Source organism: Thermostichus sp. OS-CIW-29 (assembly GCF_054058195.1).
In genome coordinates this window covers 1-49,888 of the sequence record NZ_JBSSAB010000025.1, presented here as the reverse complement: position 1 = coordinate 49,888, position 49,888 = coordinate 1, and the positions used below count along the sequence as shown (strand labels likewise).

The 49,888-nt window shown below is 59.2% G+C and carries 43 protein-coding genes and 1 other RNA gene; 26 read left to right on the top strand and 18 right to left on the bottom strand.

Translation table 11 applies throughout. From position 1 onward, the window contains the following. Window positions 1-103: 103 nt before the first annotated feature. The 4 genes from ACVWZJ_RS09760 (at window position 104) to ACVWZJ_RS09745 (ending at window position 3,857) form a co-directional block, all read left to right on the top strand. A complete protein-coding gene (locus ACVWZJ_RS09760; RefSeq protein WP_457395935.1) occupies window positions 104-1,282 on the top strand; it encodes a tetratricopeptide repeat protein in 1,179 nt (392 codons plus the stop codon). Between the two features lie 544 nt (window positions 1,283-1,826). Next, window positions 1,827-2,594 carry an RNA polymerase sigma factor SigF gene (locus tag ACVWZJ_RS09755; protein WP_041436760.1) on the top strand — a complete coding sequence of 256 codons (768 nt, stop codon included), beginning with the start codon at window positions 1,827-1,829 and terminating at the stop codon, window positions 2,592-2,594. A gap of 444 nt (window positions 2,595-3,038) precedes the next feature. Continuing rightward, window positions 3,039-3,347 carry an SAM-dependent methyltransferase gene (locus ACVWZJ_RS09750; protein ID WP_457395934.1) on the top strand — a complete coding sequence of 103 codons (309 nt, stop codon included), beginning with the start codon at window positions 3,039-3,041 and terminating at the stop codon, window positions 3,345-3,347. A 282-nt stretch (window positions 3,348-3,629) separates the two neighbouring features. Further along, on the top strand, window positions 3,630-3,857 hold the full coding sequence (locus ACVWZJ_RS09745; protein ID WP_457395933.1) for a hypothetical protein: 228 nt from the start codon (window positions 3,630-3,632) through the stop codon (window positions 3,855-3,857). Here ACVWZJ_RS09745 and ACVWZJ_RS09740 read toward each other — a convergent pair. Further along, complete coding sequence (locus ACVWZJ_RS09740) at window positions 3,854-4,267, bottom strand: VOC family protein (RefSeq protein WP_457395932.1); 414 nt, start codon at window positions 4,265-4,267, stop codon at window positions 3,854-3,856. The two genes, ACVWZJ_RS09745 and ACVWZJ_RS09740, sit on opposite strands and share 4 nt — an antisense overlap. Before the next feature lie 456 nt (window positions 4,268-4,723). On the opposite strand from ACVWZJ_RS09740, the gene ACVWZJ_RS09735 reads away from it, so the two are divergent. The 4 genes from ACVWZJ_RS09735 (at window position 4,724) to ACVWZJ_RS09720 (ending at window position 7,802) form a co-directional block, all read left to right on the top strand. Beyond that, the gene (locus ACVWZJ_RS09735; RefSeq protein ID WP_414342867.1) at window positions 4,724-5,752 is read left to right on the top strand and encodes a rod shape-determining protein; all 1,029 of its coding nucleotides are present in this window, start codon (window positions 4,724-4,726) and stop codon (window positions 5,750-5,752) included. Between the two features lie 59 nt (window positions 5,753-5,811). After that, the gene (mreC, locus tag ACVWZJ_RS09730) at window positions 5,812-6,564 is read left to right on the top strand and encodes a rod shape-determining protein MreC (RefSeq protein WP_457395931.1); all 753 of its coding nucleotides are present in this window, start codon (window positions 5,812-5,814) and stop codon (window positions 6,562-6,564) included. Further along, window positions 6,542-7,186, top strand: coding sequence for a rod shape-determining protein MreD (gene mreD, locus ACVWZJ_RS09725; protein WP_414331966.1), 645 nt, complete (start codon window positions 6,542-6,544; stop codon window positions 7,184-7,186). Before mreC ends, mreD begins: the two co-directional genes overlap by 23 nt. A 388-nt stretch (window positions 7,187-7,574) precedes the next feature. Then, a complete protein-coding gene (locus ACVWZJ_RS09720; protein WP_011434056.1) occupies window positions 7,575-7,802 on the top strand; it encodes an indolepyruvate ferredoxin oxidoreductase subunit alpha in 228 nt (75 codons plus the stop codon). Window positions 7,803-8,032: 230 nt separating this feature from the next. On the opposite strand, the gene ACVWZJ_RS09715 is transcribed toward ACVWZJ_RS09720, so the two are convergent. Next, complete coding sequence (locus ACVWZJ_RS09715) at window positions 8,033-8,557, bottom strand: YIP1 family protein (RefSeq protein WP_041436767.1); 525 nt, start codon at window positions 8,555-8,557, stop codon at window positions 8,033-8,035. Window positions 8,558-8,643: 86 nt separating this feature from the next. Here ACVWZJ_RS09715 and ssrS point away from each other — a divergent pair. Then, a non-coding RNA gene (gene ssrS, locus ACVWZJ_RS09710) (6S RNA) lies at window positions 8,644-8,830 on the top strand. Between the two features lie 65 nt (window positions 8,831-8,895). On the opposite strand, the gene ACVWZJ_RS09705 is transcribed toward ssrS, so the two are convergent. The 3 genes from ACVWZJ_RS09705 to ACVWZJ_RS09695 all read right to left on the bottom strand — a co-directional run bounded on the left by ACVWZJ_RS09705 (window position 8,896) and on the right by ACVWZJ_RS09695 (window position 10,924). Further along, entirely contained in the window at window positions 8,896-9,090 is a 195-nt protein-coding gene (locus tag ACVWZJ_RS09705; protein ID WP_071818172.1) for an IS630 transposase-related protein, read from the bottom strand. 324 nt (window positions 9,091-9,414) lie between these two features. Then, the gene (gene cbiB / locus ACVWZJ_RS09700; RefSeq protein WP_457395939.1) at window positions 9,415-10,407 is read right to left on the bottom strand and encodes an adenosylcobinamide-phosphate synthase CbiB; all 993 of its coding nucleotides are present in this window, start codon (window positions 10,405-10,407) and stop codon (window positions 9,415-9,417) included. A 61-nt stretch (window positions 10,408-10,468) separates the two neighbouring features. Then, window positions 10,469-10,924, bottom strand: coding sequence for an Rrf2 family transcriptional regulator (locus tag ACVWZJ_RS09695; protein ID WP_414407776.1), 456 nt, complete (start codon window positions 10,922-10,924; stop codon window positions 10,469-10,471). Between the two features lie 206 nt (window positions 10,925-11,130). Here ACVWZJ_RS09695 and rsmI point away from each other — a divergent pair, with 206 nt between their 5' ends. Together rsmI and rppA are read left to right on the top strand one after the other, a co-directional pair. Then, complete coding sequence (gene rsmI / locus ACVWZJ_RS09690; protein ID WP_414331459.1) at window positions 11,131-12,120, top strand: 16S rRNA (cytidine(1402)-2'-O)-methyltransferase; 990 nt, start codon at window positions 11,131-11,133, stop codon at window positions 12,118-12,120. Between the two features lie 28 nt (window positions 12,121-12,148). Continuing rightward, complete coding sequence (gene rppA / locus ACVWZJ_RS09685) at window positions 12,149-12,850, top strand: two-component system response regulator RppA (protein ID WP_457395930.1); 702 nt, start codon at window positions 12,149-12,151, stop codon at window positions 12,848-12,850. Between the two features lie 160 nt (window positions 12,851-13,010). On the opposite strand, the gene atpD is transcribed toward rppA, so the two are convergent. After that, a complete protein-coding gene (gene atpD / locus ACVWZJ_RS09680; RefSeq protein ID WP_414407185.1) occupies window positions 13,011-14,444 on the bottom strand; it encodes a F0F1 ATP synthase subunit beta in 1,434 nt (477 codons plus the stop codon). A gap of 189 nt (window positions 14,445-14,633) precedes the next feature. On the opposite strand from atpD, the gene ACVWZJ_RS09675 reads away from it, so the two are divergent. The 3 genes from ACVWZJ_RS09675 to ACVWZJ_RS09665 all read left to right on the top strand — a co-directional run bounded on the left by ACVWZJ_RS09675 (window position 14,634) and on the right by ACVWZJ_RS09665 (window position 17,192). Next, on the top strand, window positions 14,634-15,296 hold the full coding sequence (locus tag ACVWZJ_RS09675) for a GerMN domain-containing protein (protein ID WP_414407184.1): 663 nt from the start codon (window positions 14,634-14,636) through the stop codon (window positions 15,294-15,296). Window positions 15,297-15,306: 10 nt separating this feature from the next. Beyond that, entirely contained in the window at window positions 15,307-16,074 is a 768-nt protein-coding gene (locus ACVWZJ_RS09670) for an MlaE family lipid ABC transporter permease subunit (RefSeq protein ID WP_457395929.1), read from the top strand. Window positions 16,075-16,160: 86 nt separating this feature from the next. Beyond that, complete coding sequence (locus tag ACVWZJ_RS09665) at window positions 16,161-17,192, top strand: succinate dehydrogenase/fumarate reductase iron-sulfur subunit (protein ID WP_457395938.1); 1,032 nt, start codon at window positions 16,161-16,163, stop codon at window positions 17,190-17,192. Here ACVWZJ_RS09665 and ACVWZJ_RS09660 read toward each other — a convergent pair. The 4 genes from ACVWZJ_RS09660 to ACVWZJ_RS09645 all read right to left on the bottom strand — a co-directional run bounded on the left by ACVWZJ_RS09660 (window position 17,189) and on the right by ACVWZJ_RS09645 (window position 20,473). Next, on the bottom strand, window positions 17,189-18,295 hold the full coding sequence (locus ACVWZJ_RS09660; RefSeq protein WP_457395928.1) for a peptidylprolyl isomerase: 1,107 nt from the start codon (window positions 18,293-18,295) through the stop codon (window positions 17,189-17,191). The two genes, ACVWZJ_RS09665 and ACVWZJ_RS09660, sit on opposite strands and share 4 nt — an antisense overlap. 200 nt (window positions 18,296-18,495) lie before the next feature. Beyond that, window positions 18,496-19,050 (bottom strand): hypothetical protein, encoded by a 555-nt coding sequence (locus ACVWZJ_RS09655; RefSeq protein ID WP_457395927.1) that lies wholly within the window; start codon window positions 19,048-19,050, stop codon window positions 18,496-18,498. A gap of 20 nt (window positions 19,051-19,070) precedes the next feature. Continuing rightward, entirely contained in the window at window positions 19,071-19,259 is a 189-nt protein-coding gene (locus tag ACVWZJ_RS09650; protein WP_457395926.1) for a hypothetical protein, read from the bottom strand. 155 nt (window positions 19,260-19,414) lie between these two features. After that, window positions 19,415-20,473: a vWA domain-containing protein gene (locus ACVWZJ_RS09645; RefSeq protein ID WP_457395925.1), complete on the bottom strand. Its 1,059-nt coding sequence runs from the start codon at window positions 20,471-20,473 to the stop codon at window positions 19,415-19,417. A gap of 447 nt (window positions 20,474-20,920) precedes the next feature. Here ACVWZJ_RS09645 and ACVWZJ_RS09640 point away from each other — a divergent pair, with 447 nt between their 5' ends. After that, window positions 20,921-21,631: a hypothetical protein gene (locus ACVWZJ_RS09640; protein ID WP_414330718.1), complete on the top strand. Its 711-nt coding sequence runs from the start codon at window positions 20,921-20,923 to the stop codon at window positions 21,629-21,631. A 39-nt stretch (window positions 21,632-21,670) separates the two neighbouring features. Here the strand turns inward: ACVWZJ_RS09640 and tyrS are convergent, their stop codons facing one another. Next, window positions 21,671-22,912: a tyrosine--tRNA ligase gene (gene tyrS, locus ACVWZJ_RS09635; protein ID WP_457395924.1), complete on the bottom strand. Its 1,242-nt coding sequence runs from the start codon at window positions 22,910-22,912 to the stop codon at window positions 21,671-21,673. Between the two features lie 210 nt (window positions 22,913-23,122). Here tyrS and ACVWZJ_RS09630 point away from each other — a divergent pair, with 210 nt between their 5' ends. The 3 genes from ACVWZJ_RS09630 (at window position 23,123) to ACVWZJ_RS09620 (ending at window position 26,330) form a co-directional block, all read left to right on the top strand. Further along, window positions 23,123-25,111: a transglycosylase domain-containing protein gene (locus ACVWZJ_RS09630; RefSeq protein WP_457395923.1), complete on the top strand. Its 1,989-nt coding sequence runs from the start codon at window positions 23,123-23,125 to the stop codon at window positions 25,109-25,111. After that, window positions 25,108-25,467 (top strand): hypothetical protein, encoded by a 360-nt coding sequence (locus tag ACVWZJ_RS09625; protein ID WP_414380928.1) that lies wholly within the window; start codon window positions 25,108-25,110, stop codon window positions 25,465-25,467. Before ACVWZJ_RS09630 ends, ACVWZJ_RS09625 begins: the two co-directional genes overlap by 4 nt. A 263-nt stretch (window positions 25,468-25,730) precedes the next feature. Continuing rightward, window positions 25,731-26,330, top strand: coding sequence for a superoxide dismutase (locus tag ACVWZJ_RS09620; protein ID WP_011434074.1), 600 nt, complete (start codon window positions 25,731-25,733; stop codon window positions 26,328-26,330). A gap of 97 nt (window positions 26,331-26,427) precedes the next feature. Here ACVWZJ_RS09620 and ACVWZJ_RS09615 read toward each other — a convergent pair whose 3' ends face one another. After that, the gene (locus ACVWZJ_RS09615; protein ID WP_011434075.1) at window positions 26,428-28,071 is read right to left on the bottom strand and encodes a serine/threonine-protein kinase; all 1,644 of its coding nucleotides are present in this window, start codon (window positions 28,069-28,071) and stop codon (window positions 26,428-26,430) included. Window positions 28,072-28,333: 262 nt separating this feature from the next. Between ACVWZJ_RS09615 and ACVWZJ_RS09610 the strand changes: the two genes are divergently transcribed. Beyond that, entirely contained in the window at window positions 28,334-30,412 is a 2,079-nt protein-coding gene (locus ACVWZJ_RS09610) for a cation:proton antiporter domain-containing protein (RefSeq protein ID WP_457395922.1), read from the top strand. Between the two features lie 482 nt (window positions 30,413-30,894). Next, window positions 30,895-33,111 (top strand): glycine--tRNA ligase subunit beta, encoded by a 2,217-nt coding sequence (gene glyS / locus ACVWZJ_RS09605; RefSeq protein ID WP_457395937.1) that lies wholly within the window; start codon window positions 30,895-30,897, stop codon window positions 33,109-33,111. A gap of 308 nt (window positions 33,112-33,419) precedes the next feature. Here glyS and ACVWZJ_RS09600 read toward each other — a convergent pair whose 3' ends face one another. The 3 genes from ACVWZJ_RS09600 to ACVWZJ_RS09590 form a co-directional block, all read right to left on the bottom strand. Beyond that, window positions 33,420-34,343, bottom strand: a complete 924-nt coding sequence (locus ACVWZJ_RS09600) for a fructosamine kinase family protein (RefSeq protein ID WP_457395921.1) — start codon at window positions 34,341-34,343, stop codon at window positions 33,420-33,422. 161 nt (window positions 34,344-34,504) lie between these two features. Beyond that, window positions 34,505-34,738: an IS630 transposase-related protein gene (locus tag ACVWZJ_RS09595; RefSeq protein WP_457395936.1), complete on the bottom strand. Its 234-nt coding sequence runs from the start codon at window positions 34,736-34,738 to the stop codon at window positions 34,505-34,507. Window positions 34,739-34,901: 163 nt separating this feature from the next. Next, window positions 34,902-36,194: a D-alanyl-D-alanine carboxypeptidase gene (locus tag ACVWZJ_RS09590; protein ID WP_071818173.1), complete on the bottom strand. Its 1,293-nt coding sequence runs from the start codon at window positions 36,192-36,194 to the stop codon at window positions 34,902-34,904. Between the two features lie 629 nt (window positions 36,195-36,823). Between ACVWZJ_RS09590 and ACVWZJ_RS09585 the strand changes: the two genes are divergently transcribed. The 4 genes from ACVWZJ_RS09585 to ACVWZJ_RS09570 all read left to right on the top strand — a co-directional run bounded on the left by ACVWZJ_RS09585 (window position 36,824) and on the right by ACVWZJ_RS09570 (window position 40,672). Next, a complete protein-coding gene (locus ACVWZJ_RS09585; RefSeq protein ID WP_011434080.1) occupies window positions 36,824-37,321 on the top strand; it encodes a MarR family winged helix-turn-helix transcriptional regulator in 498 nt (165 codons plus the stop codon). Between the two features lie 38 nt (window positions 37,322-37,359). Further along, entirely contained in the window at window positions 37,360-38,577 is a 1,218-nt protein-coding gene (locus ACVWZJ_RS09580; RefSeq protein WP_457395920.1) for an RNA-guided endonuclease InsQ/TnpB family protein, read from the top strand. A gap of 101 nt (window positions 38,578-38,678) precedes the next feature. Continuing rightward, window positions 38,679-40,001 carry a dihydroorotase gene (locus tag ACVWZJ_RS09575; protein ID WP_457395919.1) on the top strand — a complete coding sequence of 441 codons (1,323 nt, stop codon included), beginning with the start codon at window positions 38,679-38,681 and terminating at the stop codon, window positions 39,999-40,001. A 269-nt stretch (window positions 40,002-40,270) separates the two neighbouring features. Continuing rightward, complete coding sequence (locus tag ACVWZJ_RS09570) at window positions 40,271-40,672, top strand: SaoD/DsrE family protein (RefSeq protein ID WP_099812590.1); 402 nt, start codon at window positions 40,271-40,273, stop codon at window positions 40,670-40,672. Between the two features lie 9 nt (window positions 40,673-40,681). Here the strand turns inward: ACVWZJ_RS09570 and clpB are convergent, their stop codons facing one another. The 3 genes from clpB to phoU form a co-directional block, all read right to left on the bottom strand. Further along, window positions 40,682-43,324, bottom strand: a complete 2,643-nt coding sequence (gene clpB, locus ACVWZJ_RS09565) for an ATP-dependent chaperone ClpB (RefSeq protein WP_457395918.1) — start codon at window positions 43,322-43,324, stop codon at window positions 40,682-40,684. A gap of 199 nt (window positions 43,325-43,523) precedes the next feature. Continuing rightward, window positions 43,524-45,809 carry a ribonuclease R family protein gene (locus tag ACVWZJ_RS09560; RefSeq protein ID WP_414375492.1) on the bottom strand — a complete coding sequence of 762 codons (2,286 nt, stop codon included), beginning with the start codon at window positions 45,807-45,809 and terminating at the stop codon, window positions 43,524-43,526. A 75-nt stretch (window positions 45,810-45,884) separates the two neighbouring features. Further along, a complete protein-coding gene (gene phoU, locus ACVWZJ_RS09555; RefSeq protein ID WP_414350183.1) occupies window positions 45,885-46,526 on the bottom strand; it encodes a phosphate signaling complex protein PhoU in 642 nt (213 codons plus the stop codon). Between the two features lie 208 nt (window positions 46,527-46,734). Between phoU and ACVWZJ_RS09550 the strand changes: the two genes are divergently transcribed. Continuing rightward, window positions 46,735-48,057, top strand: coding sequence for a four-carbon acid sugar kinase family protein (locus tag ACVWZJ_RS09550; RefSeq protein WP_011434088.1), 1,323 nt, complete (start codon window positions 46,735-46,737; stop codon window positions 48,055-48,057). A gap of 19 nt (window positions 48,058-48,076) precedes the next feature. Continuing rightward, on the top strand, window positions 48,077-49,609 hold the full coding sequence (locus ACVWZJ_RS09545; RefSeq protein WP_457395917.1) for an NAD(P)/FAD-dependent oxidoreductase: 1,533 nt from the start codon (window positions 48,077-48,079) through the stop codon (window positions 49,607-49,609). Window positions 49,610-49,888 lie beyond the last annotated feature (279 nt).

Sequence of the window (49,888 nt, the reverse complement as noted above, 5' to 3'; positions counted from 1 at the left end):
CTCCGTCCCGCTAACGCGAATGGAAACAAACAGAATGCTATCGCTGCATAGTTGAACAGTGATGTTCAGCAGTGTTCAGCGTAAATGTATCAGGAAGTGGGTCATGCCGTTTGTGATTGCCCCGACCGACGTGGGCGTGCTGGTGCTGGGGGCGAGCCTGTTGCTTTTGGCCGGGGGTTGGGCCTGGTGGCTGCGGCGGCAGAAGCGTGCTGCTTCCCCAGAATCGACAACCGTTTCGCCCGTCCCGGCGGTTGACCCATCGGCTCTTTCGGCGGAACAAGCGGCTCAACTACAGCCCTTCGAGCAGGCGGTGGGAGATCAGCCGCAGGATCCCATTGCCTGGTACAACCGCGCCACCACCCTCGACCACCTGGGGCAAGCCCAAGCTGCCCTGGCCAGCTACGACCGCGCCCTGGAGCTGAAGCCGGACTTCCCCGAAGCCTGGAACAACCGTGGTTCTCTGCTGGACGATCTCGGTCGCCATCAAGAAGCTCTGGCCAGCTATGAGCGGGCTCTGCGGCTGAAACCGGATTTTTTTGAGGCCCGCTTTAACCAGGCCAACACGCTGCGGCAATTGGGCCGCTACGAAGAAGCCCTACGTGCCTACGAACGGGCCCTTGCCCTCAGTCCCGACAGCCCGGAAACGTGGTACCTGCACGGGCTAACCTTAGCCTCTCTGGGACGGTGGCAGGGATCCCTAATCAGCTACGAGAAAGCCCTCGCCATCAACCCCGTCAATGCCCGAGTTTGGCAGAGTCGGGGCCTGGCTCTGTTTCACCTAGAGCGCTACGTCGATGCTCTGGCCAGCTACGAACGAGCCCTGCAACTGGGCTCCGAATCGGCCTCTCTCTGGGCCGGCCATGCCCTTGCCCACCACCGCCTCGGCAACCCGATGGAGGCCCTCAACAGCTATGACCGTGCCCTGGCGCAGGATCCCAAACGCCCTCAGATCTGGGTGCAGCGCGGCCTGGTGCTGATGGACTTGAACCTCTACGAGCTGGCCATCCAGAGTTTTGATCGGGCCCTGCAGATGGATCCCAGCAATGCCGAGGCTCACTACGCCAAAGCCTGCTGCTACGCCTGGGAAGGCCAAGTGCCTCAGGCCCTACAAGCTTTGGAGCAAGCCCTACGCCTGGAGCCGGAACGCTACCGCCCCTTGCTCTCCTCTGAGCCCTATTTCGACCTCATTCGCGAGGAGCCGAGTTTTGCATCCTTTTTGGCAGCCCTTGCCGGCACGGATCCCCCCAAGAACCCCCCGCCGCTGTCACGAACAGCCTCTTGACGTTCTCACCTCCCAGAAGGAGAGGAGAGGCTGGAATGCACAGGCTGTTTCACCGCCAACCTGACCCAATCACCAATAACCACGAGAGCACGCCAACAACAGAAATCCGGCAATTTCGTTGGGTCTTACGGGAAAATTGCGCTCTTTTGCCGATGAAACCCGCCGATTTTCCGTGGAGATGCTGTTGCTTGGGTCAAGAAACCTGGTCAAACTAAGAACGTTCCAGCTCTTGGCAAATCTCAACAGTGTCCGGTTGTGCTTCTAACGCCATCCCTGTAGCCCTGTAGCACCTGCTTGCGCAGGGTCTGGCTGGGCAAAAGCGTCTCTTGACTGGATGGGTGTTGGTTATGGGTGGGATCCTCAACCTTTGAATGGTTTTCGAGTTCCTTGAGTGCTTGTTCTACAGTTATTTTCGGCAAATCGGTAAAGTGGTTGTCTATGATAACGGCCCCTCGCCTGACCTCTCCCAAGAACTCCGTCTCCCTCGGCGGCCCCCCCTCCATTGCCTTTGGCCAAGACCGGATTCCCAGCCGCATGTGGATCTATGGCATCTAGTGAGGATGTTAAAGCCCGAACTGCCGAACTGTTGCGGCTGTACCACCAGAATCGCGATCCAGCCCTGCGCAACCGGCTGGTGGAAATGAACTTGGGCTTGGTGCGCAAAGAGGCCCACCACTGGCGCAACCAATGCAATGAGGGGTACGACGACCTGGTGCAAGTTGGCTGTTTGGGTTTGATTCAAGCTATCGAACGCTTTGACATCAGCCGAGGCCTGGCTTTTAGCTCCTTTGCCCTGCCCTACATTCGCGGAGAAATTCAACACTACCTGCGGGACAAAAGCCCCACCATGCGGATCCCACGCCGCTGGACGACCCTGCAAAGACAAGCCAAGAAGGTGATTGCCCGTCTGCGGCAAGAGTTGGGCCGTTCTCCCTCTGAGGCCGAGGTGAGGGAAGCCCTGCAACTGACGGAGCAGGAATGGCGAGAGCTGGAGCTGGCCCAACAAAACAGCCTTTTGCTCAGCCTGGATGCTCCGATTCAAACTGAGGAAGACAGTGTTGCTCTGGGGGAGGTCGTTCCGGATCAGCGCTACCGCAGTTTTCAACTGGCTGAAGAAGATCGTATTCGCCTACAACATGCCTTGGCTCAGCTGGAGGAACGTACCCGCAAGATTTTGGAATTTGTCTTCTTCTATGACCTCACGCAAAAAGAAACGGCAGAGCGGCTGGGGATCAGTGCCGTTACCGTTTCCCGCCAAGTCAAAAAGGGGCTGGAACGCCTGGCTAAGTTGTTGAATCAAGATATTTTTTGAGATACAGCCCGTTACAAATTAAGGGATATAAAAGGGTATAAAAATCGTGTTTCCGAGGCTTGACCCCAGTGAGGTTTAGAACAAGCAGGTTCATAGTCATTCCAGACTCGATTGAGATACTCCCGCCGCTGCCCAGACGCTCCGCGCCGCTTCCCCCAGCCCCTCCAGAGGGAGAGGGGAGTTAGAGAGCAACGGAACGGAGATGTTTCATTCCTGTTGAAAATGACCATACAGGTGTATCCCATAACCCCTTAGTAGACTGTACTTGAGCCGACGCAATTGGCGGTGACTTTCCACCCAGTAGAACGGCAGGGGCTCTGTACTGCGACAGGTTGATAGACTGATGGGAAATTGATGAGAATATTTGATGAACAGAGAAAACCGCTCTTCTCGGAATCAACCCTTGGTGCCCCGCGGTTTCAAACTAAGCTGGGTCAGAACTCGGTGGGCAGGGATCCCTTCTTCCAATGCCAGCCCAACCTGCAAAGTCCAGAGGGAATCCGCTTGGCCCCCTATGTGCGCACCTTGCCCTTGGTTGTGGATGCCATGCTGGATTTGGCCCAGGTGGGGAGCGAGGATACTCTCTACGACTTGGGCTGTGGGGATGGCCGCATTCTCATCCGGGCGGCACAGCGCTTTGGCACGCGGGGCGTGGGGGTGGATATCGACCCGGAGCGCATCCTGGAAGCCCAACAGCGGGCCCAAGAAGCCCAAGTTCAGGATCGAGTTACTTTTCTGATACATTTACGCTGAACACTGCTGAACATCACTGTTCAACTATGCAGCGATAGCATTCTGTTTGTTTCCATTCGCGTTAGCGGGACGGAGTCCAAACAGAATGGCGGTATCCCGCAAAGCTTTGAGTAGAATACCCAAAGCGCAGTTTCCGTGTCGTCTTACCACCAATTTTCTGCTTTGCTTTGGCTACCATGTTGGCAGACTCGAAAGTAAACAGAAAGATCAACTGGTAGTAATCCGTACTGAACATATTATACATTATTTTCAGTATAGTTGAGCTTATTATTGACTAGAGTCATGCTCCAGCAGGATCTGCTCACTCTGGACTTAACCCCGGCGACGGTGGTGAGTTGTTATTTGCTGCCCAGCTCCCACCTGCTGATCCGAGACAAGTTGCGCTCCCAGCTTCGGCCCGGCGCTCGTCTGGTCACCCACTCCTTCGACATGGGAGATTGGCTCCCCACCGCCACCACCACTGTATCGGATGTTATCAACACCTACACCATCTATCTCTGGCGAATCTAACCCTGGGGATCCCAGGCCGTCGCTTCCTCAAAAGCAGCAGAGGGCTGGTGCAGCACAATCCGGTTGCCATCGGGATCCCGGAAATCCACCTCCTGTCCATGAAAGGCTTGCCGCAGGGGGGAAATGGAGAGCTGATAAGCTCCCGCCAACCCTTCCAGTGTTGTCAGGGATCCCTGTAAATCTTGCACCTGCAGGCAGAGGCTCACCGCTGCGGCTTGGGCACCACCATCGAGATGATGGCTGCGATAGAGGCCCAGCCGCAACCCTGGCAGACGAAACTCTACGTACACCGGATCCCCCTCTGTCGGGAGCTGGACTTGGGGAGAGATCCCCAAGAGATCCCGATAGAAGCGTTGTAGACGAGGCAAGTCCAGGGTAGCCACGCTAACCAAGGCACCAGAGAGCTGCATCGCAACCGCCAAAAGACCGGGTTGGTCTATCTTAGCTAAACTGCCGAGAAGCCCCGCGCTGTACCCGCAGGGTGAGCGTCGGGAGGATGTCACTCAGCTCCAACACCACGCGAGTCTGGGTGGCGATGTCGGATCCACCGTCTTGCCCTCCGGATCCAGGGCCAATGTGCCCGAGATGTAGAGGGTATTTTGCCCACCTTCACGCCGGGAGAATAGGGGGCGATGGCCGGATAGCCGGCTGGAGCAATGGCAACCTTAGGCACGAGGGATCCCGAATCACAACAGGATTGCACCTTAGCGGCGAATTCGATCTTCCACAGCTGGCTGGGATACAGCTACAGCCGGTTTCTCTGGAGCAGATTCCCACTCTTCGGGGGAGATTCTCTAGCAGAACTAGACTATAGTAGGTACCAAAGCTTGCTGCTTCTTCCCAAGTCAAGACTGGAGCGACTTACCGTGGGGTTCTTCAGCCGATTTTCCCGTGATATGGGCATTGATTTGGGCACTGCCAACACGCTGGTCTACGTGGCCGGGCGAGGCATTGTCCTGCAAGAGCCCTCTGTGGTCGCCATCGACCAAAACACCAAGCAACCCCTGGCTGTGGGGGAAGATGCCAAAAAAATGTTGGGCCGTACCCCCGGCAACATTGTAGCGGTGCGTCCTCTGCGAGATGGGGTGATTGCCGATTTCGACACGGCGGAGATGATGCTAAAACACTTCATCCACCGCGTACACGAGGGCCGGTACCTGATTGCTCCCCGCATTGTGATTGGGATCCCCAGCGGTGTGACTGGGGTGGAGCGACGGGCGGTGATGGAAGCCGCTCTCCAAGCTGGGTCGCGGGAGGTGTATTTGGTGGATGAGCCGGTGGCAGCAGCAATCGGGGCCGGGCTGCCGGTGCAAGAGCCCACTGGGAACATGATCATCGACATTGGCGGCGGCACCACTGAGGTAGCCGTCCTCAGTTTGCAGGGGATCGTGCTGAGCGAGTCGGTGCGGGTAGCGGGAGATGAGCTGAGCGAGGCCATCGTCCAGTACATGAAAAAGGTTCACAACCTCACCATCGGGGAGCGCACCGCTGAAGAGATCAAGATTCGGATTGGCTCCGCCTACCCAATTCAAGAGGAACTGACCATGGAAGTGCGCGGGTTACACCTGCTCTCGGGTTTACCCCGTACCGTCACGGTGAAGAGCACCGAAATTCGCGAGAGCATGGCCGAGCCCCTCTCGGTGATTGTGGAAGCCATTAAGCGCACCCTGGAGCGCACTCCACCGGAATTGGCTGCCGACATCATCGACCGCGGCATCATGCTGGCCGGGGGAGGAGCCTTGCTCAAGGGTCTAGATGCCCTGATCAGCCATGAAACCGGGATCTTGGTTCACATTGCCCCGGATCCCCTCAGTTGTGTGGTGCTGGGTACAGGGCGAGTTCTGGAGGATTTCAAAACCTTGGGTCGAGTGTTGAGCGGCAGCTTCAAGGGCTAGAGGAGTTTCTTCCCATCCCTGATCTAAGGTGTGAGTCGAGTGGGTCGGAGAGGTATTGCTTGAATCGGCTACGCCAATGGTGGAGGCGCTACGGCTTGGGGTTGCTCCTGTCTGCTTTGGCGATGGGGGTAGTGCTGGGCTTGCGCCAAACCCAGGGATCCCTGTTGGTGGAGCTGTACAGTTGGATCACCGCCCCGGCCCGTCCACCTGTGGATCCCGCCGCGGTGCTCAGCCAGGCCGCTAACCGTGAGCTGCAAGCCCTGGTAGCCGAGTTGCAGTACCAAAACCGCGAGCTGAAGCGACTGCTGCAATTTACCGAGCAAATGCCCCAAGCGGGGATCCCAGCAGCCGTGGTGGGTCGCAGCGCCGATCACTGGTGGCAACAGCTCACCCTCAGCCGCGGCAGCCGGCATGGAGTCAGGGTGGGAGATGTAGTCATGGCGCCGGGAGGGTTGATCGGGCGAGTCGAGTCGGTCACGCCCAACACCAGCCGAGTGCTCCTGATCAGCGATCCCACCAGCCGTGTCGGGGTAATGCTGAGTCGCAGCCGACACATGGGCATCCTGAGGGGTACGGGCACCCAGAGTGCCATTTTGGATTTTTTCGACAAGGCCCCCAAAGTAGAGGTGGGGGATGTGGTGGTGACCTCGGGCCTGAGCAGCTTTTACCCAGCCGGGGTTGTGGTGGGAACGGTTCGAGCGGTCAACTTGGATGCCAGCCCTGCCCCTCAAGCCACTGTCGAACTGTCGGCGCCGCTGGGTCTCTTGGAATGGGCCTTGATCTACCGCTATGCTCAACCCTCTGATTCCTAAGCTTAAGTCTCACCTTAACTGGCTGGTGACTGTCCTGTCGGGATTGCTGGCAGCAGTGGCCCCTTGGTGGCGAGGGCCGGGCTTGGAGCTAGCAGGCTTAACCCCAGATTGGCCCTTGATCTGGGTGGTGTGCTGGAGTGTGCGGCGCAAAGCTTGGCAGGGGGCTGTTGCCGGGGTCACCCTGGGTTTTCTGCAAGATGCGCTGACCAGCCCTTGTCCTACCCATGCGCTGGGGCTGGCTGTAGTTGGGATCCTCACCGCCAAGTTGCAAAAACAACGCTACATGCAAGAAGACTTTATCTCGGTGGCCTTGATCGTTTTTGGTATGGTGGTGATCGCCGAAACCTTGATGGCACTGCAATGGATGTGGCTCGTGGCCTCGCAGGGATCCGATGACCTGGATCCAGCAGGAACGCAAACCTTGCTGGATGGATTGGAGAACTCCCTTCGGTTTTTCGGCAACATTGGTGGCGATGGCCCCCGTTCTCTGGAGAGCATCTGGTGGAACCATCAACGCAATGCCCTCACGTCTGCTATTTTAAGTAGCCTCTGGGCACCCGCTTTGTATTGGCCCCTCAGCCGTTGGTGGCAGTCTCAAGAGCGGGATCCCAGAGAGATTTAGCCCCTGTTTTATGCCAAATCATCCTATCTTTCGGTTAAAACCCAGGTCACAGCAGAGTATGTCCCTTGCCATTTTTGGCAAGAGAGAACTCTCGAGGCGGTGGGAGCCCATTTGCCGGCTCGCTCCGGCATTCTACTTCTTTTGCATTGGCGCTGCGCTGGTCAGAAAAAGCGACGATCTGGAAAACTTCTCGTCGGGGGGGAGCAATTTTGGCCTAAAATGAACCCCAGGACTGGGATATAAGCCCCATCTTTTTCAGACAGCTTTGGGCTAATGTCGCGCATCTCAATCAAAAAGTCAAAAGCATAGGAAGCGCAGGCGACGTCAAGGCTGACCTTGTGGCAACTGCACTTAGAATTTGACTTAGAGCAATCATTGGGAGGGATCCATGCCGCATACAATTGTCACCGATATCTGTGAAGGTGTGGCCGACTGTGTAGAGGCTTGCCCTGTTGCCTGCATCCACCCCGGCGATACCAAAAATGCCAAAGGCACCGACTACTTTTGGATTGAGTTTTCCACCTGCATCGACTGTGGCATCTGTTTACAGGTTTGCCCCGTAGAAGGCGCTATTCTGCCGGAGGAAAAGCCGCATCTGCAGCGAGTGCCCCGCTAATTCCAGGGAAGCATCCCTGGCCACACGCCGGGATTCAACGAGAATTACAATCATTTCAATTCCAACCAGGACGCTGCACCCACACCTAGAACGTTAGTCGCGTCTTCGCGTCGTCGTGTCAGCGTTGCGGAGCAACAATACGCAGAACCGGAAGGCTTTTCAAGGACTCCGTCCCGCTGGCGCGATCAGTAGCCTAGGCGTTTCACCTTAACCTGAAACAACTATAAGCTTTAGCCCAAGGAAGCCAAAGCAACGACGCTGCTGGTCAGCCAGCTCAGGGCCAAGATCCCCCCCAGGAAAGCCAATGGGATCAGGCCCAGCAGCCGCCACCACTCCAAATCCAGCGCTACAGCTACTGCCCGCACCTGCCAAACCACAAACCACAGCAGAGCTGACAAGCCCAGCAGGGATCCCACCACCCCACCCAACGATTGAGCAGGCCCCAGCAGCAGCCACGGCAAACCGGCAAACCCCGTCAAGCACAGCAGCGCTGAAAAGGAAGGGACAGCCCGACCCAAACAAAAGGCCAGCAATTGCAACACAGCCGCCAAACCCACCCAGCCCAGGGATCCCATCAGCACCGCCAGCACCATGCTCGGCAGGCTTACCCCAGAGCGGCGAATCGCATCCAGGACGTTGAGCAGCCCCACCACCCCAAAGGCTTGCCAGAGAACAGGCTGTTCCCGCAACGCCCGAAAGGTGCGCTCCGGCAGAAACCAAGCGCCGTAGATGTTGTCTAACCAGGAACCAAGCATGGCCAGCAACCCGTCAAGCTGTCTTTTATCCTAGCCCTTGGTGAGCACTTGACGGGCACACCCCAAAAATGGGGTATGATTGGGAGAGGATTCTGCGGCGTTGGTGACTGCCGTTATGTTTTTGCGATCTATACCCTTCGACAATTAGGATGGGAAGTGGATGTGAGAGCAGTAGGCCAAACTTGATTTGGAAACTATCGACAATCATCCCCGGTATCCTATACTGGATTTTCCAGGTCGAAAACCACGGTAAAACGGCGCAACAGTATCCTCAAAAAAGCCCTCGAAAGGGGGCCTTTTTGTTGTTTGGATATTGTCGGATATTGTCAATGCTGCAGTTAATGGGTATTGCTCTGGCGCTGGGCTCCATCCTTTAGTCGAGCTTCTGGGCACTGGTCTACGTCTTGCTGCAGGGCAGCCAAGTCTGTCTTTCGCTTGCGGGTCTTGACTTTTGTTGTCGTGAGGTCTGCTCGGCTCAGCCAGCGATAAACGGTTGCACAAGTGACATAACTCCCGCACTCATGCTGACGCAAAGCGCTCCGCGCCGCTAAAGCGAGAGAGTGCGAGCTTCAAGGACTCCGTCCCGCTGACGCGAAAAGGACGGGATGCCCCACCGCCCTGTGCTTGATATCTGTAGCAGCTGCTGTTTTTATCATCGTTTATTTCAGCGGTTCTAGGTTCACGGCAGGTTGACAGCAGCTACGGTTTTTGTTGCCGCCGATCTAGTTAGCTTTGCTAACTCTACCTCAAGTTCTGGGGGAAGTTGCGCCTGTGGAGATTCCTCTGCCGGGGTTGAGTCAAAAGCTCAGCTAGGTAAGGGTCGTAGAAGCAGGAAGCAACCGGTTGTTTAGTTCATCCTAGGGGGTGAAATAAACGACCATGAGTTGCAGAACGGTCAACAGGAGAGTTGCTCCCACCATCAAACTCCCCCAAATCCATACAACCTGTCGCAGCAGTCCCAAGCTTTCCCGCACCACTTGCGGGGTCAAGGGGCGAGCTGGGATCCCCAATTTGGGTTTCACCTTCGGGATCCCCTGATAGAAATTGGTTCCCCCCAATTGGATCTGCAGCCGCCAGGCAAAAGCCGCTTCGCTCCACCCGGAATTGGGGCTGGGATCCGCTTGCGCGTCCTGACGACACCGCTGCCAGAACCCCCAAGGATCCCGGCTGAGCAGCGCCAGCGTGAGCACCGTCAGGCGGCAGGGCAGCCAAGTCAGCCCATCCTCACAGCGGGCCGGCACCGTGCCCAAATGGGTGAAAGGGGGGTGGCGGTAGCCCACCATCGAATCCAGCGTGCTGCTGGCCTTGTAGGCTAGGGCCAAGGGCGCCCCTCCCAAGAAGGCGTAGAACAGAGGGGCAGTTGCTCCGTCGGGGGTATTTTCGGCCACCGTCTCAATCACCGCCCGCAAAATCTCCGGCTCCGTCAGGTGCTCTGTATCCCGCCCCACGTAGCGGCTGAGACGTTGACGGGCCTCCGGCAGATCCTCTTTTTCCAAGGGATCCAACACCTCCAACGCAGCAAAGCGCAGGCTGCGCCCTCCCAGACAACTGGCCATGAGGGTTACCTGCATGAGGATCCCTGCCCAGGGATGGATGGCATTGCCGATGGCGACCAGCCCCCAGCCTATGCCGTAGGATCCCCCCACCAAAGTTAGGGTGAGAACTGCCCCGCCCCACTGTTGTGCTCGCGGAGTTGAGCAGTGCTTGAGGATATAGCCTTGCCCCCAGGCAATAACAGCCCCCATCACCCGCACCGGATGAGGCCAACCCCAGGGATCCGCCAGCAGGTAATCCAATACCAAAGCTGCCGCCAGCACCAGCCCGGCAGTCGGTTGGGCCGGAAAAAACAGCCAGCCGCCGGGAAAGGGCTCCGTCCCACTAACGCGAAAGGACTCCGTCCCGCTAACGCGATCAAACCACAAATCCACTCTCCTGATCCTGAGCCGCTTGCCAGCTCCGGGCATCAAAATACAGATCTTCCAGAGTGGTTTCCTCCAACACCTGCTGCACCCGTCGAGCGATCCGCTGCCACAGGGCTTCCGTCACCCAGTCCAGCCGCTCCGCCGGATGCACGGCTGAAGGATTAGAACTGTCCATGAGAGGATCCAAGGATTCTCCCACTGCCGCCAAAATGGCGCTAATCGGGATCCGCCGCGGCGCCCGTGCCAACCGGTAGCCTCCCTGGGCCCCCCGTTGGGAACAAACCAAGCCGGCCTGGCGCAACTCAATCAGCAACTTTTCCAGGTAGGGAGCTGGGATCCCCTGTCGCTGAGCAATGGCCCGCACCGAAGCCATTTGCCCGGAGCCGAGCATCGCCAGATCCAACAAAGCTTTGATGCTATAGGTGGCCCGCGTTGTCAAGCGCACCGGGATCCCTCTCCGCAGCACTTCTCGATCCTGCCATAGGACTCCGTCCCGCTGACGCGAAAGGACTCCGTCCCGCTACCGCGAAAGGCAGATGCTTGGGTATCGGGGCACCGGCCAAGAGAGGTTAATCTGGGGATCCGAGGCGATCTCTAATTGCTCTAATTGGCTATTGTCTGGTTATCGGCAGCTCAGCCTTGGAGCTCGGGATGGAACACCCCACCGCCAGCCTTTATTTGGTGGCTACCCCCATCGGCAACCGCGAAGACATCACCCTGCGGGCGCTGCGGGTTTTGCGGGAAGTGGACTGGGTGGCGGCAGAAGATACTCGCCACTCCGGCCAGCTTCTTAAACATTTTCAAATCTCCGCCCGCCTCATCAGCTATCACGAGCACAACGCTGCCCAACGGATCCCGCAACTCCTGAAGTATCTGTCGGCGGGCCAGTCGGTGGCCCTGATCAGCGATGCCGGCACCCCCGCCATTTCCGATCCGGGAGAAGAGCTGGTGCGTGCCTGCATTCAAGCTGGGATCCCGGTGATCCCTGTGCCGGGGCCGGTAGCTGCTGTTGCCGCCTTGACCGCTTCGGGCCTGCCTACAGGACGATTCGTGTTCGAGGGATTTTTGCCGCTTAAACCCAGTCAGCGACAGGCCCGCCTGCAACAGTTGGCCCAAGAAGAGCGCACCGTCGTTCTCTATGAAGCCCCCCATCGCCTGCGCCAAACTCTGCAGGATCTGCTGGATCACTGCGGCCCAGAGCGGCAGATCGTGCTGGCGCGGGAGCTGACCAAGCTGTATGAGTCCTTCTGGCGGGGATCCCTGGCAGCAGCTCTGGAGCACTGCGCCGCCCAGCCGCCGCGGGGGGAGTTCACCCTCTTGCTTGAGGGATATGTGGGTGCCGTTCCCAGCCCTAACCCTGCCAGAGGCGGGACGGAGTCCTTGAATGGGCGGGGAGACAGTGAATCGGAAGCGGAAATTCGTCAAGAAATGGCCCGATTGCTGGCCGAAGGCCTGTCCCGGTCTGCAGCCAGCCGCCGGTTGGCCCAGCGTCTGCAGGGATCCCCCATCTGGACGCGGCGCCGCCTTTACGATCTATCCTTGCAGCTTGAGCCGCTCTCCAGTTCTGGCGGGACGGAGTCCTTTTCTGAGTACGTCAGCGCTCCACATTGTTTCCAAGACAACAGCGAGACCGAGTCCTGAGGTGTTCGCGTTAGCGGGACGGAGTCCTATGGCACGGATTTTGTTGGTGGACGATGAAGTGGAGTTGGCCGATTCTCTGGCCCAGCAATTGAGGCGAGAGGGCTACACGGTGGACGTCGCCTACACAGGAGGGCGGGCCTGGGAGCTGCTGCAAAAGTCCCCCGCTCTGCCCTACGATCTGCTGGTCTTGGATTGGATGTTGCCGGAGCTCTCTGGGCTTTCCCTCTGCCAGCGGGTACGGCAGGTGGATTGCACCACCCCTATCCTGTTTCTGACGGCCAAAGATACCCTAGACGACCGGGTGGAAGGGCTGGATGCCGGGGCAGATGATTACTTGGTGAAGCCGTTTGAGCTGCGGGAACTGCTGGCGCGGGTGCGAGCCCTCTTGCGGCGGGCCACCGGCCCTGGAGAAGGGATCCCTCGCCTGCAGGTCGGGGATTTGGAGCTGGATCGGGAGAACCAGGTGGCCTACCGGCAGGGGCGGATGATCCACCTCTCCCAAAAAGAGTTTCGCCTGCTGGAGTACTTCATGACCCACCCCGGCCAGTTGCTCACCCACGACCAGATCTACGAGCAGGTGTGGGCCGGAGAGGATCCCCCCAGCAGCAATGTCTTGGCAGCTCAGGTGCGCCTGCTGCGGCGCCGCCTCAGGTTGCCCGGAGCAGCAGAATTGATCCACGCCGTCTACGGCAAGGGCTATCGCTTTGGGCCTGTTGCCGAGAATCCCTAGGAAGAGGCCCAGAAGAGGCCCATCCTACAGTCCCGCAAGCTGTAGCTGTCCCGAACAGCAGCAAACCCCAAGCAAGCGACCCAACGGGGCCCTTCCCAACAGCTTGCTGGGATTCACAGCTCCCCTCTCCCAAGAGGAGAGGGGCAGGAGCGCTTGGGGCTCACTTGGACTTGAGCTTCTCCGCTTTCTCGATGGCCTCTTCGATGGTGCCTACCAAGTAGAAGGCTTGCTCCGGCAGATCGTCGAGTTCTCCCGACAAAATGCGCTGGAAGCCCTTGATGGTGTCTGCCAATTTCACATACTTGCCGGGGGAGCCGGTGAACACCTCCGCCACGAAGAACGGCTGGGACAGGAAACGCTCGATGCGGCGGGCACGGGCCACCACCAGCTTGTCCTCTTCCGACAGCTCGTCCAGCCCCAGGATGGCGATGATATCTTGCAGCTCTTTGTAGCGCTGCAGAGTTTGCTTCACCGCCCGGGCAGTGTTGTAGTGCTCTTCGCCCACAATGTCCGCCTGCAGGATGGTGGAAGAGGAATCCAGGGGATCCACCGCCGGATAGATACCCTTGGCTGCCAAGCTGCGGGACAATACCACCGTCGAGTCAAGGTGGGCAAAAGTAGTTGCTGGGGCCGGATCCGTCAAGTCGTCAGCAGGCACATACACCGCCTGCACCGAGGTGATGGATCCCTGTTTGGTAGAGGTGATGCGCTCTTGCAGGTTGCCCATTTCGGTAGCCAAGGTGGGCTGGTAACCCACCGCCGAGGGCATGCGGCCCAACAGCGCCGACACTTCCGACCCGGCCTGCACAAAGCGGAAGATATTGTCGATGAACAGCAGCACGTCCTGCTTGTTAACGTCGCGGAAGTACTCTGCCATGGTCAGGGCAGTCAGGCCAACCCGCATGCGGGCACCCGGTGGCTCGTTCATCTGGCCATAGACCAGCGCCACTTTGTCCAGCACACCGGATTCTTTCATCTCGTTGTAGAGGTCATTGCCCTCGCGGGTGCGCTCTCCCACGCCCGCAAACACCGATAGGCCAGAGTGCTCCTCAGCGATGTTGTGGATCAGCTCCTGGATGAGCACTGTCTTGCCGACGCCGGCACCGCCAAACAGGCCCACCTTGCCCCCCTTTTTGAAGGGGGCCAGCAGGTCAATCACCTTGATGCCGGTTTCAAAGGGCTCTGGCTTAATCGTCAAATCGACAAGTGGAGGCGCACTGCGGTGGATGGGGGCAAATTCTTGGGCTTGAACGGGCTCTCCTTGGTCAACCGGCTCTCCCAGCACATTGAAAATGCGCCCCAGGGTGGGCTGCCCGACCGGCACAGTAATCGGAGCGCCCGTATCCACCACCGGCATGCCCCGCACCAGGCCGTCGGTCGAGGACATGGCCACCGCACGCACGCGGTTATCCCCCAAAAGCTGCTGCACCTCAAAGGTGACGTTAACCTTCAGGCCGCTTTCGGTTGTGCCCTCCACCTTGAGGGCATTGTAGATTTCGGGCAGCTTGCCGCTGGGAAATTCGGCGTCGATCACAGGCCCAATGACCTGAGTGATGTAGCCAACATTGGTGGCAGTAGCGGTGGCAGTAACCATGATTGAGGCTCAGCTCCTTGTGTGCTCAGTTATCGACTCAGCAATGCCGGGTGTAAATCATTATCATCATACAAACAAAGGGATCCCAGTTGCTGCCGCACTTTTGCCTGTCCAGCCTATGGGGGATCCCCGGCAGAGTGGGCTTTTCTTCGCTACCCTAGAGCTAGGTAAGACAGGGGGTTGCCAGCGATGAGCCACTACGGAGGCCGTATTGCACAGCTCAGCTCCGTTAGGTTGGGAGGACGGCGTCGCTGCCCACGTCGCGGCCGGGCCCTACAACTGGGGATCCTTGGCTTCTTGCTGGGGTTAGGGGTGATGGGGGGAGCTTGGTGGTACAGCATCGGGCCCCGGCAAACCCTTTCCCTGTATTGGCTGACCAGTGCTGACAACTCTATTGACTACGTGCAGCAGGAGCGCAGGGTTCGCGCCTTTGACACTCAAGAAGCCATCCGCCTGGCCTTGGAGGAGCTGATTGCCGGCCCCCGGGATCCCCACCTCACCACGGCCATTCCCCCCCAGACGCGGGTGTTGGATGTGCGGGTGGAGGGCGACGATATTTTCCTCAACTTCTCCCCCGAATTCACGCAAGGGGGGGGATCCACGGCGATGATGAGCCGGATTGCGCAGGTGCTCTACACGGCCACCAGCCAAAACCCCGGCGCCCGGGTTTGGATCTCGGTGGAAGGCCGTGCCCTAGAAGTGCTGGGGGGCGAGGGGCTGATCCTGGATCAACCCCTGACACGGGCCTCGTTTGTGCCCAGCTTTCAGCTGCCAGCGGAGCCGGCAACCCCGAAGGATTCCGCCCCGCTAACGGGGTCGCCAAAGCGTCGCCTAGCGATAACGGCTTCTTGAGACGGAAACCATGAGCTGGTTGCAGCGGGTGGGCAGCAGTTTTCTCCTGGCCGGCCAGGTGATTTTGCATCTGATGCGGGGCCGTATCCATCGCCGCAACACCCTGGATCAGTTGGCGGCGGTGGGTCTGGAGTCGCTGCTGATTGTTTTGATTACGGCGGTGGTGATCAGCGGTGTTTTCACCATCCAGTTGGCGCGGGAGTTCATCAACTTTGGCGCTTCCTCCCTAATTGGGGGAGTTTTGGCGATTGCCCTTGCCCGCGAGCTGACACCGGTGGTGACGGCGGTGATCTTGGCCGGACGGGTGGGATCCGCCTTTGCCGCCGAGCTGGGCACCATGAAGGTCACGGAGCAGATCGACGCTCTGCTGTTGTTACGCACCGATCCGGTGGATTATCTGGTGATCCCGCGGGTGCTGGCTGCGGGGCTGATGCTGCCGGTGCTCACCATCCTCTCCCTGCTGACGGGGCTGGTGGGGGGGATGATCATCTGCGCTTCGGCCTACAACATCTCTCCTGCAGTGTTTCTCAACTCGGCGCAAACCCTTCTGAGCTCCTGGGATTTGCTCGTCTGTTGTTTGAAGGCGATGGTGTTCGGGTCTTTGATCGCCATTGTCGGCTCCAACTGGGGCCTTTCCACCAGCGGGGGAGCCAAGGGGGTGGGTCGCTCCACCACCGATGCAGTGGTTACGGCGCTGCTGGGCGTGTTTGTCACCAACTTCCTTATTTCTTGGCTGTTGTTTCAGGGGCCGGGGAGCGCCCTCAGCCGCGCGTTGTAGCCACTTCTGCTGTCCCGTTAGCGTTGCGGAGCAATAGGGAGAGAGCTAGGATGGGATCCCCTTTCCCTTCAGCGGTGCAGAGCACTTTGCGAGTAGAATTTCAGATTTTCCGACAGTTGCCGCCGGAGCCGCCCCGCTGGCAGTCCTTCTGGCTGGAGACATCCCCTGGCGCCACCATTCTCGATTGCCTCAACCAGATCAAGTGGGAGCAGGATGGCAGCTTGGCCTTCCGCAAAAACTGCCGCAACACCATCTGTGGCAGTTGCGCCATGCGCATCAACGGTAGGGCAGCCTTGGCTTGTGGCCGACATGTGGGCGAAGAGCTGGATCCCCGCAGCCCCCAGCCGCAGCCTATTCGCATCGGCCCTCTGGGAAACCTGCCCGTTCTGCGGGATCTGGTGGTGGATATGCAGCCCTTCTGGAACGATCTCAGCCGGGTGGATCCCTTTGTCAGCACGGCGGGGCGACGCATCCCGGAGCGAGAGTTTTTACAGCTGCCTGCCGAACGGGAGCATCTCAACGCTGCCGGTGGCTGTATTCTCTGCGGAGCCTGCTATTCCGATTGCAATGCCAAAGAGGTGAACCCAGAGTTTGTCGGCCCCCATGCTCTGGCCAGAGCCAACCGCCTCGTCCAAGACAGCCGCGACAGCCAACGGGAACAACGCCTGCAGGCTCTGGATAGCTTGGCTGGTGTCTGGGGCTGTACCCGCTGCTGGAACTGCAACAGCGTCTGCCCGATGGGCGTGGCACCTCTGGATCAAATCACCGAACTCAAACAGGGGATCCTCTCCCGCCCTGTAGACAAGAGCGCTGCTCTGCCCACCGACCGTTCCCGCCAGCACGCTGTTCGCGCTATTCGGACCGAGTCCTTGCCCATAGCCATCCGCCACCGCAAGACTCTGGTGCAACTGGTGCGCTCCGGTGGTTGGATAGATGAGCGCCGCTTTGCCCTGCAGGTGGTGGGCCGGGATCCCAAAGGGCTGCTCAGCTTGGTGCCTCTGGGGCTGCGCCTGTTGGTCAGGGGCAAATTTCCCTTTCGCTTCCAGCCCTCTTCAGGGGCGGCGACGGTACGGCGGCTTATCGACACAGTTAGGCAGGAAGGAAGGGATCCCCTCTAGGCTCCAGTTTTGAGGTTGTCTTGGCCGGAAATCAATCTGGCACTCAAAATCCGATCCCCCACTTTGATGTGGCGCAGCACCTCCGTTCCCTCTGTAACGTACCCGAACACGGCATAGCGGCCATCCATGAGGTTTAACCCCGCCGGGGTGAGATCCGGCTCAGCCATAAAGATGAAGAACTGAGAAGAGGCGCTGTTGGGATCGTCGGGATAGCGGGCCATGGCCACCGTCCCTTCGGCGGAAAAGGGCAGAGCCGGTTCCACATCCCACAGGCCCATCTGATCAAAAGTCTGGCCGTAGCGGGGCATCACCTCGCCTTTGGCGCGAATCTCCATGGGGATGGTGCGAACCTTGCCCGTGGCCGGATCCACATAGCCATCGGCAGGGCCAGGGGGATCCCCGGCCTGCGCCAGGAAGAAGGTCTCCACCCGGTCAAAGGTCAGGCCATCGTAGAAGCCCCGCTGCACCAGGTCGGCAAAGTTGCCGGCAGTGATGGGGGCGCTGTAGCCATCTAAGGTGATCACCATGCGCCCAGCGGTGGTGTTTAGCTCCACCTCTGCCCGCCCCAAGAGCTGAGGTTTGTCGGCATACTCAGCAGGCACTGTGTAGGGGAAAGCCCCCACCCAGTTGTTTTCCAGGGATCCCAGGCTGTCCAGCAGGCGGTCGTAGGCAGCGCGGGCCTCTTCTTTACCCTTGGATTTGCGCTCGCTGGCTTGGCCGATCACCCGCAACTGCTCCCGCAGCGCAGCCATCTGTTCAGAGGCTGGGGTCACCCGATCCGGGGGCAAGCCGGCCAGCAGGGAATCTCCATAGCGATCCAAGAGGTGCTCTACCTGGCGCACATCTCCCCGCACTGCCGACCAGCGGTTGTACTTCAGGTCGGCGTCGATTTTGGAGATGGCCTCATCAATTTCCAGCAGCTTCGTTTCTGAGATGGGTAGCGCCCGCCGCAAGAGGGTACGTGGATCGGTAATGGCATCCCCCTGGGGCAGAGCCAAGGCCGGGATCCCCCAGAGCGCCACCCCGCAGAGCAGAGCAGCTACGTAGAGGCCAATCCGGCAAAGGGATCCCCATTGCCAAAATCCTTGGGCACGCTGCGTCATGGTTCCTACCGACTGCAAAACCACTCCTGTCTCAGCCTGACATCCCACCGTCACAGGCGGCAAGCGCTGTCAAACCTCGATAGATATCTCCACGACTGGCTCACTCCACCTGGGGGAAAGCCGTCATCGCTACACGACGCTTTTGCGACCGCAATAGCGGGACCAACTTCTCCAAGGGCATGGCTACACGGCTCTCCTACCTAGTTGGTTGGCGTCGGTGTTAGTGTCGGGGTAGAGGCAGGAGTGGGTCGAGGTGTCGGAAAGTCCGTCGGTGCAGGAGGTAGGGGCACCGGAATGCGGAGGCGGCAGGGTTGATCCGATTGATCGCCTTCTGGGGCATAGCAAACGCGAATAAGATCCTCCACAAAGCGGAGCTGATTAAAACTAAGTTGATCCGCTTGTCGAATGATGTCAGTGATGATCTCCTCCAAGTTTCGCGCTGTTCTGGAAAGAGGTACGCTGACAAACAGAATATTCTCCAGATCCCTAACTTCGGGGGGAGCTAAGTTGGAGAAAGGTACTCTATCCCGCTCCCGCAGCAAGATGCGATAAAGGGCTTCGCTCCAAGGGGAAACATCCACGGCTGCGCTGAAAATAAATCCCCGCAGGGGTATAGACTGGCCGGACTGACGCCCTTGGCCCAATAGGTTGGACTGAACCGATACCAACTTCCCCGGCGGTTGAATAATCGATCCGGAAAAGGGAATGGTGAACCGCAAGTTGCCCTCCAAGGCAGTGGTTGACAAGGCAGGCAACAAAATGTCCCCTCTTGAGCTTAGGTTGAACAACTCAACCTTATTGCCTCTTGAAAAGAGCGGCCCTCCCGAACAAAGGGCGGCTGTTGAGCCTGGCGGGCAAAGCTGAGCAAAGGGATCCACCACCAACCCCAAAATGGCAGAGGCAAAGCCGGAGCCGGGATCCCTTGGCGGCGACCCCACGGTCGAGGGGCTGCTGGAGGTGCCACCGCAACCTTTCAGGAAAACCGTTAGGGAACCTGTAAGCACTGCCGCCAGGACAAGCGCAGCCGGTTGCCAAAATCTTCTGGGTATACCGAGTCGTCGAAACATTTGCTTATCGCCTCGCTCTCGATTAGGGATGTTGTCAGCCTGCGGAATGACTCTAGCGGGATCCCACCGTGAGAACAGCGTCGCTGAATGGCGCCACAAAACGGCTGCCTTCTCTCTCAACTCTCAGCTCGCCACTGAGAAGATAAGAACCAGCAGATAGCGGAACATTGCTTTGCACCCTCACCTGCAGGCGGTGCTCCCCAATAGCAGCAGGGAATAAGTTGGCAAAGGGAGCTTCCAGCCCTTCAGAAAACCGTGCCAGCACAAAAGTCCCCTCAGTAGCTGCAGCCAGGCGCTGTAACTCCAGAAGATTCAAATCGACCCCCAACCCAACCACATACACGGTGAGTTTCTGTCCTCGCTCTCTGGCCAAAGTTGTCAGCTCCTGAGTAGCTTGGTTGATGGAGCGGGTGCTTTCGTTGTCGATACCATCGGTAAACACCACCAAACGGCGGTTGAAACGCTCGGTGGGCCGAAAGTCGCTTAAGAAACGCCCCGCTTCTACCGTGGCATCGTAAAGGGCGGTGTTCCCTCCGGGAACAGCGCGCAAAACGCCTCGTCTCAGCAGCTCTCTATCGCCGGTGAAGTCCTGCAATAGCTGAGCCGTGCGCAGAGGCTGCCCCAAAGCTGTAAGGCCAAAACCTGCCCCCCGGTTGTCAAAGCGCAGAATGGCGCCCAGATCCAGGGGTGCAGGGCGAAATTGATCCAGGAGCCGAAAAACAGCCAGGAAGCGCCGAGATTGGGGATCCAAAACCAACAGGCTGCCTGAGCCATCCATCAGCACAGCCATGAGCAAAGGCCGCTGAGGCAGATCCGGCGGGGGGTTCTCGATCCGGGTGGGTGTCAGGGTCAAGGTTACCGGCTGCGGGATCCCTAGCAAGTCGGTTACCCGGTTTACCTGCAGGCTGACCTGACTGGCAGAGAGCTGGGTTATTGGTTGGGGTGGATCCCCGCCTTGCAGGAGGGCGATGTTGAACTCCATTTCCCCTTGTGTGCCAGAAAAGGAGCGGGTCAGAGCCCCATTGAACGTCAGGCGAGCTTGGGATCCCACAGCCGACGGATCAATGCCTGTACCGCCGGAAGAGCCACAGCCGGCAAGGCAGCTTCCCACGAGCACCAGGAGAAGCAGCCAACCAGCTTTTTGGCTTTTTACTTGACCGGGCTGTATTTTTACAGTCATTGCAGCTGCCAGTGCAAGCATAGTGGGGTGGCATGAAAGTACGGAGTTACAATACCACCCAGTAATTCCGAAAGCTACTGTAGCGCTTGGTGTAGGCGTAGAGATTTTTACTGCAGTTAGAGGATCTCGAGTTCATCTTTTTTCACAATGCGAGCACAGCGGGTCTCAGCTTTGAGCCTAGTAGGGCGGCTAAAGCCTGTCTGCTCGGAGAATTGCTTCGAGATAAAGACCCCTTTGTTTTGCCACTTGTGGCAAGCGTTCTCGCTGACCAATTGTCAAATAAGCCGGCGCTCTCCTCCGTGGCCTATAGTTCATAGCAGCTCATCAGTGCAGGTGTAAGCTCTAAAAGGATCCCCTGGGTGAGGAGGAGAACTGAACATGGCGGCAAAGCAACTCAAGTTCTATTGGAGCCCCCAACACCAGCTCTTTAGCTGTGATGGCGCCAAGTTGGAGGGGCACGGCTACATCCAAACCAACCCCTCCCATGACCTGGTTCACCTGCTCATTGCCGCCAACGGCAACATGCCCTGGCAGCCGGTGGAAAGCCGCGAGCAAACTTGCTTTGCCGAGTACAACGCGGTAATGCTGGAGCACCTGTTGGTCAACTGCTTCAACGCAGCGGTGCTGGGATCCCTGCCCGCCCAGCAGATCATCCCAGAGGCGCGGAAGTTCTTGCGGTGGTTTGTTTCAGAACACTACGCCCCTTTTCCGGTGTCTGAAGAAGAGGCTTTTCGTCGCTTTGCTGCGCACCTGGATATTGAGCGCATTGTGCGTTTGTTCCCCTATTTTTACAGTCTGCGGGCTTGGGAATGCTTCAGCCTCGATTACCGCGCCGAGACCTACGACCTGGAGTTCACCTCCGAGGATGATCCCGTTCGAGAGGCCCCGGAATGGGCGGCGGATCCCAACATTTTGGAGACTCAGGAGCTGGTGCGGCAAAAGCTCTCTGAGGCAGTAGCCGAGGCGGGCTCGATCCGGCCCAAACCGGAGCCCGTTTTCCCGCCAACTTCGTCAGCTTCTCCTCTGTCCGATCCCCCAGCCAAGACCAGGCAGAAAAAAACCGGACTCGGCTTCAAGCCTGCCCGTTGATGGATCCCCTCACCCCTTTCCCACAGGGAGAGGGGAAGACTAATCTGCGCCTTTCACTAGCCGACGAAAGGCCTTTTTGCCCACCTGCAAAATCCGCCCCGCCAGCTCCGAGGCATGGGCAAACTCCAGGTCGGGATCCTCCACCTTTTGCCCATCCAGCCGCACGGCGCCCCCTTGAATCTGCCGACGGGCCTCGGCGGCACTCTTGCACAGGCCACACTCACGCAGGATGTAGCTGAGTTTAACAGGGTAAGACAACCCATCGATGGCAAAGGTGGGGATGGATCCCGTTTCGGCAAGAATACCGTCTAGCACCAGGGCTTGGGCAGTGCGCTGGGCCTCTTCTGCCGCTGCAGGGGAGTGAAACTGGGCCACTAGGGTCTTGGCTAGGAGGATCTGCCGCTGGCGGGGATCCTGCGGCAGCTCGGCAAGGGGCACTGAGGTGAGCAACTCAAAGTAGCGCTCCACCAGGTGATCCGGCACCTTCTCCAGCTTGGAGTACATGGTGAGGGGATCCTCAGTCAGCCCCACGTAGTTGTTTTTGGACTTGGACATTTTCTGGTACCCGTCCAGCCCCTCCAAAAGCGGCACCGTCACGCAGAACTGCGGCGTTTGGCCCTTCCAGATTTGCAGATCCCGACCGGTGAGCAGGTTAAAGCGCTGGTCGTTTCCCCCCAGTTCTACGTCGGCTGCCAGAGCCACCGAGTCGTAGCCTTGCAGGAGAGGGTAGAGAAATTCGTGCAAGTAGATGGGCGTTCCCGAGCGGTAGCGCTGGGCAAAGTCTTCCTTGGCCAACATCTGCCCCACCGTCATCTGGGCCTGGAGTTCGATCAGCTCACTGAGAGTCAGGCGGGCCAGCCACTCGCTGTTGCGGCGCACCTCCAGCCGACCGGGGGTCTCAAAATCCAAAATCTTGCCGGCTTGCTCCAGATAGGTGCGGGCGTTTTCCTCCACTTCTGCCGGGGTGAGGCGGGGACGGGCCTCCGATTGGCCGGTGGGATCCCCGACCAGCGCCGTGAAGTCCCCGATGAGCAAAATGGCCACATGGCCCGCATCCTGAAACTGGCGCAACTTGCGCAACACCACTGAATGGCCCAGGTGTAGATCCGGTCGGGTGGGATCGATGCCCAGCTTCACCCGCAAGGGACGATTTGTTGTGGCCAGGCACTCCGCCAGGGCAGCAGGCCCTCCCGGAAAGATCTCGGCCACCCCCCGCTCAACAATTTGGGCTATCAACGGATCCCGGTACGCTGGCGAAACTGAGGCTGACGATAAACTCAAATCCTGCTCCTCCGGCTGAACCCATGAGCCATTTTAAGCCCACGCAAATTAAGCCCACGCAAAAGATGGTCGGCTCTCAACTCGCTCCACCTAGCCCGGTTGGAGTTGTCGATGGGTGAGGTTGGCCATCCTGCTGCCCCAATAGACGCCGCCCTATAATGGGTCTGGCTTGTTGTTGCTTTGCAACACGGACGTGACAGGGTTTTTGACGTGACCTACGGTCGCAGACCATTGGCCCGCCGGGCGAGAAAGCCGGGGTTGGAGCGTGTCTCCAATTCCCCTTTTTCCGGATCGGGGTTTGACGAGCATGCCGACTATACCCCACCCACCCGCCCCTCCCGGATTGCCCAGGTTGCCGGTGTGGTGGGCAATCTGTTGCTGGGATCCCTGCTCTTGGGATCCACGGCAACGGCTGCCGGATTGGTGGGGTTGGCCATTAGCTTCCGCAACTTGCCGGACGTGCATCAATTGCGGGATTACGTGCCCATTGCCACCACCCACATTGTCGATATTCGGGGCGAGCCCATTGCCAGCCTACACGGGGAGGCCAACCGGGAAGTGATCTCCCTTGAACAGGTCTCGCCGGAGATGAAAAAGGCCTTGCTGGCCATTGAAGACAGCCACTTTTACACCCATCCAGGCATTAATCCGGTCAGCTTGGGCCGGGCGATCCTAGGCAGTGTGGAGGGGGGTATAGGCTCGGCGGGGGGGGGATCCACCCTGACAATGCAGTTGGTCAAGAACCTGTTTTTGAGGCCGGAGCGTACCCTCAGCCGTAAAGTCGCCGAGATCGTGTTGGCGGTGCGCCTAGAACAGGTCTTCAGCAAAGACGAGATCCTGGAGATGTACCTCAACCAGGTGTACTGGGGGCACAATCTCTACGGCATCCAGGCGGCGGCCCGCAGCTACTTCAACAAGGATGCGTCTGAACTGAACTTGGCTGAAGCGGCGATGTTGGCTGGGATCCTGCCGGCCCCGGAAACCCTCAGCCCCTTTCGCAACCTGGAGGGAGCCAAACGGCGGCAACACCTAGTGCTGGATCGTCTGGTGGAGCTGAAGTGGATTACCCCCGAGGAAGCCCAGGCGGCGCGGGAGCAAAAGCTGACCTTAGGCCGCATTACCTCCTTTCAAAGTAACGCCCCAGCAGTTACCGACGCCATTGAGGCGGAGCTGCGGCGCCGCTATGGGGAACAAGCTCTAATGCAAGGAGGTCTGCGGGTTCAGTCCACCATCGATCTGCGTCTGCAGCGCCTTGCCCAGCGCATTGTCAATGAAGATGGCCCCCGCATTGGGGCAGCTCGTCGTGCCGATCAAATGGCTTTGGCGGCAGTGGATCCCCGTACCGGCTATGTGAAGGCCATTGTGGGCGGGATCAACGCTCAGCGGGGCCAATTTAACCGCGCCACCCAGGCGTTTCGCCAAACGGGATCCACCTTTAAGCCCTATGTGTACTACGCGGCTCTGGCCAGCGGGCGCTATTCACCCGGCAGCATCTTGGAAGATACCCCCGTCACCTATCCCGGCTCGCCACCCTACAGCCCGAAAAACTACGACAACACCTTCTATGGCTCCCTCACCTTTGCTCGGGCTTTGGAGCTCTCCCGCAACGTGCCCACGGTCAAGTTGGCCGATGATGTTGGGATCCGCAACGTCATCGCAGCGGCTCAGGCCACCGGCATCAGTGCCGAGATGTTTCCCAACTTGGCTACAGCTCTGGGCTCGGCCAGCGTCAGCCCCCTGGAGATGGCGGCCAGCTATGCGGTCTTTGCCAATGGCGGATATCGGGTGGAGCCGACCCTCTTGGCCCAGGTGGTGGATCGCAACGGCCAAATCCTCTTCGAGACCAGGCCCCAGCCGCAGCGGGTTTTGGATCCCTGGGCGGTGGCTACGCTCAACCAAATCCTCAAAGGGGTGGTGACCCAAGGCACCGGGAGGGCAGCTCGTCTGGACGATGGGCGACCTGTAGCCGGCAAAACCGGCACCACCTCTGATTTCCGCGACGCTTGGTTCATCGGCTATGTGCCGCAACTGTCTACCGCCATTTGGATTGGCAACGACAACAACTCCCCCATGCTGCCCGGCACCGCCGGCGGGGCCTTTGTTGCCCCCACCTGGAAGCGCTTTATGACTGAGGCTCTGCAAGGGATCCCACCTCAGGACTTCCCCAGCCCGCATCAATTTCCCCCTCCCCGACCATGAGCTACAGCGAGGAGCGGCTGGCGCGTATCGAGCGCACGGTGGAGGCCAATGCCCAGGCCATCGCCCAACTGACCCGACAGAACCAAGAGGTGCTGCAAACCATTGCCGGCACCGAGGAGCGCATTGCCAGGGCCGAGGAGCGCATTGCCAGAGCCGAGGAGCGCATTGCCAGAGCCGAGGAGCGCCTCGAGGCCGAGGTCAAACGGTGGGACGAGCGGTTTTTCCAGCTCAGCCGCGATACCCTCAACTTCACCCGCAATGTGGTTACCATTGCCGCCATCACGGCGGTTTTGATCCCCCTGCTCAGGGATGTCGCTCCCCTGCTGATCGAGCTGTTGCGGGAGGGATCCCGTTAGCCCTCTGTAGCTGGGACATCTCGCTTTTCCAACCGCTGGCCAACAAGTGGTTATCGGCAATTGCGCTGAGACAGCCGCGATTCCACCTCTCTGGGGTCGAGCAGGGTTCCAACCGGAATCGAGGTGTCCAAGGGATCCCAGCGCGTACTGATTCTGAGTTACACTAAAACTGCAAAGAAAGGTAACGCCTTTTTCTGGTTCTCCTGACCCTTCACCGCGTTCTTTCTTGCATTCCTTGCACAAGACACAGAGGACAGACGATTATGGCTTTTGAACTCCCGGCTCTGCCCTATCCTGCCGACGCGCTGAAGCCCTACATGTCGGCAGAAACGTTTTCCTTCCACCACGGCAAGCACCACGCGGCCTACGTAGCCAACCTGAACAAGCTCATCGAGGGCACCGATCTGGCCAACAAGTCTCTGGAGGAGATCATCAAAGCCACCTTTGGGGATCCTGACAAAGTGGGTATCTTCAACAATGCCGCCCAAGTTTGGAACCACACCTTTTTCTGGGAATCCATGAAGCCGGGCGGGGGAGGTGCGCCTACCGGGCCTATCGCCGACAAGATCAACGCCGATTTCGGCAGCTACGACAAGTTTGTCGAGGCTTTCAAGACGGCGGCTGCCACCCAGTTTGGCAGTGGTTGGGCTTGGCTGGTGCTGGAGGATGGCACGCTGAAGGTTACCAAAACCCCCAATGCCGAAAATCCGCTGGTTCACGGTCAAACGCCCCTGCTCACCTTGGATGTGTGGGAGCACGCCTACTACCTGGATTACCAAAACCGGCGGCCTGACTTCATCAATGCCTACCTGGAGCACTTGGTGAACTGGGATGCCGCCAATGCCCGGCTGGCTGCCGCCTGACTCCACCTGTTCTGGGATCCCTTGACGGGGGATCCCATCGAAGACTAGCCCTATGTCTCTGTTTGCGAAGGGATCCTTGGGGATCCCTTTTTTGCGCCTAGTCTTTCCCCAAGCGTTCTCGCTCCTCGCGCAATCGCTCCAGAAAGCCAGGGGTGGGAGGTTGGGTTGGAGGGGCTGCAAGGGGAGCAGAAGTTGGAGCAACCCGGTTCACTTGGGGAAACAAAGGTTGATTGATGGGCTGCGGCGGGAGAGGTTTGGCTGGGACAGGGGCTGGAGAAGGTGGAGCAGGGGGTGTGGGCACTGCAACCGGTCGGGGTGGAGGCACAGCAGGGGCTGGAGGAGGAGGTGACACCTGCTGAGTTGGAGCAGGGGGCTGAGGGGTAGAGGACACTGCCTCTGGAGTTGCCGCTGGCCTGGGTGTGGGCTCGCTTGCGGACTCACCGATTCCCAGATCTGGGGCGGGATCATCCTCAAACACCGGTTTGCCCTCCGGATCCCGCGGCAGCCAGTCCAGCAGGGGTTCAGGAGTGGCTGAGGGATCCCGCTCAGGGTGCTCTGCACCGCCGACTGGAAGGGGGCGTTCGGGGGCAGCAGGCGGTCTTTCGCTGCCTGGGCCCGGATCCAACAGCAGACGCAGGCCCCAGAAGGTGCTCCCCGCAATGACAACAAAAAGGGCTATCCCAGCCCAGAGGGGAAACGGCTTGGCCTCGGGCTCTGCCTGGGTACTGAGCAGGTGTGTGCCCGACTGCCCTGCATCCACCGCCGCCAGGGTGCGCTCGGAGAAGATGGGTGCGGTTGGGGGGGGCGCGAGGGAAGAGCTGGCAGCGCTCTGGGAGTGCAGGGATCCCTCCAATTGGGCGCTGAGAACCTTCATATCTTGGGGCCGCTGGTCGGGATCTTTGGCCAGACAGGAGAGCACCACCTGTTCCAGCTCCAGCGGAATCTCATAGGGCAAATTCGAGCGATCGAAGGGCTGAGGCTGTTGGTAATTGTGGGCCTCGTACCAGCCGGGGAAAGAATCGCTCTTGGGTCGCAGAGGTTGTTGCCCGGTCAACATGCGGTAGAGCACCACGCCAAACGAGTAGATATCCGAGCGGGCATCCAGGGCTTCCCCGCGCACCTGTTCGGGAGAGGCGTAGCGCACCGTACCCAAAAAGCCGGTGGTCTGGGTGCCAAGGGCAAGGGAAACCTCGCTGAGCAGCTTAGCAATGCCGAAATCCAAGATTTTGACGGTTTCCCCCAGGGTTTCATCTTTCAGGACGAAGAGGTTGCTGGGTTTGATGTCGCGATGGATCACCCCCTTGATGAGATGGCCATCCTGCTCGGTCTCTAGGTTGTGGGCGTAATAGAGACCGGCACACACTTGGCGGGCAATCCTCACCACCTGTTGAGGCGGCAGCACCGGCTGCTTGAGCATCAGCTCCCCCAAACTGCGCCCCGTCAGGTATTCCATCACCAGGTAAGGTTGGTCGTTCTCTAGGCCATAGTCCAATACCTTGACAATGGCAGGGTGCTCCCCCAGCAGCGTGCTGATGCGAATTTCCTGCTGAAAACGTTTGTGCAACTGGCGTCGGGTGTTGTCATCGCCTGCTAAGTTTTGGTGCAACAGCTTGACCGCCACCGGACGGTTGAACAGGCGCGTATCGACAGCCTTGAACACCCGCCCCATGCCACCTGCTGCAATGCTGTGAACCAGTTGATAGCGCTGGCCGATTACTTTTCCAGGAGCAAGCTGGTGCATAGGCAGCCTAGGAGCATGTACCCTCTGATTCTAATGCGTGTTTCTCGGGAGTTTCTCTTGCCTTTCTCCGGCCATCCCTGCCCAGCAGTCTTCATTCCCAATGTATTTGATGTGCTTTTAAGTACTTATTAAACGCCCTGCCAGTAATTGAAGGCCGGACAAAGTCTGTGGGGCATCGAGAGCTACTTGGATCTGGAGGGATCTGATAGACTCATGCGGGCGCTTTGCCGGGTCTGTTCATTAGCTGTCTGTCGGGTGATTTATGCTGGCTAACTGGCTGCAAATTTCGGGGATCCCTCTAGCCCTGATCGGCCCTGTTGAGAATCCGGTGCTGGTGTTTTTGATCATCCTGACCATCATGCTGGTGGCTCCCTTGCTATTTGAGCGGCTGCGCCTGCCGGGGATCATCGGGTTAATCTTGGCTGGGCTGGTGGTGGGGCCCTACGGCTTGGGCATCTTGCGGCGGGACGAGACCATCATCCTGCTGGGCACGGTGGGGCTGTTGTTTCTCATGTTCATGGCGGGGCTGGAGACCAGTCTGGAAGATTTGAAGCTCAATGCCGGGAAGGCCACCCTCTTCGGGGCGCTCACCTTTCTGTTGCCCATGCTCATCGGCACAGCAGCCATGTTGGCCATTGGGTATGGCTTTCTGGCGGCGGTGCTGGTGGCCTCTTGTTTTGCCTCTCACACCCTGATCGGTCTGCCCATCATCTCGAAGCTGGGGTTGATGCGCCTGCAGACGGTGACGGCAACTTTGGGGGCCACCCTTATCACGAATGTCCTGGCTTTGTTGGTGCTGGCGGTGGTGGTGCGCGCCCACCAAGGGGAGCTGTCGCTGCGCTTTTGGCTGACGTTGATCCCTTCCATTGCCCTCTACACCTTTGCCACCCTGTGGGGGGTGCCTAAGCTGGGCAGTTGGTTCTTTCAACGCTTTGGTCACGACGAGGGAGCAGAGTTTACTTTCGTGATCGCCACTTTGTTTGTGGTGGCCTACGGAGCGGGGTTGATCGGCATTGAGCCGGTGGTGGGAGCCTTTCTGGCCGGGACGGCCATCACCCCTATCATCCCCCAGCTCAGCCCCCTGATGAACCGGATTCAGTTTATCGGCAACACCCTGTTTGTGCCTTTCTTCTTGATCTCGGTGGGGATGCTGATCAATCCCGGTATTCTCTTGGGGGAGCCGCGCACGCTGCTGGTGGGCGGAGTGATGATCGCAGCGGAGGTGGTGAGCAAGTTTCTGGCCGCTTGGATCCCGGCCCAACTGTTTGGCTGGCGCTTTGCCAGCACGATGATCATGTTCGGTTTGTCGATGGCTCAGGCGGCGGCTACCCTGGCGGCGATCACGGTGGCCTTTCAGGTGGAGTTGGTGGATGAGCTGACGGTGAACGGCACCATTGCCATGATCCTCGTGACCTGTGTTGCCTCGCCTTGGATTGTGGCCCGCTGGGGAGAGCAAATGCAGCCAGCCGAAGTGGCGGCAGAGTCCACCGAATTGCCCAAGCCGGATTGGGGAGCTCGCGTCTTGGTGCCGGTGGCCAACCCGGATACTGAGAGGAACCTGTTACAGTTGGCTTTGATTTTGGCCAAAAAAGATGGGGGAACGCTGCTGCCGCTGCATGTTTTGTCTGACCGCGCCGGGATCTCGCCGGCAGCCCTGGCCCGGCAGGAGCAGTTGCTGACTTTCGCAGAAGCTCTGGCCCACAGCGCCGTGGCCCGAGTGGAGCCGATCCGGCGGGTGGATGACTCGGTGGAAAAAGGGATCATTCGCTCGGCGGCGGAACGGCAGGCAACCTTGGTGATCCTGGGCTGGAAGGGCTACTCCACCTATGCGGAGAACTTTTTCGGCAGCATCATTGACGCGGTGGTGCGGCAGGTGGGGATCCCAGTGTTGATCACGCGGTTTCCGGTACCCATCGAGACGGCGCGCCGCATCCTCTTGGTTGCACCGGAGCTGGAGGTCTCTCCCGGATCCCTGCAGCAGACCATTGGGCTGGCACAAACGCTGGCCGGCGAATTGAAAGCAGGTTTGCAGATCCTGCTGGTGCAAACCCGACCTGGGCGGAAAAGCTCCCCAGCCTTGCCGGCAGAAAGCTATGCCCACTTGCCGGTTCAGCGGGTGCAGGGGGGGGTGGTGGCGGAAGCCTTCAAAGCGCTGCAGCCAGGAGATGTGTTGGTATTGGTTCCCAGCGAAACCGGCAACCGGTCGCGTCTAGGCCGAGAGCCGGAGACCATCGCCCGCAACCGACCCAGCCTTCCCATCATCGTGGTGCATTTGCCACGGGATTCAGCTCATCCCTTGCGCCAAGGAGATGGGGTTCTGGCGGCCGCAGAGCCCACTTGACAGGGATGGCATTGGGGTGTTGTCTGGCGGACTGGAGCTCTTGTCTCAACGACGCCCCGGCTCCCTTGGTAAACTGGGATACCCCAGGTTCGGAGCAGTCGTGAGCCAGAAGGGAGGCCCAGAGCCATAGACTATGTTGATTGAGGAAGTGGGGATGGTACCCTACGGAGCACAGGAGCATGACTCTAGTCAATAATAAGCTCAACTATACTGAAAATGATGTATAATATGTTCAGTACGGATTACTACCAGTTGATCTTTCTGTTTACTTTCGAGTCTGCCAACATGGTAGCCAAAGCAAAGCAGAAAATTGGTAGTAAGACGACACGGAAACTGCGCTTTGGGTATTCTACTCAAAGCTTTGCGGGATACCGCCATTCTGTTTGGACTCCGTCCCGCTAACGCGAATGGAAACAAACAGAATGCTATCGCTGCATAGTTGAACAGTGATGTTCAGCAGTGTTCAGCGTAAATGTATCAGTATGGTTGCCTATTTGCTGGAAGTCGGCTGTGAAGAGCTCCCAGCCAGTTTTGTGGATTCGGCTCTGGAGCAGTGGCGAACCGGGATCCCGGCCTCTTTGGCGGAGGCCCATTTGCAAGCGGAGCAGATGCAGCTTTTCGGTACGCCGCGCCGCCTGGCGGTTCTGTTGCAGGGGTTGCCCACCCAGCAGCCGGATCGCACTTTGGAGGTGAAGGGGCCGCCAGTGCAGGTGGCCTACCAAGATGGCCGGCTCACCCCCGCCGGGGAAAAATTTGCCCAAAAACAAGGGGTGGATCCCGGCAGCCTGGAGATCCGGCAAGTGGGCAAGGGATCCTTTGTGTTTGCGGTGCAGCGGGTGCGGGGCCGACCGACGGCGGCGGTGCTCCAGGAATTGGCGCCCACCTGGATCACCAGCTTGAGCGGCGAACGGCTGATGCGCTGGGGCTATGGAGACCTGAAGTTTCCCCGTCCCATCCGCTGGCTGGTTTCCCTTTGGGAGGATCAGGTGTTGCCTTTGCTCTGGCCTACCTCCGAGGGAAATCCTTTGCCGGGCTTGGTGGCGGGGCGGGTGAGCCGGGGGCACCGCGTTTTGGGATCCCAGCAGGTTGTCCTGGAGCGGGCCGAGAGCTACGTTCAGCAAATGCAAGAGGCGGGGGTCAGCCCCGATCCAACAGCGCGAGAGGCATACATTCAGGCTGAGGTGACCAAGCTGGCCAGGCAAGTGAATGGGGAAGCCCAGATCCCTGCTCCTTTGCTGCGGGAGGTGGTGCACTTGGTGGAGTGGCCGACGGCGGTTTTGGGGCGCTTTGAGCCAGAGTTTTTGCGCTTGCCCCCTGCGGTGATCGAGACGGTGATGATCACTCACCAGCGCTACTTCCCAGTACGGGATGGCCGGGATCCCAGAAAATTGCTGCCCTATTTCATCACCATCTCCAACGGCGACCCCCGGCAATCGGAGCGGATCGGGGCAGGCAACAGCCGTGTGGTGCGGGCGCGCCTGGCGGATGCCCGCTTTTTCTACGAGGAGGATCGGCGGATCCCCTTGGCGCAGCGGGTGGAACGCCTGCAGGCGGTTACTTTTGCCGAAGGGCTGGGCTCCATGCGGGACAAGGTGGAGCGCATCCGCCACATCAGCCGCCTCATTGCCGCTGCCCTGAACTTGGATCCCCAGGAGCAGGCGCTGGTGGATCGCACGGCTTACCTGTGCAAGGCGGATCTGGTTACCCAAATGGTGTACGAGTTCCCGGAGCTGCAGGGGATCATGGGAGCCGAGTATGCCCGCCACGACGGTGAGCCGGAGGCGGTGGCCGAGGGGATCGAGCAGCACTACTGGCCTTTGGGGGCGGGGGACGCTTTGCCCAATTCCTTGACCGGGCGGGTGGTGGGCTGGGCGGATCGCCTGGATACCTTGGTGGGCATGTTTCGCTTGGGGCGGATCCCCACCGGCTCCTCGGATCGCTTTGCCCTGCGGCGGGCCGCCAACAGCCTGGTGCTGGTTGCCTGGGATGCCGGCTGGACTTTTGACTTCAACTTGCTGTTGCAGAGCGTGGTGCAGGACTATGCCGTTCGCGCTGGCGGGCCGCAGGCCTTGGGAGATGTCCACACCTTGCGAGCCTTGCAGGAGTTTTTGGCCCAACGGATACAGACCCTTTTGCAGGAGGAAAAACGGATTGATTACGACTTGGTCAGGGCCGTAGTGGGGGATCCAGAGTCCGTCAAAGCGGAGGATCCCCAGAAGGCCGAGCTCACCTTGCGGGCCCTGGGCAACCTGCCCTTGACTTTGCTGCGGGCGGAGTACCTGCAACACCTGCGGGCCACCGGGGAATTGGCGGATCTCTATCCCACCCTCAATCGCTGCGCCCGCCTAGCAGCCCAAGGGGATTTGGACTACGGTGTAACAGATCCAGCAGCCGCCGTGGATCCCGACCAGTTGCAGGAGGCGGCAGAAAGGGAGTTGTACGAGGCTTGCCAGAAAATCTATCGTCTGGGGGTGGAGCCGGCCTTACGGGGAGATTTTGTTCCCTTGGTGGAAGCTCTGCAAGCGGCAGCCCCTCAGGTAGCCCAGTTTTTTGAAGCCGTTCTGGTGATGGATCCGGATCCTGTGCGACGGGCCAGCCGGCTCAATTTGCTGGGAGTATTGCGCAACCAGTCGCGCCTGTTGGGGGACATGGGGGCTGTGGTCATGGCAGGGGAATCCTCGCCGGAGAAGACCCCCTAGCCGTTTCAGATCAGTTTACTTCGAGACAGATCCCCCTCACCCCCAGCTTCTCTCCCAGAGGGAGCTACCCCCCAAGGACTCTGTCCCACTGGCGCGAACGGCTTGGGAATGGACATATCGTCATTTCCACTCAAACTCAGAACACTTTGCCCACACCTAAACCGTTGGTCGCGTCTTCGCGTCAGCGTTGCGGAGCAATAGCGTTGCGGAGCAATAATGCAGGGGGTTAGAAGGTTTTTCAAGGACTCCGTCCCGCTGGCGCGATCAGTAGCCCAGGCGTCTCATCTTAACCTGAACAACCATACGATTTATCCAAGAAATTGCAAACACTGCTGCAAAGCCCGCTGCACCGAGCCTAGGTAGCCCTCTCCAAACAGGTTGAGATGGTTGAGCCAGTGGTAGAGCTGGTAGAGGGGCTTGCGGTGAGGATATCCCTTATCCAAAGGATAGGTCTGCTGATAAGCCCGATAGAACTCCGGCGGAAAGCCGCCAAACAGTTCTGTCATCGCCAGATCCGTCTCCCGATCCCCGTAGTAGGTGGCCGGATCGAAAATCACCGGGGATCCATCGGCCAAGGCCCCGTAGTTGCCGCCCCACAGATCTCCATGCAACAGAGCGGGTTCTGGCCTGTAGTCCTGAAAAAAGGCTTCCAGCTCCGCCATTACCCGTTCGGCTTGGGCCACCCACGTGCCGCGATACCCCTGTTGGCAAGCCAATTTCACCTGGTAGAGCAGCCGCTGTTCCCGATAAAAATCCGGCCAATTCTGCCGCCAACTGTTGATCTGCGGCGTGGAGCCGATGGTGTTGTCGCGCTCCCAACCGTAGCTGCCGTTGGGGGATAGGGTGCGGTGCAACTGGGCCAACTGGGATCCCAACAAACCCGCAGTCTGCGGACGGGGCGAGGTTAGCTCCAGGTATTCCAGCACCAAGTAGGCCTGCTCTCCTACGGATCCCCAGATGATGGGCTGGGGCACGCGAATGGCCTGGGCGGCCGCTAGGGTTTGCAAGCCCGCAGCTTCCGCTGCAAACATCTCCAGCGCCCTTTCTCCCCCACGGGCCAATTTGACGAAGTAGTCTTTTACCCCTTCTGCAAGAGGGCTTTGGGAAGCGCAGGAAAACCGATAGGTGGCGTTGATGCTGCCTCCGCCCACAGAACGATACTGTAGGGGCTGGATGGGATCCCCTGTTGCTTCTGAAAGGTGCTGGGCGATGGTCTGCCAAAGAGTTTGCATCAGCAGCAAAAGTCAATTGTCGGAGAAAAACAGGTACTTATGGTCATTTCGGGTAGTCATTTCAGGTTAGGGTGAGACGCCTGAGCCATTGCCTGGGCCATTGAGAAAAGCCCTATGGCCCCGTGCATTCAAAGTTTTAGGTGTGGGCGCAGTCTCCTGGTTTAATTGAAATGACCATAACTCTTTTTTTGTGCTACTTTCACCTTCTCATTCTCAAGAGCACAGTCAATAGCGCGAGGACTCCGTCCCGCTGGCAGGACGGGTTGGACGCCAGACCGGGCTCTATCCTTCAGTCGAGCTTCTGGGTACTGGTCTCCGTCTTGCTGCAGGGCAGCCGAGTCTATCTTGCGCTCGCGGGTCTTGACTTTTGTCGGCCTCAGGTCTTCTCGGTTCAGCCGAGGTCTACCTCCATGCCTTCTTAGCTGCAGGGCCGTCTCATTCTTAAATGAATTGACCCTGTTCCTAACCTGTGGGGCTCTGGGGTCTTGAGCTTCCGCCTCCTATGGGGAAAGTGGGGGGAGAGCTGTATCTCAAATTAAGTTCGAATTGAGGTCAGCATTAGCGGCGGAGAGGCTCAGAAATGGCCACCACATCCTGCAGAAACTGATCCTGTTGCTGGCGCAAAATGCCCAGGTCAGGACCTTGGTTGAGCAGGACAAAGTGGATGCCATTCGGCAGCTGCCCCATCGTCATCAGCCGATCCGCAGCGGATCCCACCTGAGCAGCCGTGCCTGGGGGCAAGGTGCGCGCCCGCAGGGTGCTATGGCCAGTGCCCGCTCTGGGCAAGATCCGAGTCGGATCCCCATCTGTGAAATCTACCAGGTGTTCCCAGAGATGAGCTAGGGCGCGGGGGGAAAGGTACAGCGCTCGCCCTCTTTGCCCCAGGCGAATGTCTTGCTCGGCGGGGGCCATTTGGGAATCCAGGCGGGAAATGGGCTGAGCCACCAACCGCTGCCGCAGGTACTCCAGCAGGGCTGTTTCGCCCCCCAGTTCCGCCAACAGGGCTTCTGCCATGGCTCGGTCGTTGCTGCCATTGAGGATCTGCAACAGGGATCCCAGCCGTAGCGAGGTGTAGCTGGCCAGGCAGTGGGCGTCCGCGGGGAGGGCTGTTAGGACTGACACCGAGCCGCGAATGACAACCGGATGGGGTTGTTGAGTATTGCTGAGGAGTTCTGCCAAACGCTGAGCGCCGCCCAAAGGATCGGGTTGGCCCAGCAAACGGAAGGGGGGCAACACCTTCACATCCCCGTCGATCTGGCGAATGTTGAGGCTATGCAAATGGCGGGCCAGCTCTGCCACATTCGCTTCCGTGAAATAGGGATCCCCGCCACCCACCAGGATCAAATCTCCCGTCAAGCGATGGCCCAACCGATGGCCTGTGGTGTAGAAGCGGGTCTCAAAGCGATGCTCGTAACCCCAAGTCTCCAGGGCCATCAAGCTGATGGCCAACTGATCCAAGGCTCCCACCGGCAAAGGTCGATCCAGCCCATGCTCCGCCAACAGCTCCCCTTCCGGCGTCCAGAGCAGGATCCCCTGTTGAGAGAGCGCTCCCCCTTGGGCCGCCAATCCTTGCAAAAAGCCGGACAAGACCGAAGCGTAAGGAGAATCTTCCCACTGCGGCGATTGGGCGCGGGGCCACCAAGGGGGAAGGCCCGGAGTCCCACTTGGGGAAGGCAGCGGCGGCGGTGGAGTGGGGATGGGGGGGAAGGGATTCTGAGTCAATGTGGGAGACTCGACTTCAGCACCTGTGGGGTTGCTCCAGCAGGCCCCCAAGGCCAAAGCACCAGCTAACGGGATCCCTGCCCAGAGGAGACGACGATGGGGGCGCAACCCCTGTGGGATAAGCGGCATGATGACCTCACAAAGACACTTGCAAAGGACAACGGGCTGGCAAAAGACTTGACGCTACTCTAGTGCCATCCGAACTGCCTTGGCAAATCTCTGTGCCAGCCTTTTCCAGCGTTATCGACTCCGGCCAAGGCAAGCCCATCTTTTGCTTGTCAGGGATCCCAGTCAGCTGTGACGTAAACTACCCGACACCAACCGCTAGGCGGTACGGAGCGGGCTTTTAGTAGCCCTGCAGTTAGCAAGCCAACCACGAGCCTCTGGGGTGGTTTACAGCACCCCCAATCGACCGTTACCAGTGCCTTAAACAACCGTTTCTGGTGTCCGCAGTATTATTATAGCATTCCTCCCGACACCGACCCTACGGGTACAGTGCGGGGCTCCTGCAATTTCTAGCTGATGGGTAGCCAAAAAATGTTGTGTGGCCTGATGGATATCTTTATGGATATCTTTTGCAACTGTAATGGCCGCAGATCGTCTGTTGGCTGTGCAAGGGCTAGGCCGTACTGCAGATCACACAACCTTCTCGGCAAACCGTAAGCTCCTTCTCTCCTTCTCCTCAGTAAAAGATAAAATAGGGCGATTTAGATTCCGAGCATTCCAGGCCGCCGATGGGAAACAGTCAAACCGGGGAGATGGTTCAATCGGAAAAGCAGGCTTTCCTGGAACGGTGGCATGACATTCTCGCCCCCAACTCCCTGGGCTACCGCATTCGATTGTTGTCTCAATTGGTGCGGCGGAAGTTGCAGTCTCATTTGGAGCCTTTTGGCCTGACCATCTCCCATTGGGTGGTGCTCTGCTGCCTTTGGGAAGAAGACGGGATCCCTACTTCCACTATTTGTGAGCGCTTGCAGCAGTTGGGGGGCACCATGACCGGGGTGTTGGATGGCATGGAAAAACGGGAGCTGATCCGGCGGCAGCGAGATCCTGAGGATCGGCGGATTTGGCGGGTCTACCTCACACCTGCAGGGGAGGAGCTGAAAGACGTTTTACCCCCTCTGATTTGGCAGTTGCGGGAGCAAACCTACGGCTGTCTCAGCCTAGAAGAACAGGCAACCCTCTCGCGGTTGGTGGATCGGCTGATCGCCCATCTGTCAGCTAGAAATCGCAGGAGCCCCGCACTGTACCCGTAGGGTCAGTGCCGAGAGGAATGCGAGGTTACAATAGAACTATGACCCAAGTCCTGACCGTATCCTGCAAGCTCAAGGCGTCCCAGTCGCAAGCCGCCAAATTGGACGCGACTTTGGAGGCTTTTGGCCAAGCCTTGAATTGGGTCAACCAGAACACGCCGGAGAAAGTCGCCAACGCCGTTAAGCTCCAGTCTCTGTGCTACCGCGAAATCCGTGCCCGGTTCGGCTTATCCAGTAACTTGGCAAGGACTACGTCCCGCTTACGCGACCAGCAGGTCTGCAGACGGCTGGCCGGCGCCCGTAAAGTTGCCCAACAGAAAAACCGCCCCGTCAAAGCGTTCAAAGGGGGCTTCGCTACCTACGACGCTCGTATCTTTTCGTTCCGCGAGAAAGACTGGACGGTGTCGCTGACCACGGTGGAGGGTCGGGAGCGCTTTGAGCTGGCGATTGGCCGCTACCAGAGAGAACGGCTGGCTGGTTCCAACCCCAAATCTGCCACCCTGGTCAAGCGTAAAGACGGCTCCTACTCCATTCAAATCTGTGTGGAAGCGGAGCCATCCCCGCCGCAACGCACGGGCAGAGTGCTGGGGGTGGACTTGGGGAGGACGGATATTGCCCATACGTCAGAGGGGGACAACTGGAATGGACAGCAGTTGAACCGAGTCCGAGACCACTACTCCCGATTGAGGGCGGTACTCCAACGCAAAGCCAGTAAGGGCACACGCAGTTCGCGGCGCAGATGCCGTCAACTGTTGCAACGGCTGTCTGGCAAGGAGAGACGCTTTCAGGCGTGGGTCAATCATCGCATCTCCAAAGCTATTGTCTCTAGGGCAAAGGCTACCAACAGCGCTATCGCCCTGGAAGACCTGACAGGGATCCGGGAAAGAGTCAATCAACAACCCCGCAGCAAAGCCGAGCGGCGCAGGGCCAACAGTTGGGCGTTCTACCAACTACGTCAGTTTCTGGAGTACAAGGCGAGGGTTGCAGGGGTTTCTCTGATTCTTGTGCCGCCCGCCTACACGTCGCAGACCTGCCACAAGTGTTTGCATATCCATCCCGATCCTGCGCAATCCTACCGCAGTGGTAAGTCGTTCAAGTGTGGGCACTGTGGATGGGAAGGAGATGCGGATTTGAATGGTGCGAATGTGATTGCGCTTTTGGGGGCTGCCGTAAACCAGCCTAGAGGTTCGGGCCTGTTTTGTTCTCTGGTAGAGCAGAGCAGGCCCAGGGCTACTGAAAGCCCGCTCCGTACCGCTTAGCGGTCGGAGCCGGGTAGTTTACTGGATCCAGATGCGGCTGTGCTGGCGGAGCCAAGTCAATAGTCTTTATCTTGAGAGCGCCTTTGAGGGAGGGCGGAGCTTTGTCTGGCGATTTGCTGATCCGAAATGCTGAGCTGCTGGTGCCGGAAGGGGATCCCTGGCGGGGAGATGTGCTGGTGCGGGAGGGGCGCATTGCCCAAATCGGCCAAAACCTCTCGCCAGAAGGGGTGGCCAAGGTCATCGACGCCGAGGGCCATACCTTGATGCCGGGGGTGATCGATCCGCAAGTTCACTTCCGCGAGCCGGGCCGAGAGCACAAAGAAGACCTGCAGACGGGATCCTGGGCCTGTGCCCGGGGCGGGGTGACCAGCTTTTTGGAGATGCCCAACACCGACCCGCTGACGATTGACCAAGCGACGCTGGATGACAAGTTGGCCCGTGCAGGCAGCAAGTGTGTGGTCAATTACGGCTTTTTCATCGGGGCCACTGCCGATAACTTAGAAGAGTTGCAAACGGTGCAGGGAGCCTGTGGCATCAAAATCTTCATGGGATCCATGCATGGGCCCCTGTTGGTGGATGATCAGGCGGCGCTAGAACGGATTTTCGGGGAAACGGATCCCAACTTCTTAATTGCCGTCCATGCTGAAGATCTGTCTCGCATCAAAGCCCGTAAGGCCCTGTTTGCCGGACGCACAGATGTAGCCGTTCACTCGCAAATTCAGGACGAGGAATCGGCCCTGATCGCCTCACGGCGGGCTTTGGACTTGGCCACCCGCTACCGCCATCGGCTGCACATTTTGCACCTCTCCACCGGCCTAGAGGTGGAACTGCTGCGCCAGCACAAGCCGGCCTGGGTGACGGCAGAAGTGACCCCTCAGCACCTGCTGCTCAGCACCGCCGATTACGCCCGGCTGGGATCCCTGGCCCAGATGAACCCCCCCCTGCGGGATCCCGCTAACCTGGCCCAACTGTGGCAGGGGCTGCAGGACGGGATCCTGGATTGCATTGCCACCGACCATGCCCCTCATACTTTGGAAGAAAAGGCTCAGCCCTATCCCCACTCCCCCTCGGGTATGCCGGGAGTAGAGACGGCCTTGCCCCTGATGTTGACGGCAGCCCAGCAGGGGCGTTGTACGCTGGCGCAGGTGGTGCGGTGGATGTGTGAGGCGCCGGCCCGCCTCTACGGGATCCCCAACAAAGGGCGGCTGCAGGTGGGCTACGACGCCGACCTGGTGCTGGTGGATCGCCACACACCCAAACCGGTGCGGCGGGAAGAGCTGCTGACCAAATGCGGCTGGAGTCCCTTCGAGGGCTGGGAATTGGTGGGCTGGCCCCTAGTCACGATCGTGGGCGGACAGATTGCCTTTCAAAACGGCCAGGTGGATCCCTCGGTGCGGGGAAAGGCTCTTCAGTTTCAGCGCTAGCCAGGGATCCCTGCTATCCCGCAAGGGCTTCCGATAGCAGCAGGACAGAAGTGGCGCAGTAGCCTATCCTAGCTTCCCTCTCCCTTTGTGGGAGAGAAGCCAGGCCTGAGGGCGGGATGGCGCAAAAGCCTCAGGAACGGTCTCAGGCTGGTTTGCCGATCACCACACACCTCGGCCTGCTGGGTCCGGCAACTCTGGCCCAGAAACTCGTGTTACTCTGAAAATGATAATTACTGATAATCAAAATTGAAAACAGCAAGGAGGGCCTCATGAAAGTTGCCTACGTGTTCACTCACCCTCGCTGCGGCACCTATAAGTTGGGCCAGATGATCCTGCCCCAGCTAGAAGCAGGGGTGCATGGAGCGCAGGTGGTGGGCATGTTCTTTTTCGACGACAACTGCTTTGTTTTGCGGCAGGGGGATCCCATCGGCGAGCGCCTGGCCAAGATTGCCGAAGCGCAGAACATTTTGCTGATGATGTGCGACATGTGCGCCCTGGAGCGCAACCTGGCGGAAGGGGAACCCAAGTGGTGCGACTCAAAAGGCCAGGGGCGCAAGGAGCCGGGCCATTGTGTTCCCAAAAACGTGGTCAAAGGGGTGCAGGTGGGCTGCTTCCCCGACCTCTACGCGGCCTTGCAAGACAACCCACCTGACCAGGTGATCAGCCTCTAGCCAACTGGCCTAGCTGACGGCTACAGCAGCAGGCGGCTCTTGGCGGGGCTGAGAGCCGATCTTGCGGAAGATCAGCCGCTCGTTGGCCACCTCCACCAGGATGCGGTCGCCGGGCAGGAACTCGTTTTCCAGCAGCTTGGTGGCGATGGGGTTTTCGATCTCCCGCTGAATCACCCGCTTCAGGGGGCGGGCCCCAAACATGGGGTCGTAGCCCAGCTCGGCCAGGTAGTCCTTAGCCTCTTCGGTAAGCAGGAGCTCGATTTGCTGATCCGCCAGCAACTGCTCCACCCGCCGCATCTGCAGACTGACGATCTGGCGGATTTGCTCTCGGGTGAGGGCGTGGAAGATGATGATCTCGTCCACGCGGTTGAGGAACTCCGGCCGGAAGTGCTGCCGCAACAGAGTCAGCACCTGGCTTTTCATCTCCTCATAGCGGCTTTCATCGGCCCCAATTTCCAGGATGAGGTCGCTGCCAATGTTGCTGGTCATGATGATGATGGTGTTTTTGAAGTCCACTGTCCGCCCTTGGGAGTCGGTGATGCGGCCATCGTCCAGCACCTGCAGCAGGATGTTGAAAACATCGGGATGGGCTTTTTCCACCTCGTCAAAGAGCACCACCGAGTAGGGGCGGCGCCGCACCGCCTCAGAGAGCTGCCCGCCTTCTTCGTAGCCCACGTAGCCTGGAGGAGCTCCGATTAGACGAGAGACCGAGTGCTTCTCCATGTACTCGGACATGTCGATGCGCACCATCGCCTCGGAAGTGTCGAAGAGGAACTCCGCCAAAGCACGGGCCAGCTCGGTTTTCCCCACGCCAGTGGGCCCCATGAACAGGAAAGAGCCGATGGGGCGATTGGGATCCTTCATGCCGGCCCGGGCGCGCCGAATGGCTGCCGCTACGGCGGCTACCGCCTCGTCTTGGCCCACCACCCGCTGGTGCAAATGGGCTTCCAGGCGCAGCAGCTTCTGCTTTTCCGACTCCATCAGGCTGGTGACTGGGATCCCGGTCCAGCGGGAGACGATCTCAGCGATATCTTCAGGAGTCACTTGCTCCCGCAGCAGCGGCTCGCCGTTGGTCTGCAGCTTGGCCAGGTGAGCCTCCTGCTCTTGGATTTGCCGCTCCAATTCCATCAGCTTGCCGTACTTGAGCTCGGCAGCGCGGTTGAGGTCATATTTTTGTTCAGCCTGTTCGATTTGAAGCTTGACGGCGTCCCGCTCGGCTTTAAGGCTTTGCAGGCGTTCGATAGCCTCTTTTTCAAATTGCCAGCGAGCATTCAACTCCCGTTGTCGCTCCGTCAGGTTGGCCAGCTCCTGCTCAATTTTGCTGAGGCGATCTCTAGAGGCAGCATCATCTTCTTTTTTCAGGGAGAGCTCCTCCATCTGCAGTTGCATGATGCGCCGGTCGATCTCGTCCAGCTCGACGGGCTTGGAGGTGATCTCCATCTTCAGCTTGGCCGCCGCCTCGTCCACCAGGTCGATGGCTTTGTCGGGCAGGAAGCGCTCGGAGATGTAGCGGTTGGAGAGCACCGCTGCCGCCACCAAGGCGGAGTCGCTGATTTTGACCCCATGGTGCAGCTCGTAGCGCTCTTTGAGGCCGCGCAGGATGGAGATGGTATCTTCCACCGAAGGCTGATCCACGTACACCGGCTGAAAGCGGCGTTCTAGGGCCGCATCTTTTTCGATGTGCTTGCGGTATTCATCCAAAGTGGTGGCACCAATACAGCGCAATTCGCCCCGTGCCAGCATGGGTTTGAGCAAGTTGCCGGCATCCATGGCCCCTTCGCCGGCCCCGGCGCCGACAACGGTGTGCAACTCGTCGATGAAGAGGATGATCTGGCCTTCGGATTCAGTGACCTCTTTGAGCACAGCTTTGAGGCGGTCTTCAAATTCCCCGCGGTACTTGGCCCCGGCAATGAGAGCGCCCATGTCCAGAGCAATGACTCGCCGGTTTTTCAGAGACTCCGGCACATCTCCCCGGTTGATGCGCTGGGCTAGGCCCTCCACAATGGCTGTTTTCCCCACGCCGGGTTCGCCGATGAGGACGGGGTTGTTTTTGGTGCGGCGGGAGAGCACCTGAATGACGCGGCGGATCTCGTCATCTCGCCCGATCACCGGGTCCAGCTTCCCTTCGCGGGCCGCCTGGGTGAGATCGCGGCCATAGCGCTCCAGGGCTTCGTAGCGGGATTCGGGGTTTTTGTCGGTGACCCGCTGTTTGCCTCGCACCTCTTTGATGACCGGTTTGAGGCGCTCTACCGTCAGGCCCAGGGGTGCCAAGACCCGCTTGCCCACCCGCTCATCTTGCAGGGATCCCAAAAACAAGTGCTCCACCGAGATGAAATCATCGCCGTACTCTTTGCGAAACTCCTCGGCCCGATCCAGGGTGGTTTCCAGGCCGCGACCCAAGTAGAGCTGATCCACCCGCGCCAACTTGGGCTGCTGGTTGATGAAGCTTTCCACTTTATCCCGCACCAGCTTTGGATCGATACCCGCCCGTTGCAGGAGGGTTTGGGTGAGCCCCCCCTCTTGATCCAGAAGGGAGATCAGCAAATGCTCGGTTTCCAACTGTTGCTGCTGGTGCCGCCGGGCCACATCTTGGGACTGGACAATGGCGCTCCAAGCTTTTTCGGTAAATTGATTGGGATTGGTGGGCTGCATAGGAGTTCGGCAGAGCTTTGCTACTCAGTATAGGAAGGCAATACAGACACAGGGAGCACCCTGGACTCTTTCGGGGCAGTAGAGCTGGGTGCCGGAAGCTCCGGTAGGATCTTCCTGATCTAGGTATCGCCTATTTTGCCAGAGCCAGAGTTCGCAACAACCGTCCTCTCCAGCTGCGATCCATGGAGGGATCCCCGCCTTATTCTTCTTCTTCGTAGGGACGGCCTTCCCCGATTACCGCCAGGTCAATTTGTTGGCGGTAGTAATCCACGTTCTTAATCTGCACCTCCACCCGATCCCCCAGGCGAAACTGGCGCCGACTCTTGCGTCCCACCAGCGCCTGCTGACGGCTGCGGTACTCGTACCAATCGTTTTTCAGGGTGCTGACCCGCACCAAGCCTTCCGCCAAGATGGGATCCACCTGGACAAAAAAGCCGTAGTTCTGGACACCGATGATTAGGCCGGGGAACACCTCTCCCAGGTGCTTTTGCATGAACTCAGAGCGCTTCAGGCCCATCAGCTCCCGTTCCGCCTGCTGACGGATCCGGTACCCCTCCTGAATTTTGGGCAGTTGCGCCTGGAGAAACGCCTGCCATTCCTCCTGCACCTTGGGCGGCAACACTTGCCAGTCGATTTGGCCGTAGCCGCTGGGGCCGTGCAGATCCACCACAGTTTTGGAGCGAGGGCTGCGGCGATCGCGTCCTTTGCTCAGGGCCAGGTGCAGAGCACGCAAATTGAGCAAGTCGGCATAGCGGCGCAAGGGGGCCGTAAAGGTGGCGTAGGGTTCTTTGAGGCCCAACCCAAAATGGCCGAGTTGCTCTTCCAGAGGCTGGAGACGATACTCGACCGGGGGCAAGGTGGCCAGCATCTGCGCCACCAAGGCCGGGCTCGCGCCAGAGGCCAACACATCGGGAGCGGTGATGCGGGCACAAATCCGCTGCCAGTCCGCCAGAGTTACGACAGCGGGATCTTGCAAATTCAGATCCAGCTTCATGGCATTGGCCAGGCGCAAAAAGCTCTGCAGGGCCTCGGCGGCAGGGGCAGGCTGCACGCGGGCCAAAGAAGGGATCCCCAACTGGCGCAAATGGTGGCCCAGGATTTGGTTGGCCAGCAGGAGAATTTCCGTCATCAGGGCATGGGCGCCGAGGCGATCGCTGATCAAGAGGGGGCCGTAGCCGCTTTCGTCCGCAGAGTGGGGAGTGAGCAAATCCAACAGGGGCAGGTCAAATCCCCCCGCCTGGTGACGTTTGGCCCGTAGGATCTGGCTAAGGCGCAGCAGGTTTTGCAGCAGGGCCATCAACTCCGGCACTTCTTCGTCGGGGCCCAAGTCGGCGGTGGTGGCCAAAAGAGCCTGCACCTGACCATAGGACAGGTGAGCCCGCGATTGCACCAGGCTGGGGTAAATCTCGAAGTTTTGTACCACCCCTTCTGGGTCGAGGGTCACTAGCAGTGAATAGGCCAAGCGCTCCTGCTGTGGCAACAGAGCCAGGCGGTTGTGCACCTCCGGCGGAAAGAGAGGCAGCACCATCGTATCGAGGTAGACGGTGGCCGTCCGCTGCTGAGCCTCTTGCTCCAAGGGGTGGTCGGGATCCAGCCAGTGGGCTACGTCGGCAATGTGGATCCCCAGCAGCCAGTGGTCATTCTCTTGCCGCTGCAAGGAAACAGCCACGTTGGGTTCCAAGCCGTGGGGATGCTGCAGATCCAAAGGCTCCAAAGTGATGCAAAACCAATCGCGCAGATCGCGGCGGCCCTTTTGGTCAGAGCGGCTGAGCTTTTTGGGCAGAGCTGCTGCTGCCTCCAACACTGGAGCGGGAAACTCCTGCGGTAGGTCGTACTTGCAACAGACCAAATCTGCATCGATGGAGGCCTCTGGGCCGTCGCCCAAAATTTTGCGAATGGTTCCGGTTGGGGGCAGATCCCCCAGCGGGTAGCGATTCACCTCCACATAGGCCACCCGACCTTCCGCCAGCTCGACAGGGGATCCCTCCGTCAGGGCCAGCTCGAACAGCAGCCGGTCGTCCAAGGGCACCACCCGAAAACCCTGTTCCGTCTGTTTGAGGCGACCCACCAGGGCAGAATTGGCCCGCTCCACAACGGCCACCACCTCTCCCTCAGGGCTGCGGCGACGGTTGCCATCTTTGGTGACCCGCGCCAACACCTGATCCCCATTCCAGGCGCCGCTGAGGTTGCTGCCGTGGATGTACACATCCTCCACCCCCGGCTCGTCCCGAATGGCGAAGCAAAAGCCTTTGCTGGAACAGCGCAAACGCCCCACCACCAAAGATTCGTCCGGCTTGCGCCGATAGCGAGGGGGATCCCCTAGTCGTTCCAGAAACCCGGCCCGCACCAGGCCATCGAGGGCAATCTCGAGCATTTCCGGCGCTTCTGGGTCGGGGGACTGCAAGAGGGCAAGAAGAGTATCTTTGTCGGTCAATTGATCGGGAGGCTGAGAGAGAAAATGCTGAAAAATTCGAGAGAAGTCCATTTTGGGTATTGGCAAAGGGTATTGGCAAAAAAGAAAAAGAGGGGTTAAGACATCGCAAGACCCAACCCGTTGGCGTTAGTCACGCTGGCCGGTGACAATGAAGGCAACCCGCTGGCCGATGTTGGTGCTGTGGTCGGCCAGACGCTCCAGGTAACGGATCGCCAGCAACATCAATAGAATAGGCTCGACCGATCCGCGAATGTCAGACTGCTGCGCCAACGTATTGTAAAGGTTAGTGTAATCTTCATCAACGGCGTCGTCTTCCCGCTTCAGTTGTCGGCCCAGGTCGGCGTCCAATTCCGTCAGGGCCACCAGGCTGTGGCTGAGCATTTTCTGGCAGCGCTGCATCATCACGCGAATACGACCCAGCTCCGGAGGCGGCGGGTACATGACCAAGCGCAGGGCCACTTCGGCCAAGTCTTTGGCGTAGTCGCCAATCCGCTCCAGATCGCGTACCAGTTGCATCAGGGTACTGATCCAGCGCAGATCCCGCGCCACCGGGGAGCGCAAGGCAATCAAATTAATACAGTCTTTCTCGATTTGACGATAAAAACGGTCAATTTGCTTGTCTTGGGCGATCACCTGTTCGGCGGCGGCCAAGTTCTGTTCAAACAGGGCCTGCTGGGCCAAGACCACCGACTTTTCCACCAGCGCCCCCATGCGCAGCACGTCCTGCTGTACCCGTTTGATGTGAAGTTGCAGCTCGGCTTGCCCCATGGCTTTCTCCCATGAATGTGGGCAGGGGGGAAATGTCTGCAGTCGTTTTGGATTCAACAGAGCCAGTTGATCTCAATCATGGCAAACTTCGCCTGGAATAGGGGCAGGGAAGATGGCCAACTTGGGGGAAGATGAAAATAGCGGTTGCCCTTTGAGGGGGATTCGTCTGTCTGGAGTTCTCGGGTTGCTTTGTCATTGAGACGGTCTCATGGCTCTCCCCCCTATCGTTGTGTTGGACGATGATCCCACCGGATCCCAAACCGTTCACAGTTGCTTGCTCCTCACCCGCTGGGATCCGCAGACTTTGAAGCTGGGGTTGCAGGATAGCTCGCCAATTCGCTTTATCCTCACCAATACTCGGGCTTTGCCCCCGGCGAAGGCAGCGGAGGTGACGCGGTCGGTATGTGGGGCGTTGAAGGAGGTGATGGCGGAGCTGGGATGTGAGCAGGCTATTTTCGTCAGCCGCTCCGACTCGACGCTGCGGGGGCATTACCCCCTGGAAACGGATGTGATGGCAGCAGAGCTGGGGCCTTTTGATGCCCATTTTCTGGTGCCGGCCTTTTTTGAGGGAGGGCGCATCACCCGCAACAGTGTCCACTACCTACGGGTGGGGGAGCGCTGGGTGCCGGTGCATGAGACGGAGTTTGCTCGGGATGCGGTGTTTGGCTACCACCACAGCTATTTGCCGGACTATGTGCAGGAGAAAACCCAGGGGCGGATCCGGGCTGAGCAGGTGGAGCGATTGACCCTAGAGCAGATTCGCGCCGGCTGTCTGGAGCGGCTTTTGAGTCTGGAGGGGAATGTCTGCTGTGTAGTGGATGGAGAAACTCAAGCGGATTTGGATCGCTTTGCCCAGGATGTTTGGGCGGCTATAGAGCAGGGGAAGCGCTTTTTGTTCCGCAGCGCCGCCAGCCTCTTGACGGCTTTGGCCCAATTGCCGCCACAGCCGGTTCTGCCAGAGCAGATGGGGCGGTTTGTCCGCTCAGATCGGCCAGGGGTGGTGATTGTGGGATCCCATGTGCAAAAGTCCAGCCAGCAGTTGGCCCGCCTTCTGCAGGAGCCTGAAACCCAAGGCATCGAGGTGGAGGTGAGGCGACTATTGGATCCCGACGCGGAGCTGCTGCCTGGGATCCTGGCCCAAGTTCACAGCGCCTATGAGCAGGGTCTGACGCCGGTGGTCTACACCAGCCGAGAGGAACTGACTTTTGAAAAGGACGCCGTAGAAATGCGCCTGGCTTTTGGACAGAAGGTTTCGCGGTTGTTGATGGGCGTGGTGCAGGGGCTGCCAGAAGGGATCGGCTATCTCATCAGCAAGGGCGGCATCACCTCCAACGACACCCTCAGCACTGGCCTCGACTTGCCGGCGGTGCGTCTGCTGGGGCAAGTCTACCCTGGGATCTCGATGGTGATCACCCCGTCCGATCATCCCCGCTTTCCCAACCTGCCGGTGGTGTTGTTTCCGGGCAATGTCGGCGAGGTGGATACGCTGGTTTTGATTCATCGTCGCCTCAAAAGTCGGGGCTTGGTCTAGAGTGAAGTTCCTCCTGCCGATGGCTGAATTCGTCCCCCCGCCAGAAGCCCTGCCCACCTTGGATCGCTGGTGGGGATCCCTGCGGCAGCCGCAGGCGGAACTGCCCCCGGCAGTGGTTCACCCTTCTTCCGCTCGTTTGGGCAGCCAATCCTGGGATGCCGATGTGGTGATTGCCGGCGGCACCTTGGGGATCCTTCTGGGGGCGGCTTTGGCCAAGCGGGGCTGGCGGGTGATCCTGCTGGAGCGCGGGATCCTGCGGGGGCGGGAGCAGGAGTGGAACACCTCACACCAGGAGCTGCAGGTGTTGTTAGAGCTGGAGCTGCTTACCCCGCCCGAGTGGGAGGCAGTCCAGGTTACCCACTACCCGAGGGGGCGGATTGGCTTTGGGGAGGGCCCCCACTGGTGGGTGGAGGGAGTGCTGAATGTGGGCGTGGATCCAGTCAGCCTCCTGGAGTTCCTCAAGCAGCATTTCCTGGCCTGGGGGGGCCAAGTGTGGGAGCAGACTGCCTTTCAAAGTGCCACCGTTCACCCCGATGGGATCTGCCTCCAGACCACCAAGGGACAGATCCGTGCTCAACTGCTGGTGGATGCCATGGGGCACCGCTCGCCCATCGCGGCCCAGGCTCGCCAAGGGCAGCCGCCAGATAGCGTCTGTCTGGTGGTGGGATCCTGTGCCCAGGGGCTGCCCGACCAACCCACGGGAGATCTCTTCTACAGCTTTACCCCAGCCCAGAATGGCTACCAGCCCTTTTGGGAAGCTTTCCCTGCCCGCGATGGGCGCACCACCTATCTTTTTACCTACTGCGACCGGGATCCCCGGCGGCCTAGTCTAGAGCAGCTCTGGCGGGATTACTGCCGGCTGCTGCCAGCCTACCAGGGGGTGGAGCTGGCCCAGATCCGCTGGGTGCGCAAGCTATGTGGCGTTTTCCCCGCCTACCGCCGCAGCCCGCTGCAACTGCCCTGGGATCGCCTATTGGCGGTGGGGGATAGCAGTGGCAGCCAGTCGCCTCTAAGCTTTGGCGGCTTTGGCGCCATGTTGCGCCACCTGGATCGCCTACAGCAGGGGATCCACGAGGCCCTGGCGCAACGGCAGTTGAACCAGGCAGCCCTGGCCCTGCTGCAACCCTACCAGCCCAACTTGGCCGTGACCTGGCTATTTCAGAAGGCCATGATTCCCCCTCTGCAGAACAAAAGTTGGGATCCCAATAGCATTAACCGCCTGTTGAGCAGGGTGTTTGCGGCCATGGTTGCCGCTGGCCCCCAGGTGGTGCAGCCCTTTTTGCAGGATGTGGTGCAGTTTGGCGGCTTGGCCCAGGCCCTGTGGGGGGTGACGCGTCGGGATCCCAGCTTGGTAGCCAGACTTTTGCCTCGGTTGGGGTTGCCGGAGCTGGTGGCATGGGCGGGCCACTTTGGCGCCCTTGGCCTCTACGAGCTGCTGCAAAGGCTAACAGATCGCCCGGAGCCGGAAACCAACCCCCAGGACTACTTCTGGAAGCGGCGCCGCGAGGCTTGGCGCTACGGCTGCGGTCAAGATTACAAGTTATTTCCATAGTGATTCTGTAGATATTCTATCTGAAAATAGGGGCTTTGAACGAGCTTGAGACGTTCCCCTGACAATCTGCACCGCCGAGGCCCTAACTCGCAGTTTTTATCTCATTAGGAAGAGGAAAGTTGAGAGCCAAGGAGCGGTTGCACTACTGTAATTCAACATAGCTGCAATCAAGACACTCAAGAGATACAGCCTTTTAATTTAAAATAGGGTACAGGTATTCAAGAGGAAGGAGAGAAAGGAATGCCGACTCATTCTTTGGATTTGCGGCAAAGAGTTGTA

What these genes read in the sequence shown, in the direction of transcription:
- ACVWZJ_RS09600 (WP_457395921.1), bottom strand. Translation starts at nt 34,343, where the DNA reads ATGCAAACTCTTTGGCAGACCATCGCCCAGCACCTTTCAGAAGCAACA.
- ACVWZJ_RS09625 (WP_414380928.1), top strand. Translation starts at nt 25,108, where the DNA reads ATGAGCTACAGCGAGGAGCGGCTGGCGCGTATCGAGCGCACGGTGGAG.
- ACVWZJ_RS09720 (WP_011434056.1), top strand. Translation starts at nt 7,575, where the DNA reads ATGCCGCATACAATTGTCACCGATATCTGTGAAGGTGTGGCCGACTGT.
- ACVWZJ_RS09590 (WP_071818173.1), bottom strand. Translation starts at nt 36,194, where the DNA reads ATGCCGCTTATCCCACAGGGGTTGCGCCCCCATCGTCGTCTCCTCTGG.
- glyS (WP_457395937.1), top strand. Translation starts at nt 30,895, where the DNA reads ATGGTTGCCTATTTGCTGGAAGTCGGCTGTGAAGAGCTCCCAGCCAGT.
- ACVWZJ_RS09755 (WP_041436760.1), top strand. Translation starts at nt 1,827, where the DNA reads ATGGCATCTAGTGAGGATGTTAAAGCCCGAACTGCCGAACTGTTGCGG.
- ACVWZJ_RS09670 (WP_457395929.1), top strand. Translation starts at nt 15,307, where the DNA reads ATGAGCTGGTTGCAGCGGGTGGGCAGCAGTTTTCTCCTGGCCGGCCAG.
- rsmI (WP_414331459.1), top strand. Translation starts at nt 11,131, where the DNA reads ATGGAACACCCCACCGCCAGCCTTTATTTGGTGGCTACCCCCATCGGC.
- ACVWZJ_RS09740 (WP_457395932.1), bottom strand. Translation starts at nt 4,267, where the DNA reads ATGCAGCTCTCTGGTGCCTTGGTTAGCGTGGCTACCCTGGACTTGCCT.
- ACVWZJ_RS09675 (WP_414407184.1), top strand. Translation starts at nt 14,634, where the DNA reads ATGAGCCACTACGGAGGCCGTATTGCACAGCTCAGCTCCGTTAGGTTG.
- ACVWZJ_RS09715 (WP_041436767.1), bottom strand. Translation starts at nt 8,557, where the DNA reads ATGCTTGGTTCCTGGTTAGACAACATCTACGGCGCTTGGTTTCTGCCG.
- rppA (WP_457395930.1), top strand. Translation starts at nt 12,149, where the DNA reads ATGGCACGGATTTTGTTGGTGGACGATGAAGTGGAGTTGGCCGATTCT.
- ACVWZJ_RS09640 (WP_414330718.1), top strand. Translation starts at nt 20,921, where the DNA reads ATGGCGGCAAAGCAACTCAAGTTCTATTGGAGCCCCCAACACCAGCTC.
- ACVWZJ_RS09620 (WP_011434074.1), top strand. Translation starts at nt 25,731, where the DNA reads ATGGCTTTTGAACTCCCGGCTCTGCCCTATCCTGCCGACGCGCTGAAG.
- ACVWZJ_RS09610 (WP_457395922.1), top strand. Translation starts at nt 28,334, where the DNA reads ATGCTGGCTAACTGGCTGCAAATTTCGGGGATCCCTCTAGCCCTGATC.
- ACVWZJ_RS09560 (WP_414375492.1), bottom strand. Translation starts at nt 45,809, where the DNA reads ATGGACTTCTCTCGAATTTTTCAGCATTTTCTCTCTCAGCCTCCCGAT.
- ACVWZJ_RS09585 (WP_011434080.1), top strand. Translation starts at nt 36,824, where the DNA reads ATGGTTCAATCGGAAAAGCAGGCTTTCCTGGAACGGTGGCATGACATT.
- ACVWZJ_RS09615 (WP_011434075.1), bottom strand. Translation starts at nt 28,071, where the DNA reads ATGCACCAGCTTGCTCCTGGAAAAGTAATCGGCCAGCGCTATCAACTG.
- phoU (WP_414350183.1), bottom strand. Translation starts at nt 46,526, where the DNA reads ATGGGGCAAGCCGAGCTGCAACTTCACATCAAACGGGTACAGCAGGAC.
- ACVWZJ_RS09745 (WP_457395933.1), top strand. Translation starts at nt 3,630, where the DNA reads ATGCTCCAGCAGGATCTGCTCACTCTGGACTTAACCCCGGCGACGGTG.
- clpB (WP_457395918.1), bottom strand. Translation starts at nt 43,324, where the DNA reads ATGCAGCCCACCAATCCCAATCAATTTACCGAAAAAGCTTGGAGCGCC.
- ACVWZJ_RS09545 (WP_457395917.1), top strand. Translation starts at nt 48,077, where the DNA reads ATGGCTGAATTCGTCCCCCCGCCAGAAGCCCTGCCCACCTTGGATCGC.
- ACVWZJ_RS09660 (WP_457395928.1), bottom strand. Translation starts at nt 18,295, where the DNA reads ATGACGCAGCGTGCCCAAGGATTTTGGCAATGGGGATCCCTTTGCCGG.
- ACVWZJ_RS09580 (WP_457395920.1), top strand. Translation starts at nt 37,360, where the DNA reads ATGACCCAAGTCCTGACCGTATCCTGCAAGCTCAAGGCGTCCCAGTCG.
- atpD (WP_414407185.1), bottom strand. Translation starts at nt 14,444, where the DNA reads ATGGTTACTGCCACCGCTACTGCCACCAATGTTGGCTACATCACTCAG.
- ACVWZJ_RS09760 (WP_457395935.1), top strand. Translation starts at nt 104, where the DNA reads ATGCCGTTTGTGATTGCCCCGACCGACGTGGGCGTGCTGGTGCTGGGG.
- ACVWZJ_RS09550 (WP_011434088.1), top strand. Translation starts at nt 46,735, where the DNA reads ATGGCTCTCCCCCCTATCGTTGTGTTGGACGATGATCCCACCGGATCC.
- ACVWZJ_RS09570 (WP_099812590.1), top strand. Translation starts at nt 40,271, where the DNA reads ATGAAAGTTGCCTACGTGTTCACTCACCCTCGCTGCGGCACCTATAAG.
- mreD (WP_414331966.1), top strand. Translation starts at nt 6,542, where the DNA reads ATGCTCAACCCTCTGATTCCTAAGCTTAAGTCTCACCTTAACTGGCTG.